The 56,328-nt window shown below is 68.3% G+C and carries 53 protein-coding genes and 1 tRNA gene (2 of these 54 cut by a window edge); 28 read left to right on the forward strand and 26 right to left on the reverse strand.

Annotation, left to right across the window (positions count from 1 at the left end):
• Window positions 1–964, reverse strand: the 5' portion of a protein-coding gene (gene pmbA / locus ABE571_RS05875; protein ID WP_313208922.1) for a metalloprotease PmbA. 404 nt of this gene lie to the left of the window's left edge; the window shows 964 of its 1,368 coding nt (coding positions 1–964); it begins with the start codon at window positions 962–964; its stop codon lies off the left edge, out of view.
• Window positions 965–1,032: 68 nt separating this feature from the next.
• Here pmbA and yjgA point away from each other — a divergent pair, with 68 nt between their 5' ends.
• Window positions 1,033–1,647, forward strand: a complete 615-nt coding sequence (gene yjgA / locus ABE571_RS05880; RefSeq protein ID WP_313208921.1) for a ribosome biogenesis factor YjgA — start codon at window positions 1,033–1,035, stop codon at window positions 1,645–1,647.
• Window positions 1,648–1,725: 78 nt separating this feature from the next.
• Here yjgA and tldD read toward each other — a convergent pair whose 3' ends face one another.
• Genes tldD through ABE571_RS05900 form a run of 4 tightly spaced genes read right to left on the reverse strand, consistent with a single transcriptional unit; the run spans window position 1,726 to window position 9,178 of the window.
• Window positions 1,726–3,171 (reverse strand): metalloprotease TldD, encoded by a 1,446-nt coding sequence (gene tldD, locus ABE571_RS05885; protein WP_046273266.1) that lies wholly within the window; start codon window positions 3,169–3,171, stop codon window positions 1,726–1,728.
• Window positions 3,172–3,225: 54 nt separating this feature from the next.
• The gene (locus tag ABE571_RS05890) at window positions 3,226–7,086 is read right to left on the reverse strand and encodes a YhdP family protein (RefSeq protein WP_346493363.1); all 3,861 of its coding nucleotides are present in this window, start codon (window positions 7,084–7,086) and stop codon (window positions 3,226–3,228) included.
• A 30-nt stretch (window positions 7,087–7,116) separates the two neighbouring features.
• Entirely contained in the window at window positions 7,117–8,604 is a 1,488-nt protein-coding gene (rng, locus tag ABE571_RS05895) for a ribonuclease G (protein ID WP_123730583.1), read from the reverse strand.
• Window positions 8,597–9,178, reverse strand: coding sequence for a Maf-like protein (locus ABE571_RS05900; RefSeq protein ID WP_313219229.1), 582 nt, complete (start codon window positions 9,176–9,178; stop codon window positions 8,597–8,599). Before ABE571_RS05900 ends, rng begins: the two co-directional genes overlap by 8 nt.
• Window positions 9,179–9,308: 130 nt before the next feature.
• Between ABE571_RS05900 and ABE571_RS05905 the strand changes: the two genes are divergently transcribed.
• From ABE571_RS05905 to ABE571_RS05915, 3 genes are all read left to right on the forward strand, one after another.
• Window positions 9,309–10,043, forward strand: coding sequence for an SIMPL domain-containing protein (locus ABE571_RS05905; protein ID WP_313212546.1), 735 nt, complete (start codon window positions 9,309–9,311; stop codon window positions 10,041–10,043).
• Between the two features lie 232 nt (window positions 10,044–10,275).
• Window positions 10,276–10,932, forward strand: coding sequence for an energy transducer TonB (locus ABE571_RS05910; RefSeq protein ID WP_346493364.1), 657 nt, complete (start codon window positions 10,276–10,278; stop codon window positions 10,930–10,932).
• Between the two features lie 177 nt (window positions 10,933–11,109).
• On the forward strand, window positions 11,110–13,944 hold the full coding sequence (locus ABE571_RS05915) for a TonB-dependent receptor (RefSeq protein ID WP_313212544.1): 2,835 nt from the start codon (window positions 11,110–11,112) through the stop codon (window positions 13,942–13,944).
• 124 nt (window positions 13,945–14,068) lie between these two features.
• Here the strand turns inward: ABE571_RS05915 and ABE571_RS05920 are convergent.
• The 8 genes from ABE571_RS05920 to ABE571_RS05955 form a co-directional block, all read right to left on the reverse strand.
• Window positions 14,069–14,145: transfer RNA gene (locus ABE571_RS05920), tRNA-Asn, on the reverse strand.
• Between the two features lie 57 nt (window positions 14,146–14,202).
• Window positions 14,203–14,673 carry a 23S rRNA (pseudouridine(1915)-N(3))-methyltransferase RlmH gene (gene rlmH / locus ABE571_RS05925; RefSeq protein WP_313212543.1) on the reverse strand — a complete coding sequence of 157 codons (471 nt, stop codon included), beginning with the start codon at window positions 14,671–14,673 and terminating at the stop codon, window positions 14,203–14,205.
• 84 nt (window positions 14,674–14,757) lie between these two features.
• On the reverse strand, window positions 14,758–15,189 hold the full coding sequence (rsfS, locus tag ABE571_RS05930; RefSeq protein ID WP_121038588.1) for a ribosome silencing factor: 432 nt from the start codon (window positions 15,187–15,189) through the stop codon (window positions 14,758–14,760).
• Window positions 15,190–15,247: 58 nt separating this feature from the next.
• A complete protein-coding gene (gene nadD / locus ABE571_RS05935) occupies window positions 15,248–15,913 on the reverse strand; it encodes a nicotinate-nucleotide adenylyltransferase (RefSeq protein WP_313212542.1) in 666 nt (221 codons plus the stop codon).
• 4 nt (window positions 15,914–15,917) lie between these two features.
• A complete protein-coding gene (gene holA, locus ABE571_RS05940) occupies window positions 15,918–16,955 on the reverse strand; it encodes a DNA polymerase III subunit delta (protein WP_123730577.1) in 1,038 nt (345 codons plus the stop codon).
• Window positions 16,956–16,986: 31 nt separating this feature from the next.
• Entirely contained in the window at window positions 16,987–17,622 is a 636-nt protein-coding gene (gene lptE, locus ABE571_RS05945) for an LPS assembly lipoprotein LptE (RefSeq protein ID WP_346463012.1), read from the reverse strand.
• Between the two features lie 163 nt (window positions 17,623–17,785).
• Complete coding sequence (gene leuS, locus ABE571_RS05950) at window positions 17,786–20,434, reverse strand: leucine--tRNA ligase (RefSeq protein WP_346493365.1); 2,649 nt, start codon at window positions 20,432–20,434, stop codon at window positions 17,786–17,788.
• A gap of 186 nt (window positions 20,435–20,620) precedes the next feature.
• Complete coding sequence (locus tag ABE571_RS05955) at window positions 20,621–21,232, reverse strand: DUF998 domain-containing protein (protein WP_313212539.1); 612 nt, start codon at window positions 21,230–21,232, stop codon at window positions 20,621–20,623.
• A gap of 128 nt (window positions 21,233–21,360) precedes the next feature.
• Here ABE571_RS05955 and trxA point away from each other — a divergent pair, with 128 nt between their 5' ends.
• The 5 genes from trxA to ABE571_RS05980 all read left to right on the forward strand — a co-directional run bounded on the left by trxA (window position 21,361) and on the right by ABE571_RS05980 (window position 27,043).
• Window positions 21,361–22,224, forward strand: a complete 864-nt coding sequence (gene trxA, locus ABE571_RS05960; protein WP_313219037.1) for a thioredoxin — start codon at window positions 21,361–21,363, stop codon at window positions 22,222–22,224.
• 251 nt (window positions 22,225–22,475) lie between these two features.
• Window positions 22,476–24,098 (forward strand): FecR domain-containing protein, encoded by a 1,623-nt coding sequence (locus tag ABE571_RS05965; protein ID WP_313219230.1) that lies wholly within the window; start codon window positions 22,476–22,478, stop codon window positions 24,096–24,098.
• Window positions 24,095–25,726, forward strand: a complete 1,632-nt coding sequence (locus ABE571_RS05970; RefSeq protein WP_313212537.1) for a CHASE2 domain-containing protein — start codon at window positions 24,095–24,097, stop codon at window positions 25,724–25,726. Before ABE571_RS05965 ends, ABE571_RS05970 begins: the two co-directional genes overlap by 4 nt.
• A 70-nt stretch (window positions 25,727–25,796) precedes the next feature.
• Window positions 25,797–26,261, forward strand: a complete 465-nt coding sequence (locus tag ABE571_RS05975; protein WP_313212536.1) for a DUF4442 domain-containing protein — start codon at window positions 25,797–25,799, stop codon at window positions 26,259–26,261.
• Between the two features lie 50 nt (window positions 26,262–26,311).
• Window positions 26,312–27,043 (forward strand): hypothetical protein, encoded by a 732-nt coding sequence (locus ABE571_RS05980; RefSeq protein WP_346493366.1) that lies wholly within the window; start codon window positions 26,312–26,314, stop codon window positions 27,041–27,043.
• Window positions 27,044–27,065: 22 nt separating this feature from the next.
• Here ABE571_RS05980 and ABE571_RS05985 read toward each other — a convergent pair whose 3' ends face one another.
• Entirely contained in the window at window positions 27,066–28,337 is a 1,272-nt protein-coding gene (locus ABE571_RS05985) for a hypothetical protein (RefSeq protein ID WP_346493367.1), read from the reverse strand.
• A gap of 99 nt (window positions 28,338–28,436) precedes the next feature.
• Between ABE571_RS05985 and ABE571_RS05990 the strand changes: the two genes are divergently transcribed.
• The 8 genes from ABE571_RS05990 to rnfB all read left to right on the forward strand — a co-directional run bounded on the left by ABE571_RS05990 (window position 28,437) and on the right by rnfB (window position 36,555).
• Window positions 28,437–29,114, forward strand: a complete 678-nt coding sequence (locus ABE571_RS05990) for a DUF502 domain-containing protein (RefSeq protein WP_070425632.1) — start codon at window positions 28,437–28,439, stop codon at window positions 29,112–29,114.
• Between the two features lie 131 nt (window positions 29,115–29,245).
• Entirely contained in the window at window positions 29,246–31,162 is a 1,917-nt protein-coding gene (locus tag ABE571_RS05995) for a DUF885 family protein (RefSeq protein WP_313212533.1), read from the forward strand.
• A gap of 58 nt (window positions 31,163–31,220) precedes the next feature.
• A complete protein-coding gene (locus tag ABE571_RS06000) occupies window positions 31,221–32,267 on the forward strand; it encodes a serine hydrolase domain-containing protein (protein ID WP_313219232.1) in 1,047 nt (348 codons plus the stop codon).
• On the forward strand, window positions 32,264–32,683 hold the full coding sequence (locus tag ABE571_RS06005; protein ID WP_313212532.1) for a VOC family protein: 420 nt from the start codon (window positions 32,264–32,266) through the stop codon (window positions 32,681–32,683). The genes ABE571_RS06000 and ABE571_RS06005 overlap by 4 nt, the downstream gene beginning before the upstream one ends.
• A gap of 101 nt (window positions 32,684–32,784) precedes the next feature.
• Window positions 32,785–33,228, forward strand: a complete 444-nt coding sequence (locus ABE571_RS06010) for a DUF2147 domain-containing protein (protein ID WP_121038630.1) — start codon at window positions 32,785–32,787, stop codon at window positions 33,226–33,228.
• 98 nt (window positions 33,229–33,326) lie between these two features.
• Window positions 33,327–35,405 (forward strand): methionine--tRNA ligase, encoded by a 2,079-nt coding sequence (metG, locus tag ABE571_RS06015; RefSeq protein ID WP_313219045.1) that lies wholly within the window; start codon window positions 33,327–33,329, stop codon window positions 35,403–35,405.
• Between the two features lie 60 nt (window positions 35,406–35,465).
• Window positions 35,466–36,107, forward strand: coding sequence for an HAD family hydrolase (locus ABE571_RS06020; protein ID WP_313211390.1), 642 nt, complete (start codon window positions 35,466–35,468; stop codon window positions 36,105–36,107).
• A 28-nt stretch (window positions 36,108–36,135) separates the two neighbouring features.
• Window positions 36,136–36,555, forward strand: a complete 420-nt coding sequence (gene rnfB, locus ABE571_RS06025) for an Rnf electron transport complex subunit RnfB (protein ID WP_313219047.1) — start codon at window positions 36,136–36,138, stop codon at window positions 36,553–36,555.
• Between the two features lie 125 nt (window positions 36,556–36,680).
• On the opposite strand, the gene ABE571_RS06030 is transcribed toward rnfB, so the two are convergent.
• The gene (locus ABE571_RS06030) at window positions 36,681–37,028 is read right to left on the reverse strand and encodes a RidA family protein (RefSeq protein WP_121038644.1); all 348 of its coding nucleotides are present in this window, start codon (window positions 37,026–37,028) and stop codon (window positions 36,681–36,683) included.
• 193 nt (window positions 37,029–37,221) lie between these two features.
• Here ABE571_RS06030 and mprF point away from each other — a divergent pair, with 193 nt between their 5' ends.
• Window positions 37,222–39,786: a bifunctional lysylphosphatidylglycerol flippase/synthetase MprF gene (gene mprF, locus ABE571_RS06035; protein WP_346493368.1), complete on the forward strand. Its 2,565-nt coding sequence runs from the start codon at window positions 37,222–37,224 to the stop codon at window positions 39,784–39,786.
• Window positions 39,787–39,813: 27 nt separating this feature from the next.
• On the opposite strand, the gene ABE571_RS06040 is transcribed toward mprF, so the two are convergent.
• The 4 genes from ABE571_RS06040 to ABE571_RS06055 all read right to left on the reverse strand — a co-directional run bounded on the left by ABE571_RS06040 (window position 39,814) and on the right by ABE571_RS06055 (window position 42,733).
• Window positions 39,814–41,160 (reverse strand): AcvB/VirJ family lysyl-phosphatidylglycerol hydrolase, encoded by a 1,347-nt coding sequence (locus ABE571_RS06040; RefSeq protein ID WP_313219051.1) that lies wholly within the window; start codon window positions 41,158–41,160, stop codon window positions 39,814–39,816.
• Window positions 41,161–41,238: 78 nt separating this feature from the next.
• Window positions 41,239–41,886, reverse strand: a complete 648-nt coding sequence (locus ABE571_RS06045) for a DUF998 domain-containing protein (RefSeq protein WP_346493369.1) — start codon at window positions 41,884–41,886, stop codon at window positions 41,239–41,241.
• Between the two features lie 14 nt (window positions 41,887–41,900).
• Entirely contained in the window at window positions 41,901–42,080 is a 180-nt protein-coding gene (locus tag ABE571_RS06050; RefSeq protein ID WP_346493370.1) for an oxidoreductase-like domain-containing protein, read from the reverse strand.
• Window positions 42,081–42,127: 47 nt separating this feature from the next.
• A complete protein-coding gene (locus ABE571_RS06055) occupies window positions 42,128–42,733 on the reverse strand; it encodes a hypothetical protein (RefSeq protein ID WP_346493371.1) in 606 nt (201 codons plus the stop codon).
• Window positions 42,734–42,963: 230 nt separating this feature from the next.
• Between ABE571_RS06055 and ABE571_RS06060 the strand changes: the two genes are divergently transcribed.
• Window positions 42,964–44,100, forward strand: a complete 1,137-nt coding sequence (locus ABE571_RS06060) for a tetratricopeptide repeat protein (RefSeq protein ID WP_346493372.1) — start codon at window positions 42,964–42,966, stop codon at window positions 44,098–44,100.
• Between the two features lie 6 nt (window positions 44,101–44,106).
• Here ABE571_RS06060 and ABE571_RS06065 read toward each other — a convergent pair whose 3' ends face one another.
• On the reverse strand, window positions 44,107–44,442 hold the full coding sequence (locus ABE571_RS06065; protein WP_313211382.1) for a zinc ribbon domain-containing protein YjdM: 336 nt from the start codon (window positions 44,440–44,442) through the stop codon (window positions 44,107–44,109).
• Between the two features lie 119 nt (window positions 44,443–44,561).
• On the opposite strand from ABE571_RS06065, the gene ABE571_RS06070 reads away from it, so the two are divergent.
• The 3 genes from ABE571_RS06070 to ABE571_RS06080 all read left to right on the forward strand — a co-directional run bounded on the left by ABE571_RS06070 (window position 44,562) and on the right by ABE571_RS06080 (window position 46,725).
• Window positions 44,562–45,917, forward strand: coding sequence for an Hsp70 family protein (locus ABE571_RS06070; RefSeq protein ID WP_346482866.1), 1,356 nt, complete (start codon window positions 44,562–44,564; stop codon window positions 45,915–45,917).
• Window positions 45,918–46,234: 317 nt separating this feature from the next.
• Window positions 46,235–46,534 carry a YkgJ family cysteine cluster protein gene (locus tag ABE571_RS06075; RefSeq protein ID WP_080114834.1) on the forward strand — a complete coding sequence of 100 codons (300 nt, stop codon included), beginning with the start codon at window positions 46,235–46,237 and terminating at the stop codon, window positions 46,532–46,534.
• A gap of 11 nt (window positions 46,535–46,545) precedes the next feature.
• The gene (locus ABE571_RS06080; protein ID WP_019183415.1) at window positions 46,546–46,725 is read left to right on the forward strand and encodes a hypothetical protein; all 180 of its coding nucleotides are present in this window, start codon (window positions 46,546–46,548) and stop codon (window positions 46,723–46,725) included.
• A gap of 45 nt (window positions 46,726–46,770) precedes the next feature.
• Here ABE571_RS06080 and ABE571_RS06085 read toward each other — a convergent pair whose 3' ends face one another.
• Genes ABE571_RS06085 through ABE571_RS06095 form a run of 3 tightly spaced genes read right to left on the reverse strand, consistent with a single transcriptional unit; the run spans window position 46,771 to window position 48,763 of the window.
• Complete coding sequence (locus ABE571_RS06085; protein WP_346493373.1) at window positions 46,771–47,652, reverse strand: DUF4097 family beta strand repeat-containing protein; 882 nt, start codon at window positions 47,650–47,652, stop codon at window positions 46,771–46,773.
• An 11-nt stretch (window positions 47,653–47,663) separates the two neighbouring features.
• Window positions 47,664–48,182: a hypothetical protein gene (locus tag ABE571_RS06090; protein ID WP_346493374.1), complete on the reverse strand. Its 519-nt coding sequence runs from the start codon at window positions 48,180–48,182 to the stop codon at window positions 47,664–47,666.
• Entirely contained in the window at window positions 48,179–48,763 is a 585-nt protein-coding gene (locus tag ABE571_RS06095) for a sigma-70 family RNA polymerase sigma factor (RefSeq protein ID WP_313211378.1), read from the reverse strand. The genes ABE571_RS06090 and ABE571_RS06095 overlap by 4 nt, the downstream gene beginning before the upstream one ends.
• A 310-nt stretch (window positions 48,764–49,073) precedes the next feature.
• On the opposite strand from ABE571_RS06095, the gene ABE571_RS06100 reads away from it, so the two are divergent.
• Together ABE571_RS06100 and ABE571_RS06105 are read left to right on the forward strand one after the other, a co-directional pair.
• Complete coding sequence (locus tag ABE571_RS06100; protein WP_346493375.1) at window positions 49,074–49,265, forward strand: hypothetical protein; 192 nt, start codon at window positions 49,074–49,076, stop codon at window positions 49,263–49,265.
• 80 nt (window positions 49,266–49,345) lie between these two features.
• Window positions 49,346–49,927 (forward strand): mechanosensitive ion channel family protein, encoded by a 582-nt coding sequence (locus ABE571_RS06105; protein ID WP_313211376.1) that lies wholly within the window; start codon window positions 49,346–49,348, stop codon window positions 49,925–49,927.
• 45 nt (window positions 49,928–49,972) lie between these two features.
• Here the strand turns inward: ABE571_RS06105 and ABE571_RS06110 are convergent, their stop codons facing one another.
• Together ABE571_RS06110 and ABE571_RS06115 are read right to left on the reverse strand one after the other, a co-directional pair.
• Window positions 49,973–50,239, reverse strand: coding sequence for a DksA/TraR family C4-type zinc finger protein (locus ABE571_RS06110; protein WP_121038682.1), 267 nt, complete (start codon window positions 50,237–50,239; stop codon window positions 49,973–49,975).
• Between the two features lie 109 nt (window positions 50,240–50,348).
• Window positions 50,349–50,900 carry a DUF2058 domain-containing protein gene (locus tag ABE571_RS06115; protein WP_313211375.1) on the reverse strand — a complete coding sequence of 184 codons (552 nt, stop codon included), beginning with the start codon at window positions 50,898–50,900 and terminating at the stop codon, window positions 50,349–50,351.
• 72 nt (window positions 50,901–50,972) lie between these two features.
• Here ABE571_RS06115 and ABE571_RS06120 point away from each other — a divergent pair, with 72 nt between their 5' ends.
• The 3 genes from ABE571_RS06120 (at window position 50,973) to ABE571_RS06130 (ending at window position 53,888) form a co-directional block, all read left to right on the forward strand.
• Window positions 50,973–51,470 carry a M48 family metallopeptidase gene (locus ABE571_RS06120; RefSeq protein ID WP_313211374.1) on the forward strand — a complete coding sequence of 166 codons (498 nt, stop codon included), beginning with the start codon at window positions 50,973–50,975 and terminating at the stop codon, window positions 51,468–51,470.
• A gap of 81 nt (window positions 51,471–51,551) precedes the next feature.
• Entirely contained in the window at window positions 51,552–52,262 is a 711-nt protein-coding gene (locus tag ABE571_RS06125; RefSeq protein WP_121038691.1) for an rRNA pseudouridine synthase, read from the forward strand.
• A 48-nt stretch (window positions 52,263–52,310) separates the two neighbouring features.
• Window positions 52,311–53,888, forward strand: coding sequence for a phospholipase D family protein (locus ABE571_RS06130; RefSeq protein WP_346463024.1), 1,578 nt, complete (start codon window positions 52,311–52,313; stop codon window positions 53,886–53,888).
• Window position 53,889: 1 nt separating this feature from the next.
• Here the strand turns inward: ABE571_RS06130 and ABE571_RS06135 are convergent, their stop codons facing one another.
• Window positions 53,890–55,005, reverse strand: a complete 1,116-nt coding sequence (locus ABE571_RS06135; RefSeq protein WP_313211372.1) for an HDOD domain-containing protein — start codon at window positions 55,003–55,005, stop codon at window positions 53,890–53,892.
• A gap of 287 nt (window positions 55,006–55,292) precedes the next feature.
• Between ABE571_RS06135 and ABE571_RS06140 the strand changes: the two genes are divergently transcribed.
• On the forward strand, window positions 55,293–56,328 hold the 5' portion of the coding sequence (locus ABE571_RS06140) for a Glu/Leu/Phe/Val dehydrogenase dimerization domain-containing protein (RefSeq protein ID WP_121041184.1). It continues 62 nt past the right edge of the window; 1,036 of the gene's 1,098 nt are visible here — the first part of the coding sequence; it begins with the start codon at window positions 55,293–55,295; the stop codon falls past the right edge of the window.

The following is a 56,328-nucleotide window of genomic DNA, read 5'->3' on the forward strand; positions in this document are numbered from 1 at the left end:
GCGCAGAATTGCGGGTGGCCACGCCATCGCCATCGAAGGCTGCCGAGCGCAGCCCACGGCGCAGCAGCGGCAGCTCTTCGATGCCGAACCAGTCCGGGAACAGGCGCGTGCCGACGCTGTCGAGCAGGAAGCTGGCGCGGCGGTACAACGCGCCGCCGGACACGGCACCGAGCAGATGGCCGATCAGCGAGCGGGCCACCTCCGGCGAATACAGCACCGGCATCTGCGCCGTGGTCATCGAGCGCGGGTCCAGGCGGGCCACGGTACGCTCGGCGGCGCGGCGGCCGATCGAGGCGGCATCGTCCAGATCTTCGCGGGCCAGTGCGCTGCTGTACCAACCGTCGCGCTGCATGCCATCGCCCTGCCCGGCGATCAGCGCGCAGCCGATCGAGTGGTGGCTGCTGCGCTCGCGGCCGATGAAGCCGTGCGAGTTGGCATACACCGACAGGCTCTGCGCGGTCGCCGCCGAGGCACCGTCGGAATTGCTGATGCGGGTGTCGGCCTCACGGCCGGCCGCTTCGCAGGCCAGGGCCAGATCCAGCGCCGCATCGGCGCTGAGTTCCCAAGGGTGCCAGCCGTCCAGATCCGGGAATTCACGGGCCATCAGGGCCGCCTCGGCCAGGCCGGCCGCCTCATCATCCTCGGTGTGCCGGGCGATCGCGCAGGCCTGGGCCACGGTCGACTCCAGGCTGCTCTCGCGCAGGTCGGCGGTGCTGGCGCTGCCCTTGCGCTGGCCGAAGTAGACGGTCACGGCGATGCCGCGGTCGCGGGTGGACTCGACCGTTTCGACCTCGCCCAGGCGCACGTTCACATCCAGGCCGCGCTCATCGCTGCAGCTGACCTCGGCCTGGCTGGCGCCCAGGGCCTTGGCCCGCTCCAGCAGGCGCTGGGAGATGTCGGCCAGCTGCTCCAGGCGCTGCAGGCTGTCGTCGGCCGGGGAGACTTCAGGGGAGATCACGTTCAATGCTTTATCCTGTACAGGTGAGTGCCCGGCGCGACGCCGGCACAGTTTACGGATGTGGAAATAAGACGATGCGCGGACGCGACGAAGAAACCGGTGAATTCCTTGATATCAGCCGCAGCCAGAACCGCCGGGCGGCGCTGGACGTGCTGGCCCTGGGCGAGAAGCTGGTCTCGCTGACCCCGGCCCAGCTGGCGCGCCTGCCGGTGCCCGAGGATCTGCTGCCGCACATCGCCGAGGCCAAGCGCATCACCGCGCATATCGCCCACAAGCGCCAGCTGGCGTTCCTGGCCAAGCACATGCGTCGCGAAGACGACGCCGTGCTGGATGCGATCCGCGATGCGCTGGATGCCAACAGCGAGACCTCGCGCCGTGAAGTGGCGACCATGCACCGCGTGGAAGACTGGCGCGAACGCCTGCTCAAGGACGGCGACAAGGCGCTGGGCGCGCTGCTGGACGAATACCCGCATGCCGACCGCCAGGAGCTGCGCACGCTGGTCCGCAACGCCCAGGCCGAAAAGGCCAAGAACAAGCCGCCGCGCGCCTACCGCGAGATCTTCCAGGTCCTGCGTACGCTGCTGCTGCCGGCCGCGCTCGGTCTGGAAGGCGTGAATGCCGCCTCCGAAGACGCGCTGGACGACGCGGTCGACACGGACACCGACAGCGACGAGAACGCCGAGGACTGAGTCCCGGCGCTCGCGCGGCGGCGCCAGCACCCCGCTGGCGGCCGCGTGATCAGGCAGCGCAGGCGAATGCATCCCGGCTCAGGCCTGGGTGCCGCCCACGGTGATGCCATCGATCAGCAGGGACGGCTGGCCCACGCCGACCGGCACGCTCTGGCCATCCTTGCCGCAGATGCCCACGCCCTCGTCCAGGGCCAGATCGTTGCCGATCATGCGCACTTTCTGCATGGTTTCCGGCCCATTGCCGATCAGGGTGGCGCCCTTCACCGGCGCGGTGATTTTTCCGTCTTCGATCAGGTAGGCCTCGGTGGCCGAGAACACGTATTTGCCGCTGGTGATGTCGACCTGGCCACCACCGAAGTTGACGGCGTACAGGCCACGCTTGACCGAGCGGATCATTTCTTCCGGATCGTGCTGGCCGGCGCGCATGTAGGTGTTGGTCATACGCGGCATGGTCATGTGCGCGAACGATTCACGGCGGCCGTTGCCGGTCGGGGCCACGCCCATCAGGCGCGCATTGAGCGAATCCTGCATGTAGCCAACCAGGATGCCGTCCTCGATCAGGGTGGTGCACTGGGTCGGGTGGCCCTCATCATCGATGTTCAGCGAGCCGCGGCGTCCGTCCAGGGTGCCGTCGTCAACGATGGTCACGCCCGGCGCGGCCACGCGCTCGCCGATCCGGCCGGCGTAGACGCTGGTGCCCTTGCGGTTGAAGTCGCCTTCCAGGCCATGGCCGACCGCTTCATGCAGCAGCACGCCCGGCCAGCCCGGGCCGAGCACCACGGTCATCACCCCGGCCGGGGCCGGGATCGCCTCCAGGTTCACCAGCGCCTGGCGCAGGGCCTCGCGCGCGAAGCCTTCCGGGCGCCCCTCGGCAAACAGTTCTTCATAGCTGTAGCGGCCGCCGCCACCGGAGTAACCGGACTCGCGCCGGCCATGCTGCTCGACGATCACCTGCACGTTCAAGCGCACCAGCGGGCGGATGTCGGCCGCAAGCACGCCATCGCTGCGCGCGATCAATACCGTATCCACGCCGCCGGACAGGCTGACCATCACCTGCTGCACGCGCGGGTCGGCGGCGCGCAGGTAGCGGTCCAGCCGCTTGAGCATCTCGACCTTGGCCTCGTTGCCCATGCCATCGATGGGGTCCAGTGCCGGGTACAGCGCGCGGCCACTGCCCCGCACCAGCGAGCGGGCCGACTGCGCCCCACCCTCGCGGGAGATGGCGCGGGCCGAGTTGGCCGCGGCCAGCAGCGCGTCGCTGTGGATGTCGTCGGAGTAGGCGAAGCCGGTCTTCTCACCGGCGATGGCGCGTACGCCCACGCCCTGCTCGATCGAATGCGCCCCGTCCTTGACGATGCCGTCCTCCACGCTCCAGCTCTCGCGGCGCGCGTGCTGGAAATAGAGATCCCCGAAATCGATGCCCGGGCCCAACAGGGTGCCGAACGTGCGTTCCAGACCGTTCGCATCCAGCCCGGCGGGCAGCAGCAGACGGTCGGTGGCCAGCGAAAGTGCGTTGTTGTTCATGCTCTTTGATCTGTGGGCGCCGGGCGCAATCGCAACCCGGGCGCGGGAAAGGGATCAGCGCGCCGGCGGTGCGGCCGGGGCCGGCCTGGGCGCTGCGTCGCGGTCGATCACATCGACCTTGGGTTCGGCCCAGGGGCCGGTCACGCGGTAGGTCTTGGCGCCGATCTCGCCCAGCGGCTTGGACAGCACCGCATTGGCGGCCGCGCCGACCGCCGCCCCCACCGGGCCGCCGGCGACCGCGCCGACCACCGTCAGCAGGTTGCCCGCACGCGGGTTGACGTCGATGGTCTGATCGAAGCGTTGTTGGCGCAGGTCGGTCTTGCCGCGGATGGTGATGTTCGCCGCCGGGCCTTCGATCAGCACCTTGTCGGTGGTGGCCATGCCATCGGCGAACGCCACGCTGCCCTCGACCTGGTTGAAGGCGAAGCCCTTGGAGAAGAAATCGCGGAAATCGAACATCAACCGGCGCGGCAGCTGGGTCACGCTGAGCAGGCCGAGCACGCGCCCGGCACCGGGTTCGAGTTCCAGCAACTGGCCGTTGCGGGCCTGCACGTCGAGCTGGCCCTGCAGCGCACCGAGCTGGAAGTCGGATGGGCCGCCCTGCCAGCCGGCGCTCATGGTCAGCTGGCCCTGGCCGCCACGCAGCTGGCCGCCATAGTCCAGATTCTGCATCAGCCCGCCCAGGTCCTCGCTCTTGACCTGCACGTTGAACTGGCTGCGCGCGGCCTCGCCCATGCCCATCCAGCGGCCATTGACGTCGATCGCCTGCTTGGGCGCGCGGAACTGCAGCTGATCCACGCTCAGGCCGTTGGCCATCGGCCGCGTGCGCAATACCGCCTGGCCGAGCTTGGCCTTGCCGAACTGGAGGTCATCGATATCCAGCGACAGCGGCGGGATCTTGGCCGGATTGGTGTCATTGGCACTGGCCTGGACCCGCGCCGGCAGGGCCACGTCCGGTGGCAGCAGGATCGGGGCGCCATCGCTGGGCGCCTTGACGGGCGTCGGCAGCGACTGCCAGTGCACCCGGCTGAGCTTGCCGACGATGGTGCCGCCTTCGGCATTGGGCACGGTCAGACCGCCCACCAGCGAGGGGCCGTCCAGGCGCACGTCCACGCTGCTGCTGGTCGGCCGCAGTTGCAGCCGGGTCTGCGGGAACACGCCACCGGCGAGCAGCAGCTGGCCGACCTGCACGTCCACATGCCGCAGCGGCATCGGGTCCTTGCCGTCGCCGCCGTCCGGCGAGCGGGCCAGCGCGATCCACTCCAGCGCATCCAGCGAGCCGCTGCGCCCGTTCACGACCAGCCCACTGGCCGGCGGATCACGATCCACGCGGTCGCTGCCGAGGGTGACCTGCACCCCGGTCTGGTTGTCATGCGTGCGCGCGGCCAGGGCCAGGCGCTGGCCGAAGGCGACATCAACGCGTCCGCTGCCCATCGGCAGCTGTGCGGTGACGTCCGTCGCCAACGGCGTAGCGGCGGGCTTGTCCAGCGGCGCCGGCAGTTCCAGGGTGGTGCCGACCAGATCCGAATGCAGCTTGAGCACGGTGGGCGGCTCGACCTTGCTGCCGGCCGCGACCTTGGGCAGGGTCACCCCGATGGTCCAACGCGAGGTGCCCTGGATGTAAGGCTTGAGCCAGTTCAATTCCGGGGCGCGGTCCAGCAGCGCCCCCGCCTCCAGCGAGGCGGTGAGTTCGGATTCGAAGGCCTGCTGCGGATCGCGCACGAACTCACCGGCGCGCAGGCTGAGCAGCCCGTCCTGGCCCTGGTGACGTACCGCCAGGTGCTCCGCATCGAAGCCGCCATGGCCATAACGGGCCGTACCGCGCATGTTGTCGAAGACCAGGTCGAAGCGCTTCTCGGTGAGGGTCGCGCCATTGAGATCGACCGTGCCCTGCAGGTGACCGCGGCCTTCGTCGTGGTGCAGCGGCTGCAGCAGGTCGAAGGTGACCGCGGCCGGTCCCTTCGCGGTGAGATTGTCCAGCGTCTCGCCATAGGTGGCCTGCAACGGGCTCTGCTTGAGCATGGCCAGCAGTGCACCGGCATCGCTGCGGCTGCTGGCCTTGACGTACAGATCGGTCTCGCCGAAATCAGGAATGCCGGCATCGAAGTGGTCCACCGCCACCCCGGCCAGGTCGCCCTTGCCATGCAGTTCGAAGCCCGGGCCGATGAAGGCGATATCGGCATCGACCTTGTTCATCGCCGGCCAGTCGTGCTGGAAGCGGATACTGCCGGCGTCGATGTGGCCGGTCGCCTCGAAGCGGCCGTTGTTCTTGTCGAACGGCCAGTCTTCCAGATCCCCGGTCACCAGGCCCACCCCGGCACGCACCTGCCCGGAGACCAGGGCAGCATCCAGCCAATCGGTGGCGGCCTTGCTCATCTTGGAATGGATCCAGAAACGCTTGGCGGCGGTCATTGGCACATCGTCGATCTTGGCCGCCAGTTCCAGCCAGGGGCGCGTGCCGTTGTTCTGGAACCAGATGCCGCCGCGCACATCGGCGGCGTAATCGGTGCCCTGCACGCGCAGCGCCGGGGTCCCGATCCGCCAGCCGCCGGCCTCGTCGCGCCAGCCCACCAGCCGGCCGGCCAGGCGCACGTCGTGGCGCTCGCCAAAGCCGCTCGGCCAATCGAACTGCATCACCTGCTGCGGTTGCAGATCCAGGGTGAAGCCATCGGCATCGCCGTTGAAGCGCCCGCCCACACCGCTGAGCCCGGGCGAATGCCCGACCGCCGCGAAGCGGATGTCTTCCAGATCCCCCTCGACCGACAGCGGGCCGCCCTGCTCGCCTGCCACCCGCACGCGGGTCATGCGCACCTGCGGTGCGGCCTCATGCAGCCACTCGCGCAGGCCGGGATCGATCCGGTCGGTCAGCGCCAGCCCCCGCAGCAGCGCGGTGGCATCGATGTTGTCGCCAGCCAGCGCGAAGTGCTGCCCACCGGCCAGCAGCAGCCCGTCCAATTGCTGGGTGCTGCCTTCCATGCCAATCCGCAACCGTGGCGCATCGGCGCGCCAGCCCCCCTGCACCCAGCGCCAGCGTGCACGCAGTTCCAGCGTGTCCAACGCCAGCTGCGGGTGGGTGCCGTCGGCCAGCGTCACGCCGCGCACCTGTACGTTCTGAAGGTCCGCATCGGTGGTGACCATCACCACCCGGTGATCGCGCAGGTCCACCCAGGCATTGAACTCACCGGTGCCCTGCTGCAGGCCGATGCCGCCGAACTGCAGCAGCGAGGCCCACGCCCGGAAGTCGGCCGGGGCGGCCGAGAACCAGGCCTGACCATCGCCGCGCTTGCGCTCGAATTCCAGCACCGCCGTCAGCGGCTGTGCGGACGGGTCGGCCCACGCACGCGCCCCAACCCGCAGGCGCTGGCCGTTGACGCGCAGGCGCAGGTCGATCCGCGGCAGCACGGCGTTCACGCCCAACGAGGGCGCATCCACCTTCAAGCGGCCACCGATCACCTGCAGCTCGCCCAGGCGGCGCAGTGTTTCCAGCGGGTCACCTGCACTGGACTGCGGCAGGCCCTGCACGGACCAGCGGCCATCGTCGGCGCGCTGCAGTACCAGCGCCACGCCACGCAGGCGCAGCTCGGTCAGCGAGTGGCCCGGCAGCAGGCCGGCATACATGGACACCAGCACTTCGGCCTCGCCGATGCGCAGGCCCTGCCCTTCACCGATGCGCAGCCCTTTGAGCTGCAGCAGCGGGCCGCGCCGGGTCCAGGCAGTATCCAATGCATCGAAACGCACCGGCTGGCCTGCGCGCGCGCTCAACCACGCCGCCACCTTGTCCGGGTGACGCTCGGCCAGCGGCAGCAGCTGGCTGGCAGTGCCGACCAGCAGGGCCACGCCCACGAGCAGGATCGCCACCGCATACACAGCATGGCGGCGGATCCGGCGCAGGCGCAGGCGGAGCGGTGTGCTCATCGGAACGTGGGGATGCCGGACCGGCCGCGATCAGAGCAGCACGACATCGAACTGCTCCTGCAGGTATTGCTCATCCGCCTGGAAGCGGATGCTCTTGCCCAGGAACTCCTCCAGTTCGGCCACCGCCGAGGATTCCTCGTCGGTGATGCGCGCGACCACCTTCGAGGAGGCGATCACCAGCAGGCGCGCCGCATCGAACTGACGCACCGCCCGGGTGATTTCGCGGAAGATCTCGTACGTCACCGTTTCGGCGGTCTTGATCGAACCCCGCCCGCTGCACTCCGGGCACGGCTCGGACAGCTGGCGCTCCAGGCTTTCCACGGTGCGCTTGCGGGTCATCTCGACCAGGCCCAGCGGCGAGAAGTCGTAGACGGTGGTCTTGGCGTGGTCGCGGGCCAGCGCCTTCTCCAACGTGCGAAGGACCTGACGGCGGTGCTCGGCATCGTCCATATCGATGAAGTCGATGATGATGATGCCGCCCAGGTTGCGCAGCCGCAGCTGGCGTGCCACGGCCTGCGCGGCCTCCAGATTGGTGCGGAACACGGTCTCTTCGAGGTTGCGCTGGCCCAGGAACGAACCGGTGTTCACATCGATCGTGGTCATCGCCTCGGTCTGGTCGATCACCAGATAGCCGCCCGACTTCAGCGGGACCTGCTTGTCCAGCGCGCGGCCGATTTCATCCTCGACCCCGAACATGTCGAAGATCGGGCGATCACCGCTGTACAGCTCCAGTTTCTCGGCCAGCACTGGCATGTACTTGGCCACGAACGCCTGCAACTGGTTGAAGGTCTCCTTGGAATCCACCTTGACCTTGTCCACGTCCTTGCGGATCAGATCGCGCACCGAGCGCAGCGGCAGGCTCAGGTCTTCATAGATCACGCTGAGCGGGGCGGCATCGCGGCCACGGCGCTCCACCACGTTCCAGACCCGCGACAGGTAGGCCACGTCTTCGGCGATCGCCTCGGCCGGCTGGCCTTCGGCATTGGTGCGCACGATGTAGCCGTAGCCGCCGTGCTGGGCCGACAGTTCGGTCACCAGGGTTTTCAGGCGGGCGCGCTCGGCCTCGTCCTCGATCCGGGCCGACACGCCCACCACCTTGGACTGCGGCAGCAGCACCATGTAGCGCGAGGGAATGCTGATCTGGGTGGTCAGGCGGGCGCCCTTGGTCCCGATCGGGTCCTTGACCACCTGCACCACGATGTCCTGGCCGTCGCGCAGCAGCTCGACGATCGGCACCGAGGACGGTGGCGGCAACGTGGTGCCTTCGGTATCCGGACTGGCCACCGGGGCCGGGCGGATCACATCGTTGGCGTGCAGGAACGCCGCGCGCTCCAGCCCGACCTCGACAAAGGCCGCCTGCATGCCCGGCATGACCCGCTGCACCTTGCCCTTGTAGATGTTGCCGACCACGCCACGGCGCCAGCCACGTTCGATATGCAGTTCCTGCAGCATGCCGTTCTCGATGACGGCGACGCGGGTTTCCCGCGGGGTGACATTGACCAGGATTTCTTCAGACATGGGCGACTCCCTTCAGTTCAAACGTCTGCAGCAACTGCTCGGTCTGTTGCAGGGGCAAACCCATCACACCCGAATAGCTTCCCGCCAGATGGCGGATATATCGTTCAGCGCCCCCCTGGATCGCATAGGCACCGGCTTTGTCCATCGGCTCGCCACTGGCCACGTAGGCGGCGATCCGATCCTCATCGATCGCCGCGAACGTCACCTCCGAGACCACCAGCACGCCCTGTTCCCGGCCAGCAGCGACCAGCGCCACGGCGGTCATCACCTGGTGGGTGCGCCCGGCCAACGCACGCAGCATCGCGCAGGCGTCGGCCGCATCGGCCGGTTTACCGAACACGCGCCCGTCGAGCACGACTTCGGTGTCCGAGCCCAGCACCACCGCCTCGGGGTCATGGGCGACAAGCGCCCACCCGGCGCGTGCCTTGTCGGCGGCGACCCGCTGCACGTAATCGGCGGCGGACTCGTCGGGCGCACGGACTTCGGGCACGTCAAGCTCAAGCGCCTGGAACGGTCGTTCCAGGCGCGCAAGCAGTTCGTTTCGTCGGGGGGATCGAGAGGCAAGATAAAGCATCGAGGAAGCATAACCTGAGCCTACTGTCTGAATCGCGAGCAACACGCTTGAATCGTGCTCAACCCCATCAAACCTCACGACGCGTTCATCGCCCCGACACCAACCTCAACGTCTTCACAAGGAGATGTACATGCGCCGCCCGTCCCTGTCCCCGTTGCTGCTCGCCCTGTCCCTTGCCCTGGGAGCTTCGATGACCGCCCACGCCCAGTCCCAGCCCACCATCGCCGTGCCGGCTGACGGCACCCTGCTCAACATCTCGGCCAACGCCGAGGCCAAGCGCGTGCCGGACGTGGCCACGCTCTCGGCCGGTGTGGTGACCCAGGCCGTGGACGGCAACAGTGCCATGCGCCAGAACGCCGAGCAGATGACCAAGGTGCTCGCCGCGATCAAGGCCGCCGGCATCGCCGAGCGGGATGTGCAGACCAGCGGGGTCAACCTGAGCCCGCAGTATCGTTACGCCGACAACGAAGCGCCGAAGATCACCGGCTACCAGGCCAGCAATACGGTCAGCCTGAAGGTGCGCGACATCGCCAAGCTCGGCAAAGTGCTTGATGCACTGGCCGCCCAGGGCGCCAACCAGATCAACGGCCCGCAGTTCGAGATCGACCAGCCCGAGCCGGTTTACGACGAAGCCCGCCTGGCCGCGCTGAAGAAGGCCCAGGCCCGCGCCGAAACGTATGCCAAGTCGCTGGGCCTGCGCGTGCGCCGGATCGTGAGCATCTCCGAAAGCGGTGGCGGCAACTTCCGCCCGGTGATGATGCGTGCGGCGGCCGCGCCGATGGCTGCTGATGTATCCACGCCGGTGTCGCCGGGCGAATCGACCGTGTCGGTCAACCTGGACGTGGTGTTCGATCTGGGCCGGTAACACTTCGCAGCAGAGCGGACCAGCCGTCCGCTCCTGCCAAGACATGACGGCGCCTGCGGGCGCCGTCATGCTGTTCGCCGCCGGATCCTGACTGCCAGCCAACTCCCCACCCTGCCCCTGACTTCCGGCCCGTGCCGGGCTCGGGTATTGCTGTCATTGCGCGGCCCCGCCTGACCCCACGCGCCGCGCAGGCACGTTGATGTTCCCGCACATCTGGCAAGGAGAGTGGAGCATGGTCCGTACCCCGTCCCCGGTTGTCCCGCTGCCTATCGAAGCGTCCCGCGTGCTCGGGTGGAGCACTGCCATCGCGGTCCACGCGCTGGCCCTGATGCTGTTGTTGATCCCGGCTACCCAGCCCCTGATCAAGGCACCCCGCGAACGCATGCAGGTGACCTGGGTGCTGCCTCCGCCGCCGCCGGAGATCATCCGTCATCCGCCGGCAGACCCACCGCGGCTCCCCCCGGTGGTGCCCGTGACCACGCAACGCGCGCCGGCACCGCTGCCGCCCCCCACCGCCACCCTCGACGAGGCGCCCGCGGTGGCACCGATGCCGGCCAGCGAGGCCGCCGCACCGGCGCTGGAACCGGCCCCGGCCATGCCGTCGCCCGCCGCAGGAGCCCAACTGCAGTACCGCAGCGCGCCGCCACCACCGTATCCGGTCGCGGCGATCCGCCTGGGCCAGCAGGGGACGGTCCTGCTGCGCATCCGGGTCGACAGCCAGGGCAACCCGGTGGCGGTCAGTATCGAGAAGAGCAGTGGCTCGCGCGTGCTCGACCAGGCCGCACGCCAGCAGGTGCTGCGTCACTGGCGTTTCGTGCCAGCCCTCGTCGATGGGCAGGCCGTCGCCGCCGATGGCCTGGTTCCGGTCGATTTTTCGTTACCGCGCTGAGTGAATGGGAGCCCCGTCAGGGGGCTCCCCATTCACAAACTGAGACGCACAGCATCTTTTCCCAATTAAGCAATTTTTCACTCTTGCGTCACACGACGGAAACCTAGATTGGCGCCGTTGCCACCGTTCTGGTGTCGACTTATTGACATCTAGGTTTTCCCAGTCAGGAGAGAAGCTGTGAAACACCCGACCCAACGCCGCGACGACAGCCGCCGCAATACCCTGGCCCATTCCATTTCCACGATCCTGACCAGCGGCGCGCTGCTGCTGGTAGGGGCCATGGCGTCGTCCTCCGCGTTCGCGCAGGAGCAGGCGACCAACCTTGACCGGATCACCGTCACCGGGTCGAACATCCCCCGCACGAACACCGAAACCCCCTCCCCCGTCCAGGTGGTCACCCGCCAGGAAATCGACCGTACCGGCAAGACCACGGTCGCCGAGTATCTGCAGACCCTGACCGCGGACGGGTCGGGCTCCATTCCCAAGACCTTCGGCAACGGCTTTGCCGGCGGTGGCGCAGGCATCTCGCTGCGCGGCCTGGGCGCCGGCTCCACGCTGGTCCTGTTGAACGGCCGCCGCATGGCGACCTATGGCCTGGCCGATGACGGCCAGAAGGTCTTCACCGATCTGAGCACCATTCCGCTGGATGCGGTCGAGCGCATTGAAGTCCTCAAGGACGGCGCTTCTGCGATCTACGGCTCGGACGCCATCGCCGGCGTGGTCAACATCATCCTGCGCAGCGACTTCAATGGCGCGATCCTGCGCGCCTCCTACGGCCTGTCCGGTGATAGCGATGGCGACGCCAAGAAGGCCACGCTGACCGCCGGTACCGGCGACCTGGCCACCGATGGCTGGAACGCGTTCTTCAGTTTGGACGTGGGCAAGACCGACGCGATCAAGATCAGCGACCGCAAGAACCGCAAGTGGATCGGCACCGGTGATATCCGCCCGTGGGGCTATGGCAACAACGCCCAGTTCCTGGGTGGCGCCGCGCTCTCTGGCGGTACCCGTGGCGGTGTGGGTCCGAACGGTTCGGTGTTCGACGACCGTGCGGTGACGGATGACGATCCGGCCTTCCTCGTCGCGCTGCCAGGCTGCGCCGGCTTGACCACCATCCCCGGCCAGAACGATGTCACTGCCCAGCAGCAGGGCTGCCTGTGGGATCCGGCCCAGCTGTACCGTGACCTGACCCCGGAAGAGAAGTACGTCAACGTGTTTGGTCGCGCCAGCTTCGCCTTCGGCGAGGGCGGTGAGATCTACACCGAAATCGGCTACTCCAAGAAGGAAACCACCTTCAGCAACACGCCCTCCGGCGTATCCGGTGGCTGGGGCTATCCCGGCGGCCCGGTCAACGCCAACAGCGGCGACGGTGCCACGGTGCTCAGCCCGACCCACCCGGACAACCCGATCCCGGGCCAGGCCTCGCGCCTGCGTTACTCGGCCTGGGATGTCGGCCCGCGTGTGACCGAGAACACCAACGAGTTCAACCGCTTCCTGGTGGGCGTCAAGGGCAACTGGGGCGAGTGGAGCTACGACACGGCCTACCTGCATTCGGGCACCGACCTGGTCAACAAGCGTACCGGCTTCCTGAACTACGACGCCGTGCGTTGCGTGCTCGGCAATCCGGCCTGCCCGGCAGGCGTGTGGCGCATCGGCGACAACGCGGGGCTGAACTCACAGGCCCTGTATGACTACATCTCGCCGGACATCAGCGCACGCGCCAAATCCAGCCTGGACATGTTCGACTTCACCGTGTCGCGCAGCCTGATGGACCTGAAGGGCGGCCCGCTCGGCCTGGCGCTGGGTACCGAATGGCGCAAGACCAGCAACAGCCTGACCCCGCAGACGTTCACCGACCAGGGCCAGATCATCGGGCTGGGCTACTCGGCCTACGACGGTACGCAGAACGTCTACGCCGGCTATGTCGAACTGTCCGCCCCGGTGCTGGAGCAGTTGGAACTGTCCGGCGCGGTCCGCTACGACAAGTATGAGAGCGGCGAAGGCAAGGCGACGCCGAAGGTCGGCATCAAGTGGACCCCGGCCGACTGGATCGCAGTCCGCGGCAGCTATGCCGAAGGCTTCCGTGCCCCCAACCCGGCCGAGAACGGCGACGGCGGCCTGGCAGCGTTCTCCAATGCTGCCGATCCCGTGCGCTGCCCCGGCGGCAACCCGGCGCCGGGCGCGAACGATGACGATTGCGGCGCACTGCCGGTCGCCATCATCACCCGTCCCAATGCCGACCTGAAGCCGGAAGAGTCCAAGAGCTACTCGGTGGGTCTGGTGCTGCAGCCGACCTCCAGCACCTCGATGACGGTGGATGCCTGGCAGATCAAGCGCACCAACGAAATCGCCCAGGGCAGTACTGCCGAAGCGATTGCCGCGGGCAACGTGTTGCGTGACAACAACCTGCTCAACGGTGTTCCCGGTACCGGCAGCATCCTGGCCGTCAATACGCAGTACATCAATGCTGCATCGACCCGCGTCCGCGGTATCGATACCGACATCCGCCAGACCTTCGACATCGGTCCGGGCCAGCTGGAGATGGACCTGCAGTGGAGCCATGTGCTCAAGTTCGAGCGCACCGATGCCGATGTGACCGTCGACTATGCCGGCACGCACGGCAACTGCGACGTCACCAACTGCATCGGCACCCCGAAGGACCGCGTCAACTTCGGCACCACCTGGAAGCAGGGTCCGTGGAGCGTCAGCGGCGTGGCCAACTACATCTCCAAGATGGAGAACACCGACTTCCGCGGTCCCGATGGCTCGTATCAGTTCGCCTACGCCGACGGTACCGACGTCGAGAAGATCTCCTCGTTCACCACCTTCGACCTGTCCGGTCGCTGGAACATCACCGAGGCCTTCGAGTTGAACGCATCTGTGCAGAACCTGTTCGACCGCATCGCTCCGCTGGATCCGACCACCTACGGTGGCGTGAACTACAACCCGCTGCACTTCAGTGGCGCGATCGGCCGTTACTTCACCGTCGGTGCCAAGTACACCTTCGAATGAGGTAGCCGCACTTGGGGAACAAGGAGCCCGGGCAGTGCCCGGGCTTTTTGTTTGGATCGCGGCACGCGGGTAAATCGCGGACAAAAAAAAGCCCCGCATCGCTGCGAGGCTTTTTTTCAAATCTTGGCGCCCGAAGTTGGACTCGAACCAACGACCCCCTGATTAACAGTCAAGTGCTCTAACCGGCTGAGCTATTCGGGCGGGGTGCGCATTGTAGCCCGTTTTTCGCGAGATGTAACCCGTCTGGCGACAACTATTTCACGCGCGGTGATACGGATGGTTGGCCAGCATCGCTGCAGCGCGGTACAGCTGCTCGGCCACCACCAGGCGCACCAGCATGTGCGGCAGCGTCAGCGGGCCGATCGACCATTTCTCATCAGCCATCGCGGACACTTCCGCCGAATGGCCTTCCGGCCCGCCGATCAGGAAGGCCATGTCCCTGCCCTGCCCCCGCCAGTGCTCCAGCCGCTGCGCCAGCTGCTCGGAACTGAGCTGGCGTCCGGGCACATCCAGCGCGACCACATACGCATTTTTCGGCAATGCGGCGATCACGCGCTTGCCTTCGTCATCGGTCGCACGGCGCGCATCGCGGCCTTTGCCGCGCAGGCCGGGCTCGATCTCGACCAGCTCGAACGGCAACCAGTGCGAGAGCCGCTTCTGGTACTCGGCAAAGCCCTGCGCAACCCAGGAGGGCGCGCGCTCGCCGGTGGCGATCAGCCTGGCTTTCATGTCTGTCCTCCGCAGCCACCACAGGCGGCGCCGCAAAAGACAACGGCGCCATCGGCGCCGTTGTCGTGACCGGGCACGCTGCGATCAGCGCGCGTCGTAGTCGTCGTCCGCATCGTCGAGCAGTTCGATCGGAGGCTGGTCGCCCACGGTCCACAGGCGCTCGAGCGCGTAGAACTCACGCACGCGCGGCAGCATCACGTGAACGATCACGTCGCCCAGGTCGACCAGCACCCACTCGGCTTCGCGCTCGCCTTCCACACCCAGCGGCATCACGCCCAGCTTCTTGGCGAACTTCACCACTTCGTCGGCGATCGACTTGACGTGACGGCTGGAGGTGCCCGACGCGATCACCATGTAATCGGCGACGCTGGAGCGGCCGATGACGTCGATCTCAACGAGATCCTTGGCCTTCAGTTCTTCGGTGGCCCCGCGCACGCACTCGAGCAGCTGCAGAACGGAGGGCGCCGGATTGGGCAGTTGGACCTTGATGGTCTGGGGCTGGGCTTGGTTGCTCAAAGCGGGTCAACTCGATAAATGTAGGGCCGATTATACGGGGCGGCGCGCCCGCGCGTATTCACGACGGTGTCGCGCCGTACAGGCGGTGGTCGATGATGTAGCCCGCGACAGCCTCAGGCAGCAGTGGCTGCCAAGGCCCGGCGGCGGCGATCTGCGCGCGCACCGCGGTGGCCGATTCCTCGCGCAATGGGGCCTGCAGGCGCATCAGGCGCCCGGCCGGCGCGCTGAACAGCTCACGCTCGTGACTGGCCCAGCGCCCTTCCAGGGCCTGCGCCAGCACCGGGTCGCAAGCGGCGGCCAGGGGACTGCCGGGGCGATCGGCGACGATGAAATGCGCCAGCTCGAACAGCGCGTCCCATTCGTGCCAGCTGGGCAGGGCCAACAGGCTGTCGGCACCGACCAGCCAGGCGATCGGCTGGCGCGGGCCCAGCTCGGCGCGCAGCTCGCGCAGGGTATCGACGGTATAGGACGGCACACCGGGCTGGCGCTCGGCCCGGTCCAGCTCGCGCCGGTCCAGCAGCAGGCCGGGCTCATCGCCGATGGCCAGGGCCAGCATGGCCAGGCGCTGCGCGGCATCGGCGCCGGGGGCGGCACGGTGCGGTGGATCGGCGGCGGGCAGCAGGCGGACGGCGACCTGCAACTGGTCGCGTGCGGCGCGGGCAATGGCCAGATGGCCCAGATGGACGGGATCGAAGGTCCCGCCGTAATAGATGCGCAGCCCCATGGGCTCAGGCCCGGGCGAGCAGGCGCACGGCGCGGGCTTCGGAGACGGCGATCAGCAGCCGCTCCAGCGCCAGCCAGGCGTCGCCATCGGCGCGCCCCTTGGCGATGCGGTCCACCAGCCCCGCCTCGGCCACGAAGCGCTCCCAGCGCTTGACCTCGGGGTGACGCTGCAGCGCGCGCTTGAACGGCGCCTGCCGCGATTCCCAGATGCCACGGCTCTTCATTTCCGCGGCCAGGTTGCCGCCGCGCGCCTGCACCCGCGCCAGACCGGCGGTGGAGAGCAGCTCGCGGATCACGATCGGCGTCAGCGCCGCCACCGCTTCACCTTCGGCACGCAGGCCGGCGATCATGCGCAGCACGGCCGCAGGCTGGCCCGAGAAGGTCGCCTCGACCAGACGGAACACGTCATAACGGGCGGCATCGGCCACCAGCGATTCCATGGTGTCCACATCCAGGGTCTGGCCGTCGGCCAGCAGGGCCAGCTTGTCGATCTCCTGGGCGGCGGCCAGCAGATTGCCTTCCACCCGTTCGGCCAGGCGCTGCACGGCCTGCGGGTCGGCGCGCAGGCCCTTGCCACGCAGCCGGCGTTCGATCCATTCGGTCAGCTCGTGCGGCTTGATCGCCCAGGCCACCGAGATCACCCCGGCGCGGCCAACGGCATCGGCCCACTTGGTCTGGTGCGCCTTGCTCCATTCATTGCAGGTGATCAGCAGGATCACGTCCGGCGCCGGGTTGGCACAGAACTGGCTGATCACTTCGGCGCCTTCCTTGCCCGGCTTGCCACTGGGCAGGCGCAGTTCCATCAGGCGACGTGCACTGAACAGGCTGGGCGCGTTGAAGCTGGCATCGAGCTGGTGCCAGTCGAAGTCACGGCCATCGGCATCGAAGACTTCACGCTCGTTGACGCCATCGGCGCGTGCCCGCGCCCGCACCGCATCGGCCGCTTCCAGCACGCGCAGCGTTTCCGGACCGGCGATCAGGTAGACCGGGGCCAACGGCTGGCTGGCCGGTTGGCTGGCAAGCTGTTCGGGGCGCAGTTCCATCCGGGCAGGCCGATCCGCAGGCGGACCGGGCTCAGCGCCCCTGCGGGACGACGGCGGGGACCGCCGGCGTCGGGGTCGTCGAGGTCGGGCTTGCCGGGGTCGCCGCCGGGATCTCAACCGGCGTTTCCACCGGGGTCGTACCGGGCTTGGCCGGGGCGCGGCCATGCTCCAGTTCGGCGCGGACCACGCTGTCGATACGGCGCATGATCGACGCAGACATCTCACGGCGCAGTTCGTCGGCGAGGATTTCGCGTTCGGTCGTGGTACCGGTGGCGTCGGTCGGCGGCGACACGTAATCGCGCGAGAGTTCGATCACCTGCTGCGGCACCAGCTCGCTGCCGTCTTCGCGGCGGAAGATGAAGATCACCGCATAGCGCAGGCTGTACTCCTGGGCACGGCCCTGGGCATCGATCGCGATCGGCAGATCGCCCCAACGCTCGGACAACACCTGCAGCTGCGACGCCGGGCCCGTGCTGTCCGGATCGGCCAGCTGCGCCCCGGAGGCCTGCAGGCCACGGCGCAGCAACTTGACCAGTTCGCTGTAGGGCGCGGTGGAGACCACCTGCACCGCAGCCGTATCGGCCGGCAGCATCAACTTGTTGCGCAGATGGAAGCCGCACCCGGCAAGGGTTGCGGTCAGGACAAGGGCAAGCAGGAATCGGGTCATGGATACAGTCTGTAGGAGCCGGGCGGTCGCGGCAACAAGCAGTGATCGTGCCGGATGCCGCGTGAACAGGACTTGATACCGGACGGCCCACGGGGCGTGCCCGCCATCGGCCCATGGAGATCGGTGCCACCGGGCGCGCAAGGCCCCCGGTGGCACGACAGGATCAGCCCTGCGGGGCCGCCACGATGTTCACGATCTTGCCCGGCACGATGATGATCTTGCGCACGGTCAGCCCTTCCAGGAACTTGGCCGCGTTCGGCTCGGCCAGGCCCAGGGCTTCGATCTGATCACGCGGCGCATCCGCAGCGACGTCGATGGTGCCGCGCAGTTTGCCGTTGACCTGCACCGCCAGCGTCACCGCATCGCGCACCAGCGCCGCCGGATCGGCCTCCGGGAACGCCTGGTCTTCCAGCAGTTCCTCGGCGTGGCCCAGCACCTGCCACAGCGCATGACTGGCATGCGGCGTGATCGGGTTGAGCAGCAGCACGGTGGCGCGCAGCGCTTCCTGGCGCACCGCACGGCCCTGCTCGCTGACGTCATCGAACTTGGCCAGCGCGTTCATCAACTCCATCACCGCGGCGATCGCGGTGTTGAAGCTGTGGCGGCGACCGTAGTCGTCGCCGACCTTGCCGATGGTTTCATGGGTCTTGCGGCGCAGCGCCTTCTGCTCGGCGTTCAGCGCGGCCACGTCCAGCGCCGGGGCGGCGCCATCAGCGGCATGCTTCTGCACCTGGGCCCACAAGCGGCGCAGGAAACGGGCCATGCCATCCACGCCGGCTTCGTTCCACTCCAGCGATTGTTCCGGCGGCGCGGCGAACATCGAGAACAGGCGCACGGTGTCGGCGCCGTACTTGCCCACCATCACCTGCGGGTCCACGCCGTTGTTCTTGGACTTGGACATCTTCTCGGTGCCGCCGATCACCACCGGCTGGCCGTCGGCGATCAGGGTCGCCCCGACGATGCGGCCGCGCTCGTCACGCTGCACATCCACATCGGCCGGGTTGATCCAGTCCTTGGAGCCGTCCGGGTTCGGGCGATAGTAGGTTTCGGCGATCACCATGCCCTGGCACAGCAGGTTCTGCGCCGGCTCGTTGCTGTCCACCATGCGCGCATCACGCAGCAGCTTGTGGAAGAAACGGAAGTACATCAGGTGCAGGATCGCGTGCTCGATACCGCCGATGTACTGATCCACCGGCAGCCAGTAGTTGCCGCGCTTGTCGACCGCGTCACGGGCACCCGGCGAGGTGTAACGCGCGTAGTACCAGCTCGATTCCATGAAGGTATCGAAGGTGTCGGTCTCGCGCTCGGCCGCGCCGCCGCAGTCCGGGCAGGTGGTCTTGCGCCATTCCGGATCGGCCTTGATCGGCGAACCGGTGCCGACGAAGTTGACGTTCTCCGGCAGGATCACCGGCAGCTGCTCTTCCGGCACCGGCAAGGCGCCGCACTTGGGGCAGTAGATCACCGGGATCGGGCAGCCCCAGTAGCGCTGGCGGCTGACGCCCCAGTCACGCAACCGGTAGTTCACGCGGCGCTGGCCCTGGGCCTTGCGCTCGAAGCGCTCGGCCAGTGCCTCGAAGGCCCCCTGGAAATCCAGGCCGTCGAACTCGTCGGAGTTGACCAGCTCGGTCTCGCGGGTCTTGTCGCCGTACCAGTCCTGCCAGCGCGTGGCGTCGTAGTCGCTTTCTTCCTTGCGCAGCGACTTCAACGCGATGACCTGGCGGATCGGCAGGCCGTACTTGTTGGCGAATTCATTGTCGCGCTGGTCGTGACCGGGAACGGCCATCACCGCGCCGGTGCCGTAGCCCATCAGCACGAAGTTGGCGACCCACACCGGCACCTGGGCGCCAGTGACCGGATGGATGGCGCGCAGGCCGGTATCCATGCCGCGCTTTTCCTGGGTCTCCAGTTCGGCTTCAGAGACGCCGCCCTGTTTCATCTCGGCCAGCAGCGCGGCCAGTGCCGGGTTGGACTTGGCCGCGTGCTGGGCCAGCGGGTGTTCGCCGGCGATCGACACGAAGGTCACGCCCATCACGGTGTCCGGACGGGTGGTGAACACGCGCAGCGGGTCCAGCGTGCTGCCGTCGGCGTCACGCACGTCGAACTGGATCTCCAGCCCTTCCGAGCGGCCGATCCAGTTGCGCTGCATGGTCTTGACCGAATCGGGCCAGCCCGGCAGTTCATCCAGGCCGTCCAGCAGTTCCTGGGCGTAATCGGTGATGCGCAGGAACCACTGCGGGATCTCACGCTTTTCCACCAGCGCGCCGGACCGCCAGCCGCGGCCGTCGATGACCTGCTCGTTGGCCAGCACGGTCTGATCGATCGGGTCCCAGTTCACCACCGCGTTGCGGCGGTAGGCCAGGCCCTTGCGCATCAGGCGGGTGAACATGCGCTGCTCGTGCACGTAGTACTCGGGCGTGCAGGTGGCGAACTCGCGCGACCAGTCGATCGCATAGCCCATGGCCTTGAACTGGCCCCGCATGTGCTCGATGTTGGCGTAGGTCCACTTGGCCGGCGCGGTCTTGTTCTTGATCGCCGCGTTCTCGGCCGGCAGGCCGAAGGCATCCCACCCCATCGGCTGCAGCACGTTGTGGCCGGTCATCCGCTTGTAGCGGCTGATCACGTCACCGATGGTGTAGTTGCGCACGTGGCCCATGTGCAGCGCACCGGACGGATACGGCAGCATCGAGAGGCAGTAGAACTTCGGCTTCTCCGAAGTCTCGGTGACCTCGAAGGCACGGGTGGCATCCCAGTACTGCTGGGCGGCGGATTCAACCTGCTGCGGATCGTAAACGTTGGGTTCGACGCTGGTCATAAAAACGCTAGTGCGGCGGCAAAGCGGCACAGGGTACCGCAGTGCGGCAAAGGGCTCCAATCGACGCGGCCCACCGTCGCGACCAAACCTGTCATCTCATTGAATTGACTGGGGATTGGTGAAATACGTCAGCCCGCGCCGCGCGCCACGGCGCGGGCCGGGGCGCAGCAACGGCGGCGGCTGTGCTCAGGCGCGACGCGTGGAGGGGGCCAACGGCAGCACCGCCACCAGCCAGACCAGCCATACCCCGAAGGCCACGCGCTGGGCCATCGGGGCCGGCAGCAGGGCCTGCAGCGCGAACGCGGCAAGCAGCACGCCCACCCCGCAGGCCAGGTGCAGGCCGCCCACGGCACGCCATGCCGGCAGCCGCAGCGCGCCGATCCCGGACATCACCGCGCCCGGCACGAAGGCCAGCACCCACACCATCCAGGCACTGGCGTGGTACTGGCTGGCCGGGTTCTCCAGATCGCGGGTATCCAACGGCAGCACGCCCATCGCGGTGAAGCCGACCCCGGCCAGCATCAGCAACTGCGCACCGACCCGCATCGACCACGGCGCGGTGCGCGGCACCCGCAGCAGCAGGCGCAGCGCGACGAGGCTGGCGAGCAGGCCGGGCAGCGCGAAACCGAGAATGTTGAACGCCCGCGCATGCGGCACGTCCATCGCCCCGAGCAGCGCGACCGGATGGCCGACCGGATCGAACAGCGGCAGGGCCGCGCCGAAGCCCAGCACCGCGCCCACGAACAACACGGCGGCGGCAATGCCGAGCCCACCTTCCCAACGTTGGATTCCCTGCATGCTGCTCACCCGGCTGCGTCTGAAGGCCCGCATTGTCGCTGTTCCAACGCGAATCCGCCCGGTGGGGTTGCGTCCGGCCGCGGGCGGCACCATACACTTCCTCTCCAGTTTCCCGTTGATTTGAAACCATGAGCGATCTGCCCCACGTCTTTGACGCCACCACCGAGACCTTCGAGACCGAGGTGCTGCAGAAATCCCTGCAGACCCCCGTGCTGGTCGATTTCTGGGCCACCTGGTGCGGCCCCTGCAAGACCCTGGGCCCGATGCTGGAAAAGCTGGCCGGCGAATACCACGGCGCCTTCGAGCTGGCCAAGGTCGATGTCGACAAGGAGCAGCAGATCGCCGCGGCGTTCCAGATCCGCTCGGTGCCGACCGTGTTCCTGGTCAAGGGCGGACAGATCGTGGACGGTTTCCCCGGCGCCGTGCCGGAAGGCCAGCTGCGCGAGTTCCTGACCCAGCACGGCGTGGTCCCGCTTGAAGCGGCCCCGGACGAAGCGGAGACCGTCGAAGCGCCGCCGCTCGATCCGCAGGCCCAGGTGGATGTGCTGCGTGCGGCGATTGCCGCCGAACCGGACAAGGAAGAGCTCAAGCTCGACCTGGCCCTGGCCCTGCTGCAGACCGGGGCCACCGCCGAGGCCACTGCCCTGATCGACGCGCTGCCGGCCAACCTCTCCACCGATGACCGCGCCGTGCGCGCCCGCGCCCGCCTGGACTTCGCCAGCGCCCTGCAGGACGCCCCGGCTCCCGAGGTGCTGGAGGCGCGCATCGCGGCCAATGGCGACGATCTGCAGGCACGCCACCTGCGCGGCGTGCAGTTGCTGCTGTCCGGGCAGGATGCTGCCGCGCTGGAGCAGTTCCTGGACATGCTGCGCCGCGACCGCAGCTACGACGACGGCCGCCCGCGCAAGCTGCTGATCGATGCCTTCAAGGTGATCGAGGATGAAGACCTGGTCGGCCAGTACCGCCGCCGGATGGCCTCGCTGCTGTTCTGATCGGCCCCGGCCAGCGCCTTTCGGGGCGCTGGCCCAACGAAGCCGTCCATACAGACCGGCAACTTCGATGTGTGACGTGAGTCACGTTCAGAAACCCTGCACGACTCCCGGGCAATAATGCCGCCGCGGCCCACTGGAGGCTGCGATCCATCGGGGAGGATGAGGTCTGGGCCATGGCGGCCTACTTGGCTGCGCCCCGCCTTGCAGGGCCGTGAATGACCGTGAGATTGACCCGATTCCTCCGCTTCCCGATGGCCGCCCGCCTGTTGGTGCTGGCCGCCATGATGCTGTCTGCCGCGCCGGTCCTGGCGCAGGACTGGACCTACCGGGTCCGCCCCGGCGACACGATCTGGGACCTCAGTGCCCGCTACCTGAAGCCGTCCATCGCCTGGGAGCAGTTGCAGTCGCACAACGGCATCGCCGATCCCTACCGCCTGCCGCCCGGCAGCCAGCTGCGTTTCCCCGTCGCCTGGCTGCAGGTGCAGCCCGCCCCGGCGCGGGTACTGGCCGTACGTGGCCCGGTGCAGAGCCAGGCCGACGGCCAGCCCCTTCGCGAGGTCATCGAAGGCGACCTGCTGCGGATCGGGCAGGAACTGGTCACCGGCGAGGATGCCAGCGTCACCGTGGTCTTTGCCGATGATTCGCGGCTGCAGCTGCGCGAGCGTTCGCGCCTGCGCTTCGACCAGCTCTCCCGCTACGGCCGCACCGGCATGGTCGATACCCGCCTGCGCCTGGAACAGGGGCGCGCCAGCAACCGGGTGACCCCGGCCAACGGCCCGGCCTCGCGTTACATCATCGATGCGCCGACGGCGACCAGCAGCGTACGTGGCACCGTGTTCCGGGTCAGCGCCGGCCAGGATGGCCGGGGCGCGGCCACCGAAGTGCTGGAGGGCCGCGTGCAGGTCGGCAACCGCCGCGGCCAGCGCCTGGTCAGCCGCGGCCAGGCCACTCGCAGTCCCTCGCTCGATGCACGCCCCGCCGGCCTGGAGGCGCTGCTGCCCGCGCCCGTGTTGTCCAGCGAGCCGCAGCGGCTGGCCACCCTGCCCGCGGCGCTGGCCTGGCAGCCGGTGCCAGAGGCTGCCGGGTACCGGGTCGAGGTCGTGCGCGCCGACCAGCCGGAGGTCCTGCTGTTCGCGCGCGATACCGATACCACCGCACTCACCCTGCCCGATCTGCCGCCGGGCGAGCTGCGCCTGCTGGTCCGCGCGGTCAGCGCCGAACAGGTCGAAGGGCTGGATGCCGAGCAGGCGTTCCAGGTGCGTGACCAGCCGGTCGCGCCGCTGACCGTGCGGCCGCTGCATGGCCAGACCCTCAACAGCGCGCGGCCGCGCTTCGAATGGACCCGGGTGGCCGGGGCCGAGCGCACGGTGCTGCAGATCGCCCGCGATCCGCAGTTCCTCCCTCTCCTGCTCGAACAGGACACCCGCGCCACCCACCTGCGTCCCGTCCTGGACCTCCCCCCGGGCGAGTATGTGTGGCGCGTGGCATCGGTGGATCGCAACGGCGACCGCGGGCGTTTCGGGCAGCCGCTGCCGCTGACCATCACCGACGAACCGGTCGACCCGGCGCTGCAGCCGCCCGAGGCCGCCAACGGCCAGCTGACGCTGCGCTGGCAGGCCGGCGAACCCGGCCAGCGCTATCGCGTGCAGCTGGACCGTCGTGGCGACTTCCGTGCCCCGCTGCTCGATCAGGAACTGGCCCAGCCGGCGGTCTCGATCAAGCGCCCCTGGCGCGGCACGCTGCACGTGCGCGTGCAGTACATCGATGAGGACGGTTACGCCGGTCCCTTCTCGCCGGCCCAGCAGATCGACCTGCCGTGCCGGACCTGTTACGCCACCGGGGGCGGTGCGCTGTTGTTGTGGCTGCTGCTGTGACGCCCCTGCACCTGCCCTGGCCGCAACGCATCGCGCTGGCCGCACTGGTCGGCGCGCTGGCGGTCGTGGCCAGTCACTGGCAGTGGTTCTGGAAACAGGATGAGGTGGTCTACGACGCCTACGTCGGCGGCTGGGAATACACGCCCGATGCGCGCCTGCTGATCGTGGCCATCGACGACAACAGCCTGCAGCAGCTGGGCCAGTGGCCGTGGCCGCGCGGTACCCACGCGCGCCTGCTGGACCGGCTGACCGACGCCCGCGCCGCGCGCGTCGTGCTGGACCTGATGGTGTCCGAACCGGACCGCCAGGACAGTACCCAGGATGCCGAACTGGCCGCGGCGATCCGGCGCAACGGGCAAGTGGTGCTGCCGGTGCTGGCCGCGCCCGCCAGTGGCCCGCGCATGGCCGAAGAGCTGCTGCCGATTCCGCTGATCGCCGCCAACGCGGCGAGTCTGGGTCACAGCGACATCGAAGTGGACGGCGATGGCGTCGCCCGCGGCCTGTACCTCACTGCCGGCATCGGCTCACCGCACTGGCCGGCGCTTGGCTTGGCGCTGGCGGGCACGCACGGCCCGCTGCCCGGGCTGCACGATGATCAGCCAGACCTGGTGTCGCCGTACCAGTGGCGCCGCGACCACTACGTGCGCCTACGCTACGCCGGTCCGCCCGAACGCTTCCCGCAGGTCTCCTACGCCGATGTACTCAACGGCGAGGTCGATCCGGCGCTGCTGCGCGGCCGCCTGGTGCTGGTCGGCATGACCGCCAGCGGCATCGCGACGCGCCTGCTGACCCCGACCACCCGCGAGCGCTGGATGAGTGGCAGCGAGTACCAGGCCAACGTCGCCTCGATGCTGCTCGCCGACAAGGTGATCCATCCCTTGCCGTTGGCATGGCATAGCGCCCTCTCCGGGCTGCTGGTGGCCGTGTGCTGCCTGTTGTTGACCCTGCCGCGGGCGTGGCTGAGCGGCGTGCTCGCCCTGCCGTTGACGCTGCTGTCGAGCTTCGTGCTGCTGCGCGCCGGCAACCTGTGGTTCGCGCCGGCCGCCGCCTTGATCGGCATGCTGGCGGTGATCCTGTCCTGGACGCTGTGGCGGGTCAGCGCCTGGCGCCGCCAGGCCAACAGCGATGCACTCACCGGGCTGGGCAACCGGCTGCGCTTCGAGCAGACCCTGCAGGCCGAGCACGATGCCGGCCGCCGCAGCGGACGGCCGCTGAGCCTGGTGTTGATCGACGTGGATCACTTCAAGCGCCACAACGACGATTTTGGTCACCAGGCCGGTGACACCGTGCTGCGCCGGATCGCGCAGGAGATCCGGGCGCACGCGCGCCGGCCGCGCGACATGGCCGCGCGCTTTGGCGGCGACGAGTTCGCGCTGATCCTGCCCGACACCACGCCGGAAGGCGCAGTGCAGGTGGTGCAGGACCTGGTTGCACGGGCGCAGGCGCTGGAAATTCCCGCCGGCCGCGGCACGACCACGCACATCACGGTCACCGTCGGCGTGTTCACCCGGGTGCCGACGCCCGGCACCGAGCCGCGGCACTTCTTCGAAGGCGCCGATGCCGCGCTGTACCAGGCCAAGGCCGCCGGACGGAATGGGTATGCGGTCGATGATGGCGGGCTGGGCTGATACGCCCACGGCACCCATACGCAGGCGAATGGTAGACTCCCGTCACCCTCAGCACTGAGATGCACTCCGAATGAAGGCCTCCGTCTTCCGCCTTGGCCTCAACCTGTGGCCGCCGTTCCTGTTCACGGGCATCCACGTGACAACGGTCAGTCCGGATTATCGCCATGTGCGCGTCGAACTGCGCATGCGCCCGTGGAACCGCAACTACGTGGGTACCCACTTCGGTGGCAGCCTGTTCGCGATGACCGATCCGTTCTGGATGCTCACCGTGATGCAGAACCTGGGGCGCGATTACTACGTCTGGGACCGTGCGGGGGAGATCGAATTCCTCAAGCCGGGCCGCGGGACGGTGGTTGCCGAGTTCCGGCTGGACGAGGCGCTGCTGGATCAACTGCGTGCCGCCACGGCCAGCGGGGAAAAGTACCTGCACTGGTTCAGCAATGACATTGTCGATGCGAACGGCGAGGTCATCGCCCGCGTGCGCAAGCAGGTGTACCTGCGTCTCAAGCCCGAGGCGCGCCAGCGCGCAGGGTGAGACTTGGCGCGCTGCTATGCTCGCGCGCCGGATTCACGCCACGGAAGACCATGCGCCTGCGCCTGCTGCTGACCCCATTGCTGTTCGTCGTCCTGCCCGCCGCCGCACAGGAGCTGCGGATCCCGCCGGTCGACTACCCGGTCCTGCCGGCTCACGCGGCCAAAGCCGAGGGCTTCGTGCCGTCCGGCTGGCGCATCGATCAGCAGCTGCGTGGCGATCTCAACGGCGACAGGCGCGATGATCTCGTTCTGGTGCTGCGCCAGCAGGACGCGCGCAACATCGTCGAACACGATGGCTTCGGCATCAGCCCGCTGGACAGCAATCCACGCATGCTCGCCATCGCCTGGGCCACGCCGGCCGGCTACACGCTCGCTGCGCAGAACCACACGCTGATCACCCGTCACGAGGCGCCGAACCTGTCGGATGTGTTTGAAGACGGCGACGGCGTCTCGATCGTGGGCGGCACACTGCGCACCACGCTGTCCTTCTTCTCCAACGCTGGCAGCTGGTCCACCGGTTCTGCCAGCTACACCTTCCGCTGGCAGAACGGTGCCTTCGCATTGATCGGCTATGACCGCGACTCGATGATGCGCAACTCCGGTCAGACCGAAAGCCTGAGCATCAATTACTCGACCCGCCGCGTGCGCCATGCCGAAGGCAGCATCGAATCGGACCAGGACACCGTGCGCTGGGAGACCCTCACCTCGCCACGCCGCTGGACGCTGGAGACGGTGGGCGATGGCAGCGACTTCGACCCCTTCGCCCCGGCGCAGGATCGGTAAGCACCGCGTCGCCGCACGCCCCTTATCGTGCGGGCGCGCGCATCGGCACCTGCAGCGTCGGCCCGGCCTCGTCCATCACCACGCGCCGCTCCACCTGCAGCCACTGGCCATCGTCGCTGAGCACCGGCGTGCGGGTGGGCGAACGCAGCGCCTCGGGCAAGCGCTTCAGCGTCTCCGACGACGTCGTGGGCTGCTGCCGCAGCCAGCGCTGCGCGGCGACCAGCCGCAGCATCGCCGCGGCGTCCTGCGGCCGGCCGGCGTACTGCCGCATGTCCGGCCCGCCGATGTTGGCCACGGCACAGCCCAGTGGATTGGCGATGCAGGCAAAGCGATCCTGCGCGGGCCCGGGAATGGGCGTGGGCGCGTCGCGCGCTGCCACCAGTTCTGCACTGGCGGCGCACGCCCACGCATAGCGGGGCGCCATGCGCGCCAGAGTGCGCGGCACATCCAGCAACAGGCGATGGCCGTCCGGGTTCCCAGTGGACGGCCGCACGCCCGCCCCAGCCAACGCGAACTCACCGCGCATCGCCGTGCACAGGCTCTGCTCGCCGGCCGTCATCGGCGCCAGTGCCGCCGCGCAGACTGCAGGCAGTGCAGCGTCGGCGGGCAGTTCAACCAGCATGTCCGCCAGCAGCCGCGCGTTGCTCTCCACCATCGCCGCGCCGATCATGCTGGTGATCAGCGTATCGCCCTGCCCCGTCATCGCCCGACCACTGAGGATGTCCGCGCAGGCACCGGCAAGTGCGGTGCCACTGTGGCCCCGCACATGCGCAAGTGCGTGGGCTGAGAGCGGATCGAGCACCGGCTGAAAGACGGGCAGCGGCACTATCGGGTCGGTCCCGAACGGCTCGAACGGGGAGACGAAATGACCGTAGCCGGCCAGCGCGGCCACGCGCTGGTGAAGCGCATCGTGGCCGGCATGCGTGGCGGCGAACCCCTCAGGGTCCGCACGCACCGCTGCAAGACAACCGACACCCCGGCCGCCACAACGCGCCAGCGCCGGCAGCGGGACCGCAGGGAACCGCCCTTCCGCGCTGGACGCTACCGGCCGCTGGCCAGGCGTGCCGTTTCGCCAGCGCTCGACATCCTGTGCCATCAGGGCCTCGCGCCCGCGGGCATCCAGGCCGTCGTAGCGCAGGGTCCACAACGCACTGAAGCCGTTCTCACCGGGCCGGGGCAGCGGCGCCTGCAGCAGCCGCATCGCCTCACGCTGCTCGGCCGGCAGCGGCCAGAAGCGCGAGGCCGCCCAGAGCCCCGCCACGGCCAGCACCAGGCTCAGGATCGAGATGCCCACCCATTTCAGTCCATTCCTCACCACTGCATTCTCCCCAGACCCCGCGTCCTGCGGGGATGGGCAGCGTAAACCGGGCATCGCCACCGCTACAATGCGCAGATGTCGCCCGAAGCCCCCCAACTCGTTCCGCGTCCCTCCCTGCAGCGCCTGTTCCTCACCGGCCTGCTGACCCTGCTGCCGATCTGGCTGACCTGGGTGGTGGTCAAATTCGTGTTCGTGCTGCTCTCGGGCATTTCCAGCCCGCTGGTGGTGCCGCTTTCCGAGCAGATCGCCGCCTCGTTCCCGCATTACCTGGGCTGGATCAAGGTCGAGTGGATGCAGGACATCATCGCCCTGGCCGCCACGCTGCTGGTGATTCTCTCGGTGGGCGTACTCAGCCGCCGCGTGATCGGCCAGCGCCTGCTGCGCTGGTTCGGTGCGGTGATCAAACGCATTCCATTGGCCAGCATCATCTACGACAGCGCCAAGAAACTGCTGGACATGCTGCAGACCGAACCGGGCAGCACGCAGCGTGTGGTGCTGATCGACTTCCCGCATCGCGACATGAAGTCGGTTGGCCTGGTGACGCGGGTGATGAAGGAAGAAGGCAGCGGCCGCGAGCTGGCCGCGGTATACGTACCCACCACCCCCAATCCGACCTCGGGCTATCTGGAAATCGTGCCGGTGGAGCTGCTCACGCCCACCGACTGGACCGTGGACCAGGCGATGAGCTTCATCATCTCCGGCGGCGCGGTCGCCCCGGAAACCATGCCGTTCACCCGCGCCGGCGATCGTTGAGCATCGCGGCAGCAGCATGCTGCCGCAGCTGACTGGGCGCCGTACATGACAAACCTGACCGGGGGCCGATGCTGGCCGTACGCAGGCGAATCGGGCAAGCTCCCGTGTCTGTGCGTTTACGGAAACAGCCGATGCCCCACCCCGCCCGCGCCCTGGCGCTTGCCATCGCCGTACTGATGGCCTTCAGCGCTGCCGCTCCGGCCGAAGCTGCCAAGAAAAAGGCCACCCGGCCCGCCGCGACGCAGTCCCGGCCCGCCGCCAAGCCCAAGGCCAAGCCGCGTGCGCGCCCGGCCGCCGCCCCGGCCCGCCAGCCGCTGGTGCGCCAGCAGACCAAGGCCGCGCAGCTGGACCGGATCTACGATGAGTACTGGGATGCCTCGATGCGGCTCAATCCGCTGCAGGCCACCTTCCAGGGCGACAGCCGGCACAACGATCAGCTGCCCAACATCCTCTCTGCCGCCTACCGCCAGCAGTCGCATGACTTCACCGTGGAGTGGCTGGGCAAGGTCGAGAAGATCGGGCCAGACGGCCTGACCGGCCAGGATCTGCTCAGCTACGAAATCTTCGTTCGCGACGCGCGCATGTCGCTGGCCGCCGAGCAGTTCCCTGGCTGGATGCTGCCGGTGAGCCAGTACTACAACCTCGGCAGCATCATGGCCATTCTCGGCTCCGGCTCCGGTGCGCAGCCGTTCAACACGGTGCAGGACTATGATGGCTGGTCGCGCCGCTCGCTGGGCATTCCGGCCCTGTTCGAGCAGGCCATCGCCAACATGCGCCAAGGCATGGCCGCCGGTGTGGTGCAGCCGCGTGACCTGATGGAAAAAGTACTCCCGCAGCTGGATGCGGTGATCAAGCCGACCGCGGAAGAGAGCATCTTCTGGGCGCCGGTGCGCAACCTGCCCGAAGATTTCCCGGCGGCCGACAAGGCGCGCATCACGGCCGAATACAAGCGCATGATCGAGTTCCGCATCATGCCGTCCTATCGCGCCCTGCGCGGCTTCATCGCAACCGAGTACCTGCCGGCCGCGCGCAGCACCGATGGTCTGGCCGGCCTGCCCGGCGGCAAGGCCTGGTATGCACAGACCATCGTGCAGAGCACCGCATCCACGCTGACGCCCGAACAGATCCATGCCCTGGCCGAACAACGCGTGGCCACGCTGCAGGCGCAGATCGCCACGATCATGAAAGACAACAAGATCCGTGGCTCGCAACAGAAACTGCTGCGCACCATGCGCACCGACCGTGATTTCCAGTACGCCAACGCCGATGCGCTGCTCAACCGCTACAAGCAGCTGCAGCGCCAGGTCAACGCCCGCCTGCCGACGCTGCTCGGCACGCTGCCCAAGGCCCCGATGGAGATCCGCGCGGTCGAGCCCGAACGCGCGGCCACCGCCGGCGCGGTGAGCTACCAGCAACCATTGCCGGACGGGATGCGCCCGGGCGTGCTGTACATCAACACCGGCGATCTGCCGAGCCGCCGCCGCTGGTCCGCACCGATGCAGTTCCTGCACGAGGGCATCCCCGGCCATCACGTGCAGCTGGGCCTGCAGCAGGAGCTGGACAAGCTGCCACGCTTCCGCCGTCTGGGCGGCGATATCGCCTTCGTGGAGGGTTGGGGCCTGTATGCCGAGTCGCTGGGCGAGCAACTGGGCGTCTACCAGGATCCCTACGAGCGGATCGGCTATCTGCAGGCCGCGCTGACCCGTGCCGCGCGCATGTCCGCCGACACCGGCGTGCACGCGCAGGGCTGGAGCAAGCGCCAGGCCGTGGACTATCTGGTCAAGACCGCGGACATGAGCGCCAGCGATGCCACCGCCGAAGTGGAGCGCTTCATGGCCCTGCCCGGGCAGACCCTGGCCAATGGCCTGGGCGAACTGAAGATGATGGAGCTGCGCGACAAGGCCAAGGCGGCACTGGGGCCGCGTTTCGACGCACGTCGCTTCCATGAGGAAGTGCTGCGCGATGGTTCGATGCCGCTGGACATCCTCGATGCCAAGATCGCCCGCTGGATCGCCAACCAGAGTGGCGCGGCCACGCCCGCGCCCTGAGCCCTGAAGGAAACCGAGCATGCACATCGTCCGGCATCTGCGTGTGTGGATCAGCGCGATGTGCATCGCCGGGAGCGGTAGCGGCGCCGTCATCGCAGCGCCGGTGCTGACGCCCCCGGATCCGGGCATCGATGCGCTGATGCAGCGCTACGATGGTCAGGTCCCCGGCGCCGCGGTGCTGGTCCTGCACGACGGCCAGCCGGTGTTCCGGCGCGGCTACGGCCTGGCGGTGCTGGAAGACCGGACCGCGGTGACCGCGCAGACCAATTTCCGCCTGGCCTCGGTCAGCAAGCAGTTCACCGCCGCGGCGATCCTGCTGCTGGCCGAAGACGGCGCGCTGAGCCTGGATGATCCACTCAAGCGGTGGCTGCCCTCGTTGCCCGCAGCCGCCGATGCCATCACCCTGCGCCAGCTGCTCAGCCACACCAGCGGCCTGCTCGACTACGAAGACCTGATGGCCGCCGACGCGACCGCGCAGGTGCATGACCCGGATGTGCTGCATCTGCTGGAGGGTCAGGACCGGACGTACTTCACGCCCGGCACGGCCTACCGCTACAGCAACAGCGGCTACGCGCTGCTGGCGCTGGTGGTCGGCAAGGCCTCCGGCAGCGATTTCGCGACCTTCCTGCACCAGCGGATTTTCCTGCCGCTGGGCATGCGCGACAGCGTGGCCCATCAGGACGGCGTGGACGATATCGCGCGCCGCGCCTATGGGTACAGCGAGCGCGACGGGCGCTGGCAGCGTACCGACCAAAGCCCGACCAGCGCGGTGCTCGGCGATGGTGGGGTGTATTCCTCACTGGATGACCTGGCGCGCTGGGATGCGGCGCTGTATGACCAGCGCCTGCTGAAGGCGACATCGTTGAAGCAGATGTTCTCCCCTGCCACTCCCACCGCCGAGCCGGACGTGCCGTTCTACGGTTTCGGCTGGCGGCTCAACGGTGGCGCGCAGTGGCACAGCGGCGAGAGCATCGGCTTCCGCAACGTGATCCTGCGCTATCCGGCGCAGCGCCTCACCGTGATCGTACTCAGCAACCGCAACGCCCCCGAACCCTATCCGCTGGCGCTGCAGATCGCCCGGCGCTGGCTGGACACCGTGCAATGAACGCTTCTGACGCCTCCCCACTGATCGGCATCCACCACGTGGCCCTGATCTGCGCCGATTACGTCCGCTCCAGAGATTTCTACACCCGCGTGCTCGGCCTGCAGGTGATCGCCGAGAACCATCGCGCGGCGCGCGACTCCTGGAAGCTCGATCTGGCCCTGCCCGATGGCAGCCAGCTGGAGCTGTTCTCGTTCCCGGGCGCGCCCACACGGCCCAGCCGCCCCGAGGCGCAGGGCCTGCGCCACCTGGCCTTCCGCGTGCACACGCTGGAGCCCATGATCGCCCGCCTGACCGCGGCCGGGGTGGCCTGCGAACCGATCCGGGTGGACGAATACACCGGCCGCCGCTTCACCTTCTTCGCCGACCCGGACGACCTGCCGCTGGAGCTGTACGAGATCCCGGCCGACGCCGGCTGAACCGTGCGCCGGGCACGTTCCGTACCGGAGCGAATGGGTATACAGTCGGCCTTGTACCGGCCGCCTGCGCCGGCGTTCACGGACATCCCTGGGAGGGGAACATGCGCAAGACCTTCAAGACCCTGTTGCTGGCGCTGCCGCTGATGATGGCCGCGATGTCGGCCAGCGCCGCCGACGGCGCCGTCGGCCGCTGGAAGACCATCGACGACAAGACCGGCAAGGTGAAGTCGATCGTAGAGATCACCCAGGCCACCAACGGCACGCTGACCGGCAAGGTCGTGGACATCCTGCACTCGGACAAGGGCCCGAATCCGGTCTGCGACGGCTGCGAGGGCGCCAACAAGAACAAGCCGGTCAAGGGCATGACCATCCTGTGGAACCTCAAGGCCGACGGCACCAACGCCTGGTCCGGCGGCACCATCCTGGATCCGGGCAACGGCAAGACCTACAAGTCCAAGATGAAGCTGCAGACCGGCGGCGCCAAGCTCGACGTGTCCGGCTGCGTGGCCTTCATCTGCCGCGCCCAGACCTGGGTGCGCGAGTAAGCCCGGCGCTGCTTTTGTCCCCCCGTAACCCGGCTTCGGCCGGGTTACTGCGTTTTGGCGTGCGATAATCCCCGGTTCCCCTGGCAACAGCGCTCATCATGACCCGCACCGCTCTCGTCACCACCGCCCTGCCCTACGCCAACGGCCCGCTGCACCTGGGCCACCTGGTCGGCTACATCCAGGCTGACATCTGGGTGCGCGCGCGTCGAATGAGCGGCGGCAAGACCTGGTTCGTCTGCGCCGATGACACCCATGGCACCCCGATCATGCTTGCGGCCGAGAAGGCCGGCGTGACCCCGGAGGCCTTCATCGCCAACATCCAGGCCAGCCACGAGCGTGATTTCGCCGCGTTCGGCGTGGCGTTCGATCATTACGACTCGACCAACTCGGCGGCCAACAAGGCGCTGACCGAAGCCTTCTACCTCAAGCTCGAGGCCGAAGGGCACATCGCGCGCCGCTCCGTGGCCCAGTTCTACGACCCGGCCAAGGGCATGTTCCTGCCGGACCGCTACATCAAGGGCATCTGCCCGAACTGTGGCACGCCGGATCAGTACGGTGACAACTGCGAGGTCTGCGGCGCCACCTACAGCCCGACCGACCTGAAGGATCCCAAATCGGTGATCTCCGGCGCCACGCCGGAAATCCGCGATTCGGAGCATTTCTTCTTCGAGGTCGGCCGCTTCGAAGGCTTCCTGCGCGAGTGGCTGGCCGGCGACGTCGCCCTGCCGGGCGTGAAGGCCAAGCTGGGTGAGTGGCTCAACGCCGAGGGTGGCCTGCGCGCGTGGGACATCTCGCGCGATGCGCCGTACTTCGGCTTCCAGATTCCGGGTCACCCGGGCAAGTACTTCTACGTGTGGCTGGATGCGCCGATCGGCTACCTCTCCAGCTTCCAGGCGCTGTGCGCGAAGACCGGCGAAGATTTCGACGCGCACCTGCGCGCCGGCACCAGCACCGAGCTGCACCACTTCATCGGCAAGGACATCGTGAACTTCCACGGCCTGTTCTGGCCGGCGGTGCTGCACGGCACCGGCCACCGCGCCCCGACCCGCCTGCACGTCAACGGCTACCTGACCGTGGATGGCGCCAAGATGTCCAAGTCGCGCGGCACCTTCGTGATGGCCCGCACCTTCCTGGATGCCGGGCTGGAACCGGAAGCGCTGCGCTATTACTTCGCGGCCAAGTCCTCCGGCGGCGTGGACGACCTCGACCTGAACCTGGGCGATTTCATCGCGCGCGTCAACGCGGATCTGGTCGGCAAGTTCGTCAACCTGGCCAGCCGCTGCGCCGGCTTCATCAGCAAGCGCTTCGAGGGCCGCCTGGCCGCCACGCTGCCCGATGCCGCCCAGTACGACCGTTTCGTCGCCGCGCTGGCGCCGATCCGCGAGGCGTACGAGCGCAACGATCCGGCCAGTGCACTGCGCCAGACCATGGCGCTGGCCGACGAAGCCAACCGCTATATCGACGATGAAAAGCCGTGGGTGATCGCCAAGCAGGACGGCGCCGACGCGCAGCTGCAATCGGTCTGCACCCAGGGTCTGAACCTGTTCCGCGTGCTGGTCACCGCACTCAAGCCGGTGCTGCCGGCCACCGCCGCGCAGGCCGAGGCCTTCCTGGCCGCGCCCGTGCACGCCTGGACCGACATCGCCGCCCCGCTGACCGCACACACCATCGCGGTGTACGCGCCCCTGTTCACCCGTATCGACCCGAAAAAAATCGACGCCATGACCGACGCATCCAAGGACACCCTGCAGGCCGCCACCCCGGCCCCCGCCGCCCCGGCCAAACCGGCCAAGCCCGCTGCCGCACCGGCGCCGGTCGCGGCGGCCGATGGCGAGGCCGCACCGGCCTACATCGGCATCGACGACTTCGCCAAGCTGGATCTGCGCATCGGCAAGGTGCTGGTCTGCGAATTCGTGGAAGGGTCGGACAAGCTGCTGCGTTTCGAACTCGACGCCGGTGACCTGGGCAAGCGCCAGATCTTCTCCGGCATCCGCGCCAGCTACGGCGAGCCGGCGCAGCTGGTCGGCCGCAGCGTGGTCTTCATCGCCAACCTGGCCCCGCGCAAGATGCGCTTCGGCCTGAGCGAAGGCATGATCCTGTCGGCCGGCTTCGACGGCGGCGCGCTGGCGCTGCTGGATGCCGACAGCGCCGCGTTGCCGGGCATGCCGGTCCGCTGATCGCTGCGACAGGGCGGCCACCGGGTCGCCCTGCCACGCTCGTCTGCCTGGAGGTGTGGGTTGGAACTGGCGCTGTTCGATTTCGACCACACGGTCACCACCTGCGATACCTACGGGCGTTTCCTGCGCCGCGTGGCCACACCGGAGCAGCTCGCGCAGGCGTGGTGGAAGGTCGGTCCGTGGCTGCTGGCCTATCGCCTCAAGCTGATCTCCGCGCAACGCATCCGCGCCCGCGTCACCCGCCTGACCTTCACCGACCGCCATCTGGAGGACATCACCGCACAGGCCGCCGGCTACGCGCGCGATGTGCTGCCCGGGGTGATGCGGACGGAGATGCTCGAACAGATCCACTGGCATCTCAAACAACAGCACACCGTGGTGATCGTGTCCGGCTCGCTGGACCTGTACCTGCGCCCGTGGTGCGAGGCGATGGGGCTGGACCTGATCTGCAACCGGTTGGAGAGCCGCGACGGACGCCTCACCGGGCGCTACGCCGAGGGCGACTGCGCGCCGCACAAGGTGGAGCACATCCGCCGGCGTTACGACCTCGCGCGCTACCTGCGCATCCACGCCTACGGCGACAGCGGCGAAGACCGCCCGATGCTCGCGCTCGCCCACGAGCGCTGGTATCGCGGCAAGCCCATGACGCCGCGTCGGAATCCACCGGCGCCCCTCCCACCGGCGCGGGACAGCCGGGCCTGATGCCCCACCGCGCAGCCACCGCCACGCCATGAGCCTCCCCATCGATACCCTCACCGAACGCCTCGACCGCCTCCTGCCACAGACCCAATGTGGGCAGTGCGGCTACGACGGCTGCCGCCCGTATGCCGAGGCGATGGCACGCGGCGAGGCGGGCATCGATCACTGCCCGCCGGGCGGTGATGCCGGCGCGCGCGCCCTGGCCAACGTCCTGGGTGTGCCGGCGCTGCCATTCGACCGCACGCGCGGTGCACACAAGGCACCGCAGGTTGCGGTGGTGATCGAAGCCGACTGCATCGGCTGCACCAAGTGCATCCAGGCCTGCCCGGTCGATGCGATCGTCGGCGGCGCCAAGTTCATGCACACCGTCATCGCCGATCTGTGCACGGGCTGCGAGCTGTGCATCCCGCCGTGCCCGGTGGACTGCATCGAGCTGGTCCGCGCGCCCTGACTCTCGCGCCGGGCGCCGGGCGCCGGGCGCCGGGCGCCATGCGCCATGCGCCTCGCGGTAGCGGCAGGGTCTGGGCGCACGGCGATGCGTCGATCACCATGGCGCCCAGCGGTTCCGCGGTGCGCTTACGGCAATGCCGCCGTCACCACGATCTCCACTTTCCAGCTCGCATCCGCCAGCTTGGCTTCCACCGTGGCGCGGGCGGGGGTCATGCCGGCCACCACCCACTCATCCCACGCGGCATTCATGCCGGCGAAATCGTTGATGTCGGCGAGGAAGATTTCCGCGCGCAGGATGTGCTGCTTGTCACTGGCCACCAGCGCCAGCAGCTTGTCGATCTCTTCCAGCACCTGACGGGTCTGGCCGGTGATGTCCTGGCTGGTGTCTTCGGGGATCTGCCCGGACAGATAGGCGACCTTGTTGTGCACGGTCATTTCGGACATGCGCGGACCAACGTCGAAACGTTCCAACATGGCGATTACTCCTCTGGATGAAACCGCATTGTCACCGATGCGGCGTGCGCCTGCCCGGCCCGGTGCGCAAAGCAGCCACAGCACGCACAGCGCACCCGCTTGGCAAGCGCCGGCATCAGGCGCACGATTTGCCGGTCAGGCGGCCACGCCTGTGTTGACTCTTTCATCGCCCACCCCGGAGCACGCTGTACCGATGACCGACACCGCCCCTGCTCCCACGCCGGCCCGCGCCCCCTGGCGCCGCGCCGCAACCGTCGTCATCCCGCTGGTGATCCTGGCCTTGGCCCTGCGTGGCCTGGCCAACGAATTCGATGAGCATGGCTACCGCGCGATCCGCGAGGCGTTCCGGCATCTGGGCGCCGGCCAGATCGCGTTGACCGTGCTGCTTGGCCTGGCCAGTTATGCCTGTCTGATCGGCTTCGATGCGATCGGTCTGCGCCGCAGCGGCAAGCGCCTGCATCCGGCGCGGGTCGGCATCACCGCGTTCCTGGCGCATACGCTGGGGCAGACCCTGGGCTTTGCCGCCCTCACCGGCGGTGCCGTGCGCCTGCGTGGCTATGGCCGTGCCGGGCTGAGCCTGGGCGAGATCGGCCAGGTCGTGTTGATGAGCACACTGGGCTTCGTGTTCGGGGCGTGGCTGCTGCTGGCGTTGGCCTTCCTGCTTGAACCCGGCGCTGCCGCGCTGGCGCTGCCGATCCCGGTGCAGGCGGTGCGGGTCATCGGCGTTCTCGGCCTGCTGGCCTATGTCGGCACGGTGCTGCTGGTGGGGCGTGAAGGCCGCAGCTTCCAGATCCGCGGGCACGCCTTGTGGCTGCCCGACCGCCGCACCATGCTCGGTGTCACTGCGCTGAGCGTGGTCGAACTGGTGCTGGCCAGTGCGGCGTTCTATGTGCTGCTGCCGATGGATACGCCAACCGGCCTGCCCGGTTTCGTCGGGCTGTATCTGGTCGCGGTGCTGGCCGGCCTGATCTCCAGCGTGCCGGCCGGCCTGGGCGTGTTCGAGTGGAGCCTGCTCAAGCTGTTGCCGCAGGTCGCACCCGCTGCGGTGCTGGCGGCGGCGCTGATCTACCGCGTGACCTATTACGTGCTGCCGCTGCTGCTGGCGACGGTGCTGGCGGTCGCGCCGGCGCTGCGCCGCCCGCTGCGTGCCGGTGCCGGTGCCACCCGGGTCGGCTGGACCGCGCTGCGCCCGTGGCTGCCGCAGATCATCGCGCTGGCGGTGTTCAGCGTCGGCGCGGCACTGGTGATCGATGGCACCCTGCCGACGCCGCGCCGGCACCTGATCACCGCCTCGCTGCCGATCCTGGAAACCTCGCACCTGCTTGGCAGTCTGGCCGGTGTCGCGCTGCTGCTGATCGGCCAGGGCCTGCAGCGGCGCAGCCACGCCGCGTGGATGCTCGCGCTTGGCATCTGTGTGCTCTCGCCCTTGCCGATCTGGCTGCGCGGTGGGCAGGTGCTGATCGCGCTGTCAGCGCTGCTGGTGGCCGCCGCGCTGTGGGCCTCGCGCCGTGAGTTCTATCGCCAGGGCGCGTTGCTGGACGAGGCCTGGTCATGGCCGTGGATCCGCAACCTCGGGCTGGTGCTGGTCGCGGTGATCTGGCTGCTGTTCTTCGTCTACAGCCACGTGGAATACCAGAACGAGCTGTGGTGGCAGTTCGCGCTGCAGGGCAACGCGCCGCGTGCATTGCGTGCGTTGTTGCTGGTGGCGATCGCGCTGACCATCTTCGGCCTGGCGCGGTTGCTGCACAGCACGCGCAGCCCGTTGCCGGCCGCTGATGCGTCCACGCTGGACGCGCTCGCGCCGATCCTGGCAGCGGCCGAAGACACCCAGGCCTGCCTCGTGCTCACCGCGGACAAGGCGGTGCTGCGTGACGAGGCGCAGCAAGGCTTCGTGATGATGCAGCGCTACGGCGGCTCGTTGATCGCGATGGGCGATCCGGTCGGCCCGCCCGACGTGGTACGTGCGCTGATCTGGCGCTTCCGTGAGGAAGCCGATCGGCTCGGCCTGCGCCCGGTGTTCTACCAGGTTGGTGAGGCGCACTGGCAGACCTATCTCGACCTGGGCCTGACCCTGGTCAAGCTTGGCGAAGAGGCGATGGTGCCGCTGCAGGCGTTCACGTTGGAAGGCCGCGATCGCGCGGACCTGCGCCAGGCCTGGAACCGCGGCAAGCGCGGTGGCTTGACCTTCCGGGTTGCGCCGCCCGAGGAAGTCCCCGCGCTGCTGCCGGCACTATCGGTGGTCTCCCAGCAGTGGCTGGATGACAAGGCCGGCGATGAGAAGGGCTTTTCGCTGGGCAGTTTCGATCCGGCCTACCTGTCACGCTTTCCGGTCGCCCTGGTGGAAGCCGAAGGCCGCATCGTGGCCTTCGCCAATCTGTGGCAGGCGCCGGCGGGCAATGAGCTGTCGGTCGACCTGATGCGGCACGTCGATGATGCGCCCAAAGGCACGATGGATTTCCTGTTCATCGAGCTGTTCCTGTGGGGCCGCGAGCAGGGTTTCCACCGGTTCTCGCTGGGCATGGCACCGTTGTCCGGGCTGGCCCAACATCGCCTCGCCGGGCGCTGGAACCGCTTCGCCAATGTGGTCGCGCGGCATGGCGAACGCTTCTACGGCTTCAGCGGCCTGCGTCGTTTCAAGTCGAAGTTCGCCCCGGTCTGGCGCGCACGTTATCTGGCCGCGCCGGGCGGTGTGCACCTGCCCGCCGCCCTGCTCGATGCGACCCGGCTGATCTCACTGGACCCGCGCCGGCACGATTGAGCCTGTGCCGGCCGGGGCCGGCTACGCTCAGCGCGCCGGCAGATGCTGGACGATGGTGTCGGCGAGGCGGTCGTAATCGCCCTTGAAGTGATGGTCGCCGGGGAGCTTGATGACCTGCGCATTGCCGCCGACGGGAAGCGACGGGCACAGCGCGTCGCCATCGTCTTCGCCGTAGACGCACAACGTCTTGCCGGCGGGCAGCTTGGCCACCTCCGGCGCGATCGGCAGGCCATCGCCACCACCGCCGAGCCAGTTGCTGACATGGAACTCGTAGTCGGCGGTCTTGCCGACCGAGAGCAGCGCGATCATCGAGACCGATTCACGGGTAGCCGGTGACAGCTGGTTGATGGCCGCCGGCAGCACATCGGCGCCCTGCGAGAAACCGACCAGCACCACGTTGCGGCGCTGCCACTGGCGGCTGTAGTGCGTGGCGATGCGCTCCAGATCGCGGGCGAAGCCGTCGGGCGTGCGTGCGGTCCAGAAGTAGCGCAACGAATCCACCCCGACCACCGGCACCCCGGCCTCGCTCAGCGACGCGGCCACTTCCTTGTCCAACCCGGCCCAGCCGCCATCACCGGAGACGAAGATGGCGAAGGTGTCGCCCGGCTTGCTCGACGGCACATCGACCACCGGCAGGCCCTTGAGGTCATCCGGCGGCGGCGCCAGGCTGACGCCCTTCTGCGCGCCGATCACCTTGGCCGCGGCCAGCAGGCCGGGCAACGCGTCGCCCCGCGCGGTGCGCTCGAACTGGCGGCCCATGCCGACCTGGCGCACGAACGCAGCCGACTCGCCGGCCGGGCAATGCACATCGCCGGCGGCGTTCAACCAGGCGAAGTTCAGGTCGGCCGGCTGCAGGCGGCCGTGGCTGCTGCCGGCGCCGCAGACCTTGCGCTCGCGCACGCCCGACGGGCAGAAGCCGGTGGTGAGCAACCCGGCGAACACCTGGGTATCGGCCTGGGCGGCCACCGCGTAGGCCAGCGCCGCGCCCTCGCCATCCCCGCCGATCAGCGGCAGGTGATAGCCCGGCACGTGCAGATAGGCCTGGAACCAGCGGGAGAAATTCTCCACATCGCCGGCACCGAAGGCGCAATCACCGCTCTTCTCGCGGGCCAGCACCTGGCGCAGGTGCGCGACATCGACCTGGGCGACCAGGGCGCCCTCCGCACGCAAGGCATCGATGCGCTGCTGGCTGTCGGCATGGCTGGCGCTACCGTCAAACCACACCACCACCCGTTGCGGGCGACCGTCGGGCAGGTACACCGGCACGTTCTCGAAACGCCCGTGACTGAGCTGCTGCGGCGGCGCGGCCAGCGCCTGTCCGGACATCCCCGCCAGCACCACCCCCAGCATCATCCCCCAACCGGCTCGCCGCATCGTCGCGCATCCCATGACTAGTGCGCCAACGATACGCCCCTGCCCTGCCAAGGGCATGTACACAGCGTGGCCGGACGCTCAGCGCGCGTCGCGACGCGCCTGCCGCCACAGCTGCCAGGCCACCGAGACCAGCCACACCAGCACCACGGCAATCACCAGCTTCTGCCCAGCGCCGCGCGGTGGGCCGCGCCACAGCACGTGCAGCCACAGCAGCACGAAGCACAGCCAGGCCCACCACCAGGCCGGCCCGGCCCACGTGCGCCAGCGCGGATCGGCGCGCAGGTACCAGCTCTGCAGCAGCATCGCCACGCTCACGCACAGGAACGCGGTATTGGCCGACAGCCCGTGCACCAGCGGTGCCAGCAGCGGCGCGCGCTCGGGCAGCCAACTGTCGCCGATCGCCACCCCCATCAATCCCAGCGCGGCCACCCAGAACAGCAGCGGCGCGGCCGGACTGCGCCGGGGTGATCGGCTGTTGGCATGCAGCGCGACGGCCAGCAGCATGATCGCCAGCGCCAGCACACAGTAAGCCGTGCGCAGCGCCAGCCCCCAGGGGCCATGCAGGTACAGGCTCAGCGTGGCCTGCACCCAGTCCAGGTCATCGCGGGCCCATTGCGTCCACAACGCGATGGCCACGAACAGCGCCAGCGCCACCAGCGTGAGCAGGGCAACGCGTGCGTGCTGCTGCGCGGGCCAGCGGAAAGGGCGTGGCAGGGGAAGCGACATCGCAGTTCCTGGGGTCAGTCGGCGGCATCGGGGTGGCGCTGCTTCCACGCGGCCAAGGCGGCGCGGTAGCGCTGCAGCTCATCGCTGTACAGATCCAGCACGCACAGCGGGCAGCCGCTGCCGCAGCACTCGTTGGGGCCGGGTTCTTCCGGCGGCTGCGGACGCGGATCGGGATCTGGAACGGATACGGACATGGCCACACACGTAGGGAAAACAGCGCGCACAGTGTAGCGGGCGTGGTTCAGCGCTCAACCCGCCGGCGCAGGTTGTCGCGCGCGGCCGCATCCAGCCGCTGGTGGAAGAAGTCGCTCAGGAAGATCCGCGGTTGCCCCAGCACCTGCTTGAGGAAGCGCCGACGGTTGAGCCGGAACAGGACGCCCGGCACGTGCCCGGCATACTCCTCGGCGATCCCGCGGTCGTACGCATCGAACACCGCCGCCGGCGCCCCCAGAATGGCCATGTCGCAATCCAGGAACAGTGCCGCTTCCGGATCGACATCGCCGGGCGCGAGTTTGCTGTGGCGCGCGGTCAGTTCGATCAGCTCGACCACCCGCGTCGCATCGATCCCGGCCTCCGGCAGCCAGCGTGCGATGGCCTGGCGTGCCATCTCGGCCGAGCGCGCTTCGTTGTCGCCGCGGCCCGCATCGTAGATGGCGTCGTGATAGAGCGCGGCCAACTGCACCTCACGCGGCCGGAGCCAGCCCGGCCCAGCCTCGGCGACCGTGCGGCAGTGCTGCAGGACGGCCTGCACGTGCGACCAGTTGTGATACGCCCGCGGCGGCAGGGCGTAGGCGGTTTCCAGCTCGGCAAGCTGCCCGGCGGGCAGCGGAATCGGTTCGACGTGCATGCACGCATGATTGGCCGTCGCAGCGACGCTGGCAAGCCGGGCGGTGGTTTTTTGACCACCCTCACAGAACCGTTGCCGCGCAGTGGGTGCGCCCGGTTATCCACATGTTTGTCGACCGCTGATCCACATCCCCTGTGGATGGCGCTATCCGCCGATGAACGGCATGCCAGCGCCCGACGACCCGCCTAGACTGGACCGGACGGACCCCAACGCCTCGCGAGGTGACGGCGATGACCGCATGCAGACTTTTGCTGATCGCGTGGATGGCCGTGGCCGCCGCGCCGGCCTGGGCGGCCGACACGGCGCCGCCGGCCGCAGCTGCGCCAAGTGCCACCGCACTGCCCACGCCGGCGCAGATCCTGGAGGTGCCCGCCCCGCTGCTCGCCCTGCTGCACGAACGGGTCATCGACCCGGGCTACTCGCGCGAGCGCCGCCTGCAGCGGCTGGTCGAGATGATCTTCGACGAACACGGGCTGCACCTGGCCTACGACCCCGACGCGACCCACACCATCACGGAAACGTGGCAGACGCGGCGCGCCAACTGCCTGTCCTTCACCCTGCTGTTCGTCACGCTGGCCAACCTCGCCGGCATCGATGCGCATGTCCAGGAAGTGGCGCAGGTGGTGAGCTGGTACCAGGCCTCCGGGGTGATCTACAGCGTGGGCCACGTCAATGCGGGCATCGTGCTGGACGGGCGCAGCGGCACGGTCGATCTGGACCACAGCGTGCTGTACGACCCCCTCGGCCCGCAGCGCATCACCCGGCAACGCACGCTGGCGCACTTCTACAACAACCGCGGGGCCGACCACATGGCCACCGGCGATACCGGGGGCGCCCGCGCCTACTTCCGGGCCGCGCTGGGCATGGCGCCGGACTTCGTGGCCGCCTGGAACAACCTGGGCGTTCTGGACGCGCGCATCGGCGCGCTGGACCAGGCCCGCAAGGACTATGAAACCGCCCTGCGCCTGCAACCCCGGCATGGCGCCAGCCTGAGCAATGCCAGCGCGCTGTACCGGCGCATGGGCGACACCCACCAGGCCGGCCTGCTGGCCAGCCGGCTGGCGCGCGTACAGCGCAACGATCCCTTCGCCCAGTACATGTTCGGCGCGCAGGCCGAGCAGCGCCGGGACTACGCCGCGGCGGTGCGTTTCTACCGCCGGGCCGTGCGTCTCTACGAGACCGCCCATCCCTTCCACTTCGCGCTGGCCCGGAGCTACTTCCTGGCCGGCGATGCGCGCCGGGCCTCGATCGAAATGCAGCGCGCGCGGGATCTGGCCGGCGAAAACGGCGACGCCCTCAGATCCCGCTACCAGGCCAAGCTGGACAGCCTGCAGCGCTGGCGCCAGCGCGGCACCAACGCCAACTGAGCCGGCTCAGGCCTTCTTGAGGAAGCAGGTCTTCAGGACCAGGCCCTTGATCTTTTCCGAGTTGCCTTCGATGTGCTCGGCATCGTCCTCGACCAGGCGGATATTGCGGATCACGCTGCCCTGCTTGAGGGGAATCGAGGAGCCCTTCACTTTCAGGTCCTTGATCACCGTCACGGTGTCGCCGGCGGCCAGCACGTTGCCGTTGCTGTCGCGTACCACCAGGGCCTCGCCGCCACCGTCACCGGCCGCCCACTCGTGGCCGCAGTCCGCGCAGATGAACAGCGCGCCATCGGCATAGGTGTTTTCCAGGGTGCACTGCGGGCAGGCGGGAATGGCGGACATCGACAGCTCTTCGGTTACGAAACGGCCGCTAGTGTAACCGCCCGTTACCGGCTGCCCTTGCGTCGGCGGTCCCGTTGCCGCAAAGTGCGCGCCCCCTGACCACCGGCCCGGCCCCCCGCATGAAACTCGGCATCGACTTTGGCACCAGCAACTCCGCCGCCGCCGTGGTGATCGACGGCAAGGTCGTGCCGATCCAGTTCGGCCAGGCCGAACAGTTCCGCACCACGGTGTATTTCCCCGAGGTGATGCGCGACCCGAACGACTTCGAACTGACCCCGGCGCTGGAGCACGACCTGGCCCGGCTGGTCGACGCGGCCGCGCGCGATGCCCGCGCCGCCGGCCAGGAACGCACCCCCGATGCGCTGCGCCGCGAGGCCCTGCGCGTGGTGCGCCGGCAGTGGATGGAAGAGCAGATGCGCGCCCCGCTCAGCTCCACCACCCTGCTGCAGAACGCGGTCTATGGCGATGACGCGCTGGAGGCCTACTTCGAAGAGAACGAAGGCAACCTGGTGCAGAGCCCCAAGTCGATGCTCGGCTACAACCTGCACCCGCGTGCGCGCCAGACGATTGCCGGCATCGCCACGCACATCCTCGAGCACATCCGCCTGACCGCCTCGCGCCAGCTGGACACGCCGATCCGCACCGCCACGCTGGGCCGCCCGGTCCAGTTCCGCAGCTCGATCGGCGAGGCCGGCAACGCGCAGGCGCTGGAGATCCTGCACGGCGCGGCGATCGCAGCCGGCTTCGACAGCATCGATTTCCTCGAAGAGCCGGCGGCCGCCGCGATGCATTACCACGCCGAGAGCCCGCAGGAGCACGACGCGGTGGTGGTGGATATCGGCGGTGGTACCACCGACGTTGCCCATGCGCGCGTAGGCGGCGGCCAGGCCCCGACCATCCACCGTGCCTGGGGTATCGCCCGGGGCGGTACCGATATCGATCTGGCCTTGAGCCTGGGCGGCTACATGCCGCTGTTCGGCCGCGGCATCACCCGCGTGCCGGCGCACCACTACGTGGAAGCGGCGATGGTGCAGGACATGACCCGCCAGCGTGATTTCCGCCAGCACACCTACCGCGATGTGGACGCGCCGTTCGGGCCGCGCCTGACCGCGCTGCAGGACACCGGCAATACCGCGCGCCTGTACCGTGAAGTCGAGCGCTGCAAGATCGCCCTGAGCAGCGTGGCCAGCCACGACAGCGCGCTGGACTTCATCGAACGCGGCCTGCAGATGCAGATCGATGCCTCGCGGCTGGAGACCGCCGCCGGCGGGTATCTGGGCGAGCTGACCGCCCTGCTGGAGCAGGTGCGCAGCGACATCGGCCACGACCCGGCAGCGGTGTTCCTGACCGGTGGCATGTCGCGCGCCGGCTACCTGCAGAAGGCCGTGGCCAACGCCTTCCCGGGCTCGACCCTGGTCCGCGGAAATCCGTCGTTCGGTGTGGTCCACGGGCTGGCACTGGCCGCCGCCAACTGATCCACCGGCAACGCCAGGCCTTGTCCCACAAGGCCTGAAGAGGTGTGAACGCCCTTATTAACAAAACGTTACGCCGAAAGCGCTATCATCTTTCCGCTTCAAAGCGCAATGCGCTTGACGCAACCAGCACGATCTTCCTGGCCTCCCAGGCCACCGTCCTCTTCGATGCTGCCACCGTCCGGACCTGTCCGCGGTGCCGGTATCGCTCATCGCTGTGATCCGGCTCGTTCACAGCCTGCTGCACCCCGAGCCGCCAAGAGACACTCAGATTGGGCGAACGCCTGGCTGCACTTCTTACATCGTCCGAGCCCGACCCCATCGATTGCCGTCGTTGCGACGCGGTGTGCTGTCGGCTCACCGTCACCGTCATGCCTGACGACAACGTGCCCGGCTACCTGCTGGATACCGATGCGCGTGGCGGCACGGTGATGGCACGCAACGAAGAAGGCTGGTGCGCTGCGATCGACCCGTATCACCTGCGCTGCACGATCTACTCGCAGCGACCCGCGATCTGCCGCCAGTTCGACATGGGCGGCGATGATTGCCGCCTCGTGCGGCAGGACTACCGTCGACAACAGCAGGATCTGTCGACGTTTTCTTCCACGCTTCATCCATAGCAGGAGCATCCATGGCTCGTACGCCAAAGACCTCCCCCAAGGCAAGCAACACCGTTCGCGTCGACCGCAAGCAAGGGTCCAACTCCGCCGTCAGCAGCCAGAGCATCGCTGCGGATCTGGCTGCTTTCCGTAAAGGTGGCGGCAAGATCGAAGTGCTGGGCAATACCCTGGCGCTGAAGAAAGCCGGCTGACGTTGCTGCCGACCGCACCGGCATTGGCCGGTGCGGTGGCCGCACTCAGCGGCCCAGGCTGACCCGCACGCTCCCGGAATGGGCGTTGATCGAAATATCCCCATCGCCCGACCCCAGACGCGCATCCAGGCTGCGGCCGGGGCCGTAGCGCGGCTTCTCAACCTGCCCGGCGTCGGACTGGATCCCACCACTGAACGTCTTGACGTTCAACTGCGCCGAGACATTGGCCGGCAGCTTCAGCGCGACCGAACCGCTGACCGTCTGCATCGTCACCTTGCCGCCCGGCGCCATGCCGGTCGCGCTCACATCCAGGCTGCCCGAGACGGTTTCCACCGCCAGCCGCTGGATCCGCCCGGCATTGACGTTGACCCGGCCGGAGACCGATTCGGCCGCTACTTCCCCTGACGCTCCCCCGCCGGCCAGCAACTGGCCACTGACCGTGCGCGCATCCAGGCGTGCGGTCTGCAGCTGCGAGCGGATGCCACCACTGACCGTGTTCAACGTGGTCTCGCCACTGCGCCCGGCCGCGGTGATGCTGCCGCTGACACTGTTGGCCTGCAGGCGGCGCACGTCGATATCGGCCACGTCGATGTCGGCGCTGACGGTGCCCAGCTGCACTTCCACCGAACGCGGCACGCGCAGTTCCAGGGTCGCCCCGCCATTGCTGCGGCCGCGCGGGTACTCCACTTCCCAGCGCACACGGTTGCTGCTCTTGTCCTGCTTGAGGGTGAGCCCATCGGCCATCGAACCGGTCAATGCCACGTCGTTGCGGTCCCAGCCGCGCACGGTGACCTTGCCGGCGATGTTGCTGATTTCCACGCGGCCGCCGGCACCCAGTGGGTGGCGCTCATTGACGTTGGTGGCGGCGTGGGCGACGACCGGCAGGCACAGGGCCAGGGCGGCGATCAGGGACAGAGGAATGCGCATGGGGTTCTCCTTCAAGTGGGCAGGCCGGCGGACAGCACCGCCTGCTGGGTGAGTTCCAGCCGCAGCGCATAGGTACGCTGCAGTTGCCCGAGCAGATAGCGCGAGCGGGGATTTTCAGCGATGGCCGCGCGGATGTTGTCCGCGCTGGCATCGAGTTCATGCAGGGCCGGGCGCCACGCATCGGTGACATCGGCACTGGGCAACGCCGCAATCGCCTGCTGGTATTCGCCGGCCATCGCATCGGCCTGGCGCTGCAGCAGCGACGGTGCCGGCGTATGCGGAACCGGCGTGGGCACCACCATCAGCAGCGCCAGTGCGGCGGCCAGGCCGAGCCCGATGCGCAGCGGCCAGCGCTCCCGCCGGCGGCGTGTCGGCAGCGTTGCCACGGCAACCGCCGGGGCGTGGACCTGGGCCTGGGCCGGCAACTGTGCGGCGATGCCCTGCCAGACCCGTGCCGGCGGAACGCGCTCGGCAGGCAAGGCACGCAGGCGTGCAGTCAGTTCGTCGTGTTCGGAATCATGGGGGTTCATGCGGTTTCTCCTAAGCGTGCACGCAGCAGGCCGCGCGCTCGGTGCAGCTGTGCTTTGGAACTGCCAACGGCCATCTGCAGCTGGTCGGCGATTTCCTGGTGTTTCCACCCTTCGATGTCATGCAGGACCAGGACCGCGCGGGCCCGTGGCGGCAGTGTTTCCAGCGCGCGCTCCAGGTCCATCGAGGTGCCCGCGCAGCGGTCCTGGGCGGGCAGCATCGCCAGCGACTCCCAGCCTTCCTCACCGGCATCGCGTGCATCGCCGGTGGCGTTGGCGCGCAGTTCCATCAGCGCTGCATTCACGCCCAGGCGGTGCAGCCAGGTGCCCAGGCTGCTTTCGAAACGGAAGCCCGGCAGGGCGCGCCATGCCTGCAGGAAGGCCTCCTGCAGGGCATCCTCGGCGCGGGCCGCGTGGCCGCCGCACAGCCGCCACAGCACGGCGTACACACGCGGCGCATGCCGTCGGTAGATGCGTTCGTACGCGGTCACGTCACCGGCGGCTGCGGCACGCACCAGGGCGTGGTCGTCGGCGGCATCGGCCTGGTTCGTGGCGCTGGAGGCGGGCATGGTCGTGTCGAGCATATCCGTTGGATGCGGGGGGCATGGAAAAGGTTTAAGCCCGTTCTGACTTTCTTTTCAGGTGCCTCCGCTTGGGGCTGCCGCGAGCGTGAGGGCCCCGTAGCAACCGGCGGGCCCTCGGCAAATGTCCCCCGGCCGCCGCCTGAAGGCGACGACCTCCTCCTTGATTTTGCCCAGGGGCCTACCGGCCGCTACAGGACTCGCGTGTGGCACGCGTGCGGCAAGGCGGATTATTTCTGCGGTCTTTAAACCTTCCTGGCCGACGCGGCATCCAATCCTCTGTCACTACCGGCGCCCGCCAAGGAGTATCCCCATGTCATCCAGTTGCCTGGCCATGCTGCTCTCACTGGCCACCGGCTGCACGCTGCCGTGGAGTCCGCTGCAGATCCGGTTCACGCTGGCGCCCGAAGCGCCGGATGTCTGCCTGCAGTACGCGCAGAACGCGCCGCTGTGCGCCTCGGCGATGATCGCTGCGTTCGATGTGTACGGCAGCCCGCGGCCGTAAGCGCACGCCACGATGCGGCGAGGCGCATCGGCATTACCATGGCGGGATCGGCACTATCGCTGCAAAGGAATTCCGCCCCCATGAAAGACCATCTGCCCGCCTGGACCCACGAATGGCTGCACTACGGGGTCCCTGCCCTGCAGATTCTGGTGACCCTGCTGGTGGCCTGGCTGCTGCGGCTGGTTGCCCGGCGGCTGATCCGCCGCGTCGGTGAGCACTACACACTCCCGCCGGAAATGATCATGGGCGCACGTCGGGTGTTCACCTTCCTGGTGTATTTCACCGTGCTGCTGATCGTGCTCAACATCGTGGGCGTCTCGGCAACGGTGCTGTGGACCGCCTTCACCGGGTTCGCCGCGGTCGGCGCGGTGGCGTTCTTCGCCGCGTGGAGCGTGCTGTCCAACATCTTCTGCACGCTGCTGATCTTCACCACGCGGCCGTTCCGCCTGCACGATTACATCGAGCTGCTGGAAAACGGTGAGAAGCCTGGACTCAAGGGCCGCGTGATCGACATCAACCTGATCTACACCACGTTGCAGGAAACCGGCAGCGGGCATGAAGGCACGGTCCTGCAGATGCCCAACAACATGTTTTTCCAACGCACCGTGCGCCGTTGGCGCGATCCTTCGCAGGCGCCGGGCGGGATTCAAGGGGACGGCTAAGTCCCGCCGCCGTCGGCCAGGCAATGCCCGCTGCGGGATCGATACCTAGCGCAGCTGGCTGTCCTTGCTGCCGCGGCGGTTGTAGCCGCTGCCCTCCTGCTGGGCGGCGTCCTCTTCTTCCTGGCAGCGCACGCACAGGCGTACGCCGGGCACGGCCTTCCGCCGCGCCTCGGGAATGGGCGCGTCGCAGTGCTCGCAGTGGGTCAATCCGGGGCCGTCGCGCAACTGTGCGCGGGCCCGCTGGATGGCCTCATCGACGGTGGCGTCGATCTGATCCTGGACGGCGCCGTCGCCTGCCCAACCTGTCGCCATGATGTGTCTCCCATGCCGGTGTCAGGCCACCAGCATAGACCCGGCCCACGACGCCGAGCCGACGTGGGGCTGAACGCCCGCGGCGCCGGGTGAACGCTTCAGACGGGGCTTACCAGACCAGGTCGTCCGGCACCTGGAACTGGGCGTAGTACGCATCGTCCTCGGCGTTGCCGGTGCTGGGCTCGCTGCCGGGCTGGCTGTTGTCGAGCACGATCACGCTGGCATCGCGCTCGCGGACCTTCTCGGCCGCCGCCCGCGGCAGCAGTTCGAAGCCGTCGCCATGGCGCACGATCACCAGGCTGCCCGAGGCCAGCTGGCGGCGCAGCACGTTGTTGACCAGCAGGGTGCGGATCAGCGTGCCATCGTTGAAGCGGTACTCGCTCTCGCCTTCACGCTTGACCTTGTGGGCCTCGACGATCTGGCGGACCTGGGCCTGCAGTTCCTGGGCGTGGGCCTTGGCTTTGCGCTCGGCTTCCAGCGCGCGATCGCGCTCGGCCTTTTCCGCGCGCAGGCGCTCGGCCTCGCGCTGGCTTTCGCTGGGCGCGGCCGGGGCCTTGCCGTGACGGGCTTTCACCTGTTCACGGGCGGCCTGGGAGACCTGGGATTTCTTGACCAGCCCAGCCTTGAGCAGCTGCTCCTGCAGGGGATTTGCCTTCGCCATACGCCTAGCATCTGTTGTTGCGGGATTCCGGAGGCCATCATACTGGTCTGCCCGTCCCGCCCCAACCGCCCGATGACCGCCCTGAAGTACCTCGCCGGCTATCCCGACGCCCTGCAGCAGCAGGTGCGCGAGCTGATCGCGGGCGACCGGCTGGGGCCGTGGCTGGAGCAGCGCTATGCCGAACTGCATACGGTCCGCAACGACCGCCAGCTCTACGATTACACCCAGGGCCTGAAAGAGCGCTACCTGCGCCAGTCCGCGCCGCTGTCCAAGGTGATCTACGACAGCAGGCTGCAGGTGCTCAAGCACGCGCTGGGCACCCACACCACGGTCTCGCGGGTGCAGGGCAGCCGGCTCAAGGCCAGCCGCGAGATCCGCATCGCCACGGTGTTCCGCGAGGCACCGGCGCCGTTCCTGAAGATGATCGTGGTGCACGAACTGGCCCATCTGAAGGAATCGGACCACAACAAGGCCTTCTACCAGCTGTGTACCCACATGGAAGCGGACTATCACCAGCTGGAGTTCGATCTGCGCCTGTACCTGACCCACCTGGAACGCACGCCGGCCTGAGCCGCAGCGGCCCTCATCGCGCAGCGCCGGGCCCCAGCCAGTACACTCCCCGCCCGTTTCCCGTTTTATGTTGCCTGCCCCATGACCGACCCGATCCGACTCGACAAACGCCTGACCAGCCTGATCGGCTGCTCCCGTGGCGACGCCCAGCGCTACATCGAGGGCGGCTGGGTGACCGTCAACGGCCAGGTGGTCGAACAGCCGCAGACGATGGTCACCGACGAGGACATCGTGCTGCGCGAGAACGCCGAGGCGACCCGCACCGAGACCGTGAGCATGCTGCTGCACAAGCCGGCCGGCATGCGCTCGGACGAACTGTGCGCCCTGGTGACCCCGGAAAGCCGCAGTGAACTCGACGCCACCGGGGTGACCCTGCTGCAGCGGCATTTCCACGCCCTGCAGCTGGTGATGCCGCTGTCCGACGACGAAAGCGGCCTGGTGGTGGTCAGCCAGGACGGGCGCGTGATCTCGCACCTGAAGGATCGCGGCGCAACGCTGGAGCAGGAATACCTGGTGGAAGTCAGTGGCGAGCTGGCGCCCTACGGCATGAAGCGCCTCGCGCACGGCCTGAGCTTCCGCAGCTGGCCGTTGCCACCGTGCAAGGTGAGCTGGCAGAACGAAACCCGCCTGCGCTTTGCGATCAAGCCGGTGCATCCGGGCCAGCTGCGCGACATGTGCGCCCAGGTCGGGCTGGAGGTCATCAGCATCCGCCGCCTGCGCATCGGCCGCGTGGCGATGGGCAAGCTGGTCCCGGGCCAGTGGCGTTACCTGGCACCGGACGAGCGTTTCTAAACCGCGCCAGCACTCGCCCTGCACGCCCCGGCCGCTTACGATCGGGGCATGACCGAGAAAAAACCGTTCTGGCGCCGGCTGCTGCGCTGGCTGGGGATCGTTGTCGCCCTGCTGATCCTGCTGGTCCTCAGCGGCCTGCTTCTGGCCGACCACCTCACCCCGCAGGCCGTGGGCGAGCGTTCGACGGTGCTGCCCACCCAGGCCGACCAGACCCCGATCGATCGCGAGCTGGTCCGCCTGCAGGCCGAGCACCCCGGCCAGACCGGTGTGGCCTTCCTGTCCGACGGGCTGGACGCGTACGCCGCACGCGCGGTGATCACCCAGCACGCCGGGCGCAGCCTGGACCTGCAGTACTACATCTGGCACGACGACCTCATCGGCCATCTCATGGCCAACGAGCTGTACCGCGCGGCCGAGCGCGGCGTGCGGGTACGCATCCTGCTCGATGACATGAACGCGCAGGACAAGGACGCGCTCATGATGGCGCTCGATGCGCACCCCAACATCGAGATCCGCCTGTACAACCCGTTCCGCAACCGCAACGGGCTCTGGCGCCTGGTCGAGATGGTGCAGCGCGTTTTCAGCGTCAACCACCGGATGCACAACAAGTCATGGATCGCCGACGGGCGCGTGGCGATCGTCGGTGGCCGCAACATCGGCGAGGAGTATTTCAGCGCACGCCCGGATGTGAACTTCCGCGACCTGGATCTGCTGGTCGCCGGCGAAGCGGTGCAGCAGGCCAACACGATCTTCGACGATTACTGGAACAGCGATACCGCTGTGCCGATCCGTGCGCTGGCGTTCTACACCGAACCGCAGCTGCGCCTGCTGATCCGCGAAAGCGAGCACGAAGCGCGCCTGGACAGTGCCAAGCCCTATCTCGAACGCGTGGCGCGCTCGCAGGCGGCGAAATCGTATTACCGCGATGCGCTGGATCTGCACTGGTCACACCACGTGGAGATCGCCTCGGACCCGCCGATGAAGCACCGCCGCGACGATCAGGCCGACTGGCTGGTGACGCGCCTGGTGCAGGAGCTGGAAAGCGCACAGCACAAAGCCTTGCTGATCTCGCCCTACTTCGTTCCTGGCGAGGACGGCACCGAGGGCTTGGGCGCGATGGTCGCGCGCGGGGCCCAGGTCGCGGTCATCACCAACTCCCTGGCCGCCAATGATGTGGCCGCCGTGCACAGCGGTTACATGCACTACCGGGCACCGTTGCTGCGCAGTGGCGTGCAGCTGTACGAGCTCAAATCGCGCGGCAACGTCGATGGCGGCGGTCTGTTCGGCAGCAGTGGCGCCAGCCTGCACACCAAGGCGTTCATGATCGACGACCAGCGCGGCTTCGTCGGCTCATTCAATCTGGACCCGCGCTCGGCGTATCTGAACACCGAGATGGGCGTGCTGTTCAACGATCCGGTGCTCGCCGCGCAGCTGCGCGAGGAGTACCTGCGCCTGGCCAGCCCACGCCAGAGCTACTGGGTGGCCCTGGGACCGGACGGCGACGTGCGGTGGCTGGAGCGCGATGCGCAGCCGCCGCACTGGCTGTATACCGAACCGGACACCGGGTTCTGGCTGCGGGCCAGCGCGCGCGCGATCAGCTGGCTGCCGCTGGAGTCGCAGCTCTAGCTCAGCCGGCCTGGGCCACGTCGCGCTCGGCCTCGTCGCCCTCCAGCGTTTCCACGGCGCGCCCGTGCACGCGCCGCCAGATCCACTGCAGTGCGTGCGGCGGTGTGTCGTCCAGTTGCTCCAGCAACGCCAGGGCCTGGACCTGACCGATCTGGCCATGGCGGCACAGCAGGCTGGCCGCCGCCGCCGCACGGGCAAAGCGCAGGCTGGCCGCCAGCCCACTGCCACTCTGGCGGATCAAGGCATCGTGCACGGCCTTGGGCAGCTCCCATGCCGCGGCGATGCGGCTGGCCACCGGCAGGGTCCAACTGTCGAGAAGATCCGCCGCCAGCGTGCGCGGCGGGGCGGCGAGCGCCTGTTGCGCGCAGGCATCGAGCAGATGGCGCATCACCAGCGCCGCGCCCAGGCCCTGGGTCAGGCCCAGCCACTGCGCGGCGAAGCCATCTTCATGGGTCACCGTGCGTGCGTGGTCGGCGGCAGCACGCGAGGCCAGCAGCGCATGCTCCCAGATCACCGCACTGAACTGGGGAAAGGCATCGCACTGCAGCTGCATCACCGGCTGCACCAGCACCGCGCTGATGATCTGGCGGATGCCATCGGTACCAACCAGGGTGACCGCACGCTGCAGGGTCTCCACCGGGCGCGCCTGCACCCGGTAGACCGGGCTGTTGGCGATGCGCAGCAGATTGCCGGTCAACACCGGGTCCTGGCCGATGATCCCGGCCATGGCGCGCGCCGAGGCGTCGCTGTCGTTGACGGTCTGGATCAGCTGCGGCAGCAGCTGCGGGCGGCGGGGCAGGTGTTTGGCCGACCAGTCCCGCGCCAGCAGCGAGGCGGTGACGGCATCACGCAGTTCAACGGTGCGCGGGGCCGCGGCGTCGGCGGCATCGCCACTGCGCGGCACCAGTGCCAGCGTATGCAGCCCGGCCTGCAGCACCCCCACCGGATCGGTACCCGGCGCTACCGGGGCAACCGGCAACGCCGCGGCTCGCCCGTGCGTGGCAGTGCCACGGGCCATCGACGGCGCCACCACGGCACGCCGGTGACGGAGCACAGCGGCCATGCCAAGCAGCGCCAGCACGGCGGCGCCGACAACCACAGCGCCGATCATGCCCATGGCCCTGGACGCGCCGGGTCCCGCACTTGCCTTGTTGCGACTGCGCCCACGTGATCCTTCCTGCGATGACCGGCCATCCACACCGTTGCCACGGCATCGGCCTGCGCTTCAGCAACTTTAATGGCCGTGGGGCGCAAGACCCCTGACAACACCGTCCGTCGGAATGCACTAGAATGGCGCCGCGCGACCCGTCCGAGACCCGACGACGTCGCTTTTTTTGTTTTACAACCCACCTTTTGCTGGCGCGTTCGCCGCTGTTCGCCACCGTTCGCACCATCGGAGCCACCATGTTATTTGAAACCCTCGAAACCACCGGTCACGAACAAGTGGTGTTCTGCCACAGCCGCGACGCCGGTCTGAGGGCGATCATCGCCATCCACAACACCACCCTCGGCCCGGCCTTGGGCGGTGTGCGCATGCGTCCCTACGCCAGTACCGACGAGGCCCTGGCCGATGCGCTGCGCCTGAGCCGCACCATGACCTACAAGAACGCCCTGGCCGGCCTCAACGTGGGTGGCGGCAAGGCGGTGATCATCGGCGACCCGAAGCGCGACAAGACCGAAGTGCTGTTCCGCGCCTTCGGCCGCTATGTCGATTCGCTGGGTGGCCGCTACATCACCGCCGAGGACGTCGGCACCGATGTCAACGATATGGAGAACATCTACCTGGAGAGCGAGTACGTCACCGGCGTCCACCAGGTGCATGGCGGCTCCGGTGACCCGGCACCGTTCACCGCATACGGCGCGCTGCAGGCGCTGATGGCGTCGATGCAGCACAAGCTGGGCCATGAGGAAGTGGGCAAGGCCAGCATCGCGGTGCAGGGCCTGGGCCATATCGGCATGGAGCTGGTGAAGCTGCTGCGCGATCGTGGCGCCAAGCTGTACGTCAGCGACCTGGACAGCACGCGCGTGGATCGCGCTGTCACCGAATACGGTGCAGAGGCGGTCAAGCCGGAAGACATCTACGACGTCAACGCCGACATCTTCGCGCCCTGCGCGCTGGAAGGCGCGATCAATCCAGACACGCTGCCGCGCCTGAAGTGCAAGATCGTCTGTGGTACCGCCAACAACCAGCTCTCCAGCCTGGAGGTCGGCGATGAACTGCACGCGCGCGGCATCCTCTACGCACCGGATTACGCGGTCAACGCCGGTGGCGTCATGAACGTCTCGCTGGAGATCGACGGCTACAACCGTGAGCGCGCGATGCGCCTGATCCGCAGCATCTACCACAACCTCGGCCGCATCTTCGCGCTGTCGCAGAGCGAGGGCATCGCCCCGCAGCGCGCCGCCGACCAGATCGCCGAATCGCGCATCCTGTCGATCG

The sequence above is a fragment of the Stenotrophomonas sp. TWI273 genome (assembly GCF_039674765.1).
Taxonomy (GTDB): domain Bacteria; phylum Pseudomonadota; class Gammaproteobacteria; order Xanthomonadales; family Xanthomonadaceae; genus Stenotrophomonas.

Bases quoted from the DNA above. Each gene is read 5' to 3' on its own strand.
- ABE571_RS05990 (WP_070425632.1), top strand. From the start codon at position 28,437: ATGTCGCCCGAAGCCCCCCAACTCGTTCCGCGTCCCTCCCTGCAGCGC.
- rnfB (WP_313219047.1), top strand. From the start codon at position 36,136: ATGAGCCTCCCCATCGATACCCTCACCGAACGCCTCGACCGCCTCCTG.
- ABE571_RS05980 (WP_346493366.1), top strand. From the start codon at position 26,312: ATGCGCCTGCGCCTGCTGCTGACCCCATTGCTGTTCGTCGTCCTGCCC.
- ABE571_RS05900 (WP_313219229.1), bottom strand. From the start codon at position 9,178: ATGCTTTATCTTGCCTCTCGATCCCCCCGACGAAACGAACTGCTTGCG.
- ABE571_RS05965 (WP_313219230.1), top strand. From the start codon at position 22,476: ATGGCCGCCCGCCTGTTGGTGCTGGCCGCCATGATGCTGTCTGCCGCG.
- ABE571_RS05955 (WP_313212539.1), bottom strand. From the start codon at position 21,232: ATGCAGGGAATCCAACGTTGGGAAGGTGGGCTCGGCATTGCCGCCGCC.
- ABE571_RS06050 (WP_346493370.1), bottom strand. From the start codon at position 42,080: ATGTCCGTATCCGTTCCAGATCCCGATCCGCGTCCGCAGCCGCCGGAA.
- ABE571_RS06105 (WP_313211376.1), top strand. From the start codon at position 49,346: ATGAAAGACCATCTGCCCGCCTGGACCCACGAATGGCTGCACTACGGG.
- nadD (WP_313212542.1), bottom strand. From the start codon at position 15,913: ATGGGGCTGCGCATCTATTACGGCGGGACCTTCGATCCCGTCCATCTG.
- ABE571_RS06085 (WP_346493373.1), bottom strand. From the start codon at position 47,652: ATGCGCATTCCTCTGTCCCTGATCGCCGCCCTGGCCCTGTGCCTGCCG.
- ABE571_RS06060 (WP_346493372.1), top strand. From the start codon at position 42,964: ATGACCGCATGCAGACTTTTGCTGATCGCGTGGATGGCCGTGGCCGCC.
- ABE571_RS06130 (WP_346463024.1), top strand. From the start codon at position 52,311: ATGACCGAGAAAAAACCGTTCTGGCGCCGGCTGCTGCGCTGGCTGGGG.
- lptE (WP_346463012.1), bottom strand. From the start codon at position 17,622: ATGACCCGATTCCTGCTTGCCCTTGTCCTGACCGCAACCCTTGCCGGG.
- tldD (WP_046273266.1), bottom strand. From the start codon at position 3,171: ATGAACAACAACGCACTTTCGCTGGCCACCGACCGTCTGCTGCTGCCC.
- ABE571_RS06040 (WP_313219051.1), bottom strand. From the start codon at position 41,160: ATGCGGCGAGCCGGTTGGGGGATGATGCTGGGGGTGGTGCTGGCGGGG.
- rlmH (WP_313212543.1), bottom strand. From the start codon at position 14,673: ATGAAAGCCAGGCTGATCGCCACCGGCGAGCGCGCGCCCTCCTGGGTT.
- ABE571_RS05905 (WP_313212546.1), top strand. From the start codon at position 9,309: ATGCGCCGCCCGTCCCTGTCCCCGTTGCTGCTCGCCCTGTCCCTTGCC.
- holA (WP_123730577.1), bottom strand. From the start codon at position 16,955: ATGGAACTGCGCCCCGAACAGCTTGCCAGCCAACCGGCCAGCCAGCCG.
- trxA (WP_313219037.1), top strand. From the start codon at position 21,361: ATGAGCGATCTGCCCCACGTCTTTGACGCCACCACCGAGACCTTCGAG.
- ABE571_RS05975 (WP_313212536.1), top strand. From the start codon at position 25,797: ATGAAGGCCTCCGTCTTCCGCCTTGGCCTCAACCTGTGGCCGCCGTTC.
- ABE571_RS06125 (WP_121038691.1), top strand. From the start codon at position 51,552: ATGACCGACCCGATCCGACTCGACAAACGCCTGACCAGCCTGATCGGC.
- ABE571_RS06090 (WP_346493374.1), bottom strand. From the start codon at position 48,182: ATGAACCCCCATGATTCCGAACACGACGAACTGACTGCACGCCTGCGT.
- rng (WP_123730583.1), bottom strand. From the start codon at position 8,604: ATGTCTGAAGAAATCCTGGTCAATGTCACCCCGCGGGAAACCCGCGTC.
- yjgA (WP_313208921.1), top strand. From the start codon at position 1,033: ATGCGCGGACGCGACGAAGAAACCGGTGAATTCCTTGATATCAGCCGC.
- ABE571_RS05995 (WP_313212533.1), top strand. From the start codon at position 29,246: ATGCCCCACCCCGCCCGCGCCCTGGCGCTTGCCATCGCCGTACTGATG.
- ABE571_RS06110 (WP_121038682.1), bottom strand. From the start codon at position 50,239: ATGGCGACAGGTTGGGCAGGCGACGGCGCCGTCCAGGATCAGATCGAC.
- leuS (WP_346493365.1), bottom strand. From the start codon at position 20,434: ATGACCAGCGTCGAACCCAACGTTTACGATCCGCAGCAGGTTGAATCC.
- ABE571_RS06120 (WP_313211374.1), top strand. From the start codon at position 50,973: ATGACCGCCCTGAAGTACCTCGCCGGCTATCCCGACGCCCTGCAGCAG.
- ABE571_RS06010 (WP_121038630.1), top strand. From the start codon at position 32,785: ATGCGCAAGACCTTCAAGACCCTGTTGCTGGCGCTGCCGCTGATGATG.
- mprF (WP_346493368.1), top strand. From the start codon at position 37,222: ATGACCGACACCGCCCCTGCTCCCACGCCGGCCCGCGCCCCCTGGCGC.
- ABE571_RS05910 (WP_346493364.1), top strand. From the start codon at position 10,276: ATGGTCCGTACCCCGTCCCCGGTTGTCCCGCTGCCTATCGAAGCGTCC.
- ABE571_RS06005 (WP_313212532.1), top strand. From the start codon at position 32,264: ATGAACGCTTCTGACGCCTCCCCACTGATCGGCATCCACCACGTGGCC.
- ABE571_RS06030 (WP_121038644.1), bottom strand. From the start codon at position 37,028: ATGTTGGAACGTTTCGACGTTGGTCCGCGCATGTCCGAAATGACCGTG.
- metG (WP_313219045.1), top strand. From the start codon at position 33,327: ATGACCCGCACCGCTCTCGTCACCACCGCCCTGCCCTACGCCAACGGC.
- ABE571_RS06070 (WP_346482866.1), top strand. From the start codon at position 44,562: ATGAAACTCGGCATCGACTTTGGCACCAGCAACTCCGCCGCCGCCGTG.
- ABE571_RS06115 (WP_313211375.1), bottom strand. From the start codon at position 50,900: ATGGCGAAGGCAAATCCCCTGCAGGAGCAGCTGCTCAAGGCTGGGCTG.
- ABE571_RS06000 (WP_313219232.1), top strand. From the start codon at position 31,221: ATGTGCATCGCCGGGAGCGGTAGCGGCGCCGTCATCGCAGCGCCGGTG.
- ABE571_RS06100 (WP_346493375.1), top strand. From the start codon at position 49,074: ATGTCATCCAGTTGCCTGGCCATGCTGCTCTCACTGGCCACCGGCTGC.
- ABE571_RS06045 (WP_346493369.1), bottom strand. From the start codon at position 41,886: ATGTCGCTTCCCCTGCCACGCCCTTTCCGCTGGCCCGCGCAGCAGCAC.
- ABE571_RS06135 (WP_313211372.1), bottom strand. From the start codon at position 55,005: ATGGGCATGATCGGCGCTGTGGTTGTCGGCGCCGCCGTGCTGGCGCTG.
- ABE571_RS06080 (WP_019183415.1), top strand. From the start codon at position 46,546: ATGGCTCGTACGCCAAAGACCTCCCCCAAGGCAAGCAACACCGTTCGC.
- ABE571_RS06055 (WP_346493371.1), bottom strand. From the start codon at position 42,733: ATGCACGTCGAACCGATTCCGCTGCCCGCCGGGCAGCTTGCCGAGCTG.
- ABE571_RS06065 (WP_313211382.1), bottom strand. From the start codon at position 44,442: ATGTCCGCCATTCCCGCCTGCCCGCAGTGCACCCTGGAAAACACCTAT.
- ABE571_RS05890 (WP_346493363.1), bottom strand. From the start codon at position 7,086: ATGAGCACACCGCTCCGCCTGCGCCTGCGCCGGATCCGCCGCCATGCT.
- ABE571_RS06095 (WP_313211378.1), bottom strand. From the start codon at position 48,763: ATGCTCGACACGACCATGCCCGCCTCCAGCGCCACGAACCAGGCCGAT.